Origin of the sequence: Acidiphilium sp. AL, assembly GCF_025499445.1 — a bacterium.
GTDB lineage: Bacteria > Pseudomonadota > Alphaproteobacteria > Acetobacterales > Acetobacteraceae > Acidiphilium > Acidiphilium iwatense.
Map to the genome: position 1 here is coordinate 1 of NZ_JAIMBZ010000016.1, position 56,689 is coordinate 56,689.

The following is a 56,689-nucleotide window of genomic DNA, read 5'->3' on the forward strand; positions in this document are numbered from 1 at the left end:
GATCCACGCCCCCGCGCGGGGGGCGACCGGATCACCGCGACGGCGATTGCCGGATGGTCGTGTTTCGATCCACGCCCCCGCGCGGGGGGCGACTCGTGATCATCGGCAGGCCGCCGGAATAGCTGATGTTTCGATCCACGCCCCCGCGCGGGGGGCGACCTTCTGATTCCTCTTGTGCTGACGGGGTGCGCTGGGTTTCGATCCACGCCCCCGCGCGGGGGGCGACGGCCTTGTTGTATCCGCAGAACTGCGCTTCGTCATCATTACCATTTGCGCGAACCTGGCCAATACAACCGGCGCACGGCGCCCGTAACCGGCGCCGCTAAAATATCCTATTCATTTGTCAAAGAATTTTACTCCGCGAACCCGCCCGGAAAATGCCGCTCGCTACAGGTTCGCGCGGCTAAAACAGCAGCGGGCCTTCCAGGTCCAAGTCAGGTTTCGCACCCACATGCTCCACGCGCCGCCGCCCCTCGGCGCCAAGCCGGTAAAAGCGCAAGCTATCCTCCGCCGGCAGGATTTCGGCAATCAGCCGGGTGCGCAACGCCACCCATTGCGCCGGGTCCACCTCGCACTCAAACACCGAGTTCTGCACGCGCTGGCCGTAGTCAAGACAGGCACGCGCCACCCGGCGCAGGCGCCGCCGGTCCGCTACGGTCGTCGTGCCAACATCATATGTAATGAGCATCAACATCGCCGCTATTTCCAGATGAACGCCGGGTAGCCATCCATATCGCCGCGCAGATGCCGTGCCAGCAGCTGGGCCTGGATGTGAGGAACCAGGCCCAGCGTAACCTTCTCGTTTAAAAATGGGTGGACGAGTTCATCCTTCTTGCGTTCTTGGTAGGCTACCAGCACGGTTTTGCGGGCCTCATCCGTCAACCGCACGGCGCCACCATCTTCAAAGACAAAATCCTTCGGCGTAAGCTGACGGCGATTGATGAGGCTGAGCACCAAGCGGTCCGCCAGGACAGGGCGGAATTCCTCCATCAAATCCAGGGCGAGGCTTGCCCGGCCAGGGCGATCAGCGTGAAGAAACCCCACCTGCGGGTCCAGCCCCACGCCCTCCAGCGCCGATCGGCAATCATGCCCCAACATCGCGTACAGAAACGAGAGCAGCGCATTCACGGCGTCCAATGGCGGGCGGCGGGTGCGCACCGAGAATGAAAAATCGCTGCTGCGGATGAGGTGATTGAAGACACTGAAGTACACCTGCGCGGCCTCGCCCTCCAATCCGCGCAACAGAGCGACGCCGTCATTTTGCAGTGCTCGCCGGGCAACATCCGAAAGCCGCGCCTCGGCGCCCGTCAGCGCCTCGCAGGCTTCAGACGCAAGCGTTTCACCATGATCTCGCAGCGCCCGGCGAACAACGGCGCGCTGGTTGGCCGTCTTGGCCGCGACGATTCCCTGTACAATGGAAACCCCGCGCGCCGGGTCGTCCGCCAAGCGATATTGGCCCCGGCGAAGCAGAACATTGCCGCTGCGCACCCCTTCCAAACGGGCCAGGAAGCGGCCATTCGGATCGAGCAACGACACGCAGATGCCCGCTTCGGCACAAGCCGCCAGCGCCGCCGGAGATGCACCAGCCCGCCCGAAGCAAATCAACCCCGAGAGCATGTGCAGCGGCGCGCGGCCCAGTTCCTGTCCCTTCGCCTCCACCACCAGATTTTCGCCGTCCTTGCGGACCCAGGCGTTCTCCGTGGTCACATAGATGGTGTTGAGATGCCGCCGCATGACTACCGCCCTATTTGCCGTACAAGCCAAGCCGTGATGCGGGGCGGCGTTTGCAAGGCCTCCGGCGCGCACAAATCATGCAGCGAGCAGTTCGCACAGCTTGGCTTGTACACAGGCGGCGGCGTCTGACCGGACGCCAACAGGGCACGGGTTTGCCGGGCGATTTCCTGCGTCAGAGCGCGAAGCGTGTTATCGAAGGCAACTTCAATACGCCGCCGCGTGGCGCCGTAGAACAAGGCCCCTTGTGGCACGGCGCAGTCAAACATCTCCTCCAGGCAGATCGCCTGCGCGCAAAGCTGCACCTCGTCAGCCCGGTGCGCCTTCGGCCGGCCACGCTTGTACTCCACCGGATAAGGCTGGCCGCCGTGCATCTCCACCACGTCCGCTTTGCCCGCCACGCCCAGCGAAAAGGAGCGCAACGTGAGTGAACGCAGGATTTTAACGCCCTGGCGCCGCTCCGGCGGCCCCGTATCGGCGCGCTGGTGCAGAGCGCGCCCTTCCGCCGTCGCCGAATCCTCGGCCCAAAGCCGCTCCACGTGGATGAGCGCGCATTGCCTCGGGCAAAACAGAAAATGCTGCAAAGCCGAGAGCGGTATCAGCGCCTCTTCCTGCGCCTCCGTTCCCGGCTTCAGGCTCACCGGTCGATCAACTCCACGCCAGCGGGCAGGTTGTCGCGGTCCACACGAATTTCATAGTCATCGAAGCTGCGGGCCGGCGGCCAGTTGTCTGTGGCATCGTCGCCAATCGCGTGGGTGGCCCCTTTGTAGCGGCGCAGCGTGGTGACCCGCCCGAACAGTTCGTGCGAAGGGGCATTGCCCAGAGCGGATTGATGCCGGAAGATGAACAGCTTGCGCTTTACCATCTCGCCACGCGCGGCGGAGCGGTCATGCTCGAACATGTTCTGGTCCAGCGCCTCGAACAACACATCCAGGTCTTCTTGCGTAAAACCCGTGCCCTTGGTGTCGTGTGAGGCGAGAGGCGCGGAGACATAGCCATGCACCCGATACAACCCGTAGGGGATGATGTGCTTGCGGCCCATGGTGCGCTTGTCACCGCGCTTCTCGTCATCGCCTTCGGTGAACTCTTTCTTTTCCTTCTCGCTGGTCGCCGCCATACGGGTGATGGAGATTTCCAGCGGCAACACTGGTTCCACGGACTCCGCGAAGCTCAACTGTACGGGACCGCGCACCTGGCCGCAATTAATGCCGGTGGAGAGCACGCCGCCGAAGGCGCGAATGTCGAAGAAATTTCCGCACATGAATTTGCGCAGCTTCAGCGCATCATCATCGTTCTTCGGCGAAAGCTTCGTTGCCGTTTTCACCTCCTTGTAATCAGGGCATTCCGCAATATAGGCCTCGCGGTGCTTCTCGTTCAGCACCGCACCCTCCGTAACATAAATGCGGTAGCGCGGCTGGTTCTCCCGGCTCAGCTCCACCCAGTTACGGATTTTGCGCTTCAGGCACACATCCGTAACCAAGCCCCTGCTGGTCTCTGGATCCAGACGCGGCATGTTGCCAGCGTCCGGATCACCATTCGGGTTGCCATTGGTCACGTCGAAAAACAGCACGAAGTCGTGCCGCTGTGTCAGGGGCGTGCTCATTTATTGTCTCCCTCTTCCTGTTGCGCGGCTTCGCTCTGACTACGTGGTGCCCGCTCATGGTAATAGCCGACAGCGAAACGTCCTTGCGCTTCCAAAGTCAGCGTTTTCGGGAGAGCCGGATCAAGATGCGAAAAAATTTCTTCCAGACGCCGCTCGATCCACCAACCTTTGTTGCGCTTTTGCGCGTCTGAAATGTGATTGCGGGCGTTACGCAATAGCGGACCAAACACACGCGCCGGTGTGGCTGAAGCCGCGCCGTAATATCTGTCAGCAATGGAGGCATTCACCTTACCTAACGCCTCTTTTTGCGCGCCAACCAACACGGCGAATAGCCGCCCTAATTGATACGCTTGATCGCGGGACTCCGGGTTGAGGGCCACGGGCAGCTTCTCCTTTTCCGAAACACTTTGGTTAATACAGGCTTTGATGACGGCGGCGTGCCAACCGGAGAGCGAATCGCCCGCACGCAAGCGCATGATGACGGCGGTAAGCAGCGTGCGTGGATAGGGGTGCCCGGCCAGAACGGCCCTGGCCGTCTCCCCGGCCAGCAGCGGCGGCACGTTCTCGGGTTTTTCCTGCAAGGCCGTTGTACGGACAAGCAAGTAACGGATGGACGGCGGACGGTTCCACGGCGCCGGTTCGATATTTAGTGCCTCAAAATGTTTAGCCAGACGCGCAAAGAAGTTGCCGAACGTATCCACCAGCCAGAAGCGCACGGCGAGCCGCGCCGCGTTGGGGGCAAGGCCCAGGATGTAAAAGCGCGTGCCCGATTGTAGACCCGGAAATGCACTCGGCGGGCGCCCCGCGCGAATGTCCACCAAGGCATCGCGCAGTTTAGTCGCCTCGGATGGATCGTCCGGTGGCTCCATGCCCATTGCCATCGCCATTTCGGCAGCGGCGGCGGCTTCCTCGCCAAATCCCTGAGCATCCGCCCAGAAGGCGATGGTGGTGTCGCCGATCTTAAGCCGGTTGCTACTGCCACGGTCCAGTAGCCGGTTCAGCGCCGTACCGTAACGGAACGCCGCCTGCACCGAGGTTGGCGCGTTGGCGCCACTATCCGCGCTGTAGGAAGTGAAAGCATCTGCGTTGTACGAAACGAGCCGCGCTCCGGAACTCTGCGCACCGTCCACCCCTTGGATCGCCGGGTGTAGCCGTTCGATTGGTCTTTCCTCACCCGTCACCAAGCAGATGCCGGTTTTCCAAACCTCTCCCGGCTCTTCGATCAGCCGCTGCGCCGCCGGGCGCTCATGCAGATATTCAAGCTTTCCGCCAGTCAACCCAAACACGACATTCCTGTCGAGCATATCGGGCAAAAAGCGCGCGTCTCCCTCAAAATCTTCCGGCTTCCACGTGTTGAGAAATGCCAGCAACGCACAAAGGCCTGCATCGTCCGAACCCACCAGGCGCTCGCGGTGCAAGCGAACGAATTCAGCGTGCTCCTTTTCAAAGAAACGGATCGCTTTCTTATCCTTGTCGCGCCCGACGCCCAGCGTGTAAGCGGTTTTGTCCCACAAGAAATTGCTGGAAATACCAGAGGTCCGAATGACCTCCTGCGGCACGGAAAGCCTGCGCGGTTGTGGCTTCTTGCCGCTGTAGTCGTTCAAGTCATCGACCTTTGCAATGCTTCCATCCGGGTTCAACCACACGCAAACCTCGATGGACTTGCGCGAATACCCCGGCGGCTCGGCATCCCCCCGCTCCGCCATGCGAACATAGTAATGGTTAAGCGCCTGTAGAACGGTCATGCCGTCAGCCCCTCAGCCACCAGTTTAGCAACGTTCAGCACGCCATCCTCAAGCCGGCCACGGAAAAAACGGGAGGTGTTGTCCTTGGCAAAGTCGATGTCGTGCAACATCCAGCCCAGGTCGCGGTTACGGTCCGCCTCCGGTAGCTCATTGACTGGTAGCAATGCACCTTCCGGGACCAAAGCGAAATTTGCGGCGAATTCCCGCGTGCCCAGGCAAGGGCGATGAAAACATTGCCCCGTCTCCGCGCGCCGGTTGAACATGGAGATGTGCTTGGCCTCGGTGTCTTCCGGGCCGGCCTTATCTGTGAGGGTGAAATGCGCTTCAATAACGTAGGCCACATGGCGCAGCAGCGTGGTGGAGCGCTGCGTGCCGTGTGGCGCTCCAGCAGAAAGGGACAACCCCTTGAGGTCGCCGCGCTTCATTGCGCTGCGCGCCGTCGATTCGGAGATTTTGTTGTTCACTTCGTTGCGGCGGATGGTCTGAAAGCGGATCGGCTTCAGCACATGAATCCGGTCCACCTGCCAAAGGATGGCGGGCTTCCAGTGAATCGCCTCCAGAATCCCCCGCGCGGCGGAGGGCGTCATCACGTCATAGGAGACGCGCTCAACCTTCATCTCTGGGCGCGTGAAGCAGGCATAATCGCCCCAGACATGCAAACGGACGCCATAACTCATGATTGGACGCTCCGAATCGCTCTACTTGTAAGGGAATTGTTGACGGAATTTTACCAAACTTCAATCCCGACGCTTTGGTCCTGGTAAATTCTTTGTTGGCAGTGCCCGTTGAGCGAAGAGAAAATTGCCCCCGACATTTCTGTCAGGGGCTTTTGCGCGTCAGTTGCAAACGAGATTAACACGTTTCGATCCACAGGCGGTCTCACGCCGCCCGACTATTATGGGCTCAATTTCGACTTCGAGATGAAACGCGCCAATACTTAACCTGATTGTCAGCTTTTGACGTCGACGCATTTGCCCAGCCTCCTTTTGGCCAGGAAGCCTGTTTGCCACATGCGCGGAACCGGGTCAATGTTCTTGCAAAGGAAATCAACACGAAGATTATATTGGACGGATGTTAAAGAACATTCTCCTCCGCTCCTCGCTCCCATGGATCATCCAGACTCAGCCCACTTACCTCGTCATAAAGACCTGCACTTTCCACCACCATAAACCGCTCGTCATAAGCATCTGGCCGCACTGGCTGGATGCCCCCGCTCTTGCGCAGCCCCTGCCACACGTCCTCGGGCACCGGCACGGTATATTGCTGAAGCTTCTGCAGCGTGCCGCGCGGCGGCACCGGGGCATGACGCAATGCTTCCAGCGCCTCTCCGGCGCCGCCGCGCCAATTCACGATCACGTTGCGCATCCTGTCATCAATCAACCGGAACGCTTCGGCAATGCTGGCGAAGGGAAAGTCCGCACCGCTCTCAGCCACGGCGCGCAGCACGCCTGGGAACTCTCCTACCGTGAGTGCATCCAGCTGGTCTGGCCCCTTATTGAAGTAAAGCTCCTGGAAATAGCCTTGTACCGCTTCCAGCCCCAGTGGGTCCGGCATCTTCAGCGGCCCCTCGGCGGCCTGAGAAAATGCACGGAAGGCGCGGGGCGTCTTGTGGTCAGCCGGCTCAAACACCACCACCCGGCCCTTCTCCGGCAACTTCCCTTCCCTATTGCACCGCCCCGCCGCTTGCGCGATTGAGTCCAGCCCCGCTTTCGCGCGCCAGACCTCGGCGAAGTCAACGTCCACTCCGGCCTCAATCAGGCTGGTCGCCACCAGACGCACCGGGCGCGAATTCGCCAGGTCGTCACGAATTTGCACCAGCACTTCGCGCCGATGGGCGGCACACATCAGCGTCGTCAAATGCCGCGCGCTTGGCAGAGCGGCAATCAACCCAAACAGCGCCTTGGCATGGGCGCGGGTATTCACGATGCACAGCATCCGGTCCTGTTTCACGAACCGGGCGGCAATTTCAGCATCCGTTACCGGCGCCGGCAAAACCTCAACCCGAACGCGCTTCAGGGCTGCAAACAAGGCTTCGGGGTCAGGGGCCAACTCACGCTCCGGGCCGATGTCAAACCCGAGTTGCCGCTTGTCTTTCATGCGTGGCAAGGCATTATCCTGGCGCCGCCAAGCGGGCTGCGTGGCCGTACACAACACCACGCTGGCGCCGTAATTCAGCGTCAACTCCTCCAATGCCGCGAGACAGGGCCGCAGCACGGGTAAAGGCAATGTCTGGGCTTCGTCCAGCACGATCACGCTGCGCGCGATGTTGTGCAGTTTGCGGCAGGCGGAAGGCCGTGCGGCAAACAGGCTCTCGAAGAACTGCACCGCCGTGGTCACGATGACCGGCTCCGCCCAATTCTCCGTCGCATTACGGAGTTTCTTAACCCCATCCGGGTCGGCCTCCTCTTTCGCCTTGTTTCCGTCAAAACCGCTATGGTGCTCCAGCACGTCCGCATCGCCCAGGGCGTTCTTGAAGACCTGTGCCGTCTGTTCGATGATCGAGGTGTAGGGGGCAACGTAGATAACCCGCCGCAACCCGTGCTTCGCCGCGTGCTCCAGCGCAAAAGAGAGAGACGCCAGGGTTTTGCCGCCGCCGGTGGGGACCGTCATGGTAAAAAGACCAGGGGCTAAGGCGGCGCTCTCACGGGCACGGGACAGAATTTGGTTGCGAAGCCTGTTCAACTCTCTGGCCTTCTCTGTGGCTTTCGCCTGGGCAAATTTCGCCATGAAGTCCGCAAGGCGGGCGTGCAGATCAGGAGTGGCGGCGAAACCATCCCGCGTTTTGGCGGCGGCGGGATCATAGAAGGCCTCCGTGGCGAGAAAATCCGCGTCCACCAGGCAAGAAAACAGCATCCGCACAAAGAAGGACTGCGTGAAATACTTCTCCGGGTTTCGCCGGTTTGCATCCTTACCCCAGTCAGGCAGCGCCAGCGAGGGGAGCGAGCCAGTATAGGCTTCCCACCCCGTGTATTTCTCCAGCTTCTTTCGCAGCCGCTCGTTCAGGGATTTGCCGTCCGCAAGACCGGCATGGTGCCCCGCCACGGCAAAGGCCAGAAAGCGCCCTAACGGCCCAAATTGCTGTACCGCTTCCACAGCGCCCGCAGTGCTATGGTCGGGGCTGACGCCCCTGCCACGGATATAGGACTGGTAGGCGTCCGACGCCTTGCCGATGTCGTGTAACAACCCAGAAGCTTCCCCCCAGTTTGCCAATTTGAGCGGCTCGCCGAAATCGTGTGTCATTTTGGCGACTTCCCGCAAGTGATCTCCCAGCGGTTCCCAGCAGGTTTCATCGGTTGTTCTCGGTACGGAGTGGGCAAAGCGGAACACGCCAAAAGCCTACCATTCAACCATTGGTGGCGGAAGCTTTTGAGCGACGGCGGCGCTGCGGCGGTTTGAGTTTTGCCATCCCTACGATATTTTACGGGGGGCAAGCCCCTGGTTGCACTTTTACCTTGGCGCTGCGCAATAATGACCGCAATGGTAGCTTCCGGGACAATATGGCGCTAATGACCAGTTACAGGGCCAGTTACTGTTTGCCCCTCGCGCTAACCTTGGAGGTTTTGACGCATGTTGAACCGGCCACCGCCGCATACGGAGGCTGAGATTCAAGCTCTGGTGGATGAGTTCGCGGCCTCGTACGAGCCGGGGGTGACAATCCTGACGGCGTGGTTCCGGCTGCAAGCGCCTCGGATAAATGGGTTGCTGGACGCACATTGGAAATGGGCGGAAATCGCCGCGATTCTGACGCGTGCGGGGGTGATTTACGGCACGGGCAAACCCTGGACGGTGGAGGTTCTGACGGCGACCTATCATCGGGCCAAGAAGCCACTCAAATCGTCAAAGCCCCGTTGGCCTGCCGCGAGTGACATGCCGGCTTCGCCGAATGAGCCCTCGAAATCCTCGTAAAACAGCTTTCAAATGGTTGGATATGGAGAAGGTGCAAAACCTGAAACTACCCATCTATCTACTCGGATAACTGCCTATATAACTCACGCTATAACTACCTATATTACTGCATATGAAACTGCCAATATAACTACCTAAGTAACTGGGTAATACCGGCCGTTAGGTGTGGTATTGGGTTATGTTTCTACAACAGACCAAGGAATGCAAGCGCATGCTGCGATATTGCAATGACGCCGCCGATCGCGCCACCGCGTCATTCACCTCCCTTCTGATCTTGATTCTCCCTGCATGTGCTCGGCTGTGCAAGGCCGCTCGCCGTGCTCGCCCGTCGGGCTGCGCGCGTCTGCGCGCCGTCCGCGGCGGTGGCCGCTGCGCGTCCATCCTTTGACGGCCTGCGCGCATTGCGGGTTATTGTTCCCAGGGACGGGACAAGGAACGGGGGTTTGCCGGTCCGAACAAAGAACGGCTGTTGCTGCCATGACAAATGTGCCATTATATGGTACAAATAGAATAATTACGTTTGAATTGGGACCGCCGCTATGAATCTACAAATACGAGACCCTCGTGCGCGCGAGCTTGCCAGACGAATTGCGCAGCGCCGCCACATCTCCATGACCGAGGCTGTTGTTGAGGCCCTGGAAGCGGAATACCGGCGCGTGGCCGCTCGGCAATCTCTCGCAGAGCGTTTAGGTGCTATCGCGGACGAACTTGCCGCTTTGGCCAAGCCAGGCGGGCGGGATATGACGAAGGACGAGATCGACGCGATGTGGGGTCATCCCTGATGTTCATCGACACGTCGGTCATCGTCGCGATCCTTTCCAAGGAGCCCGATGCAACCGAATTTGCGAACAAGATCGAGGCGGCGGAGTGCTGCACATCGGCTTTGGTTATTCTGGAAGCTGCCATGAGGCTTTCAACAAAACTGGGGATTGATCCGGTTGAGGTGGAACAGCGGATTCAGGCTCTCTTGGACGAGGCCAGAATCAGGCTCGCACCGATGGATGCGAGAACAGCCAGCTTGGCGGTGAAAGCTTTTGCCGATTATGGAAAAGGCAGGGGCCATCCCGCCCAGCTCAACTTGGCAGACTGTCTCTCTTATGCTTGCGCCAAGGCGCAAAACATCCCGCTCCTCTACAAAGGGAAGGACTTTTCGCACACTGATTTGGGGTAAGCGTTACCTATCCTCACCCCGCGATGGCCCGATCTGCCCCGGCAGCAAGGAGAAAGATCAAGCCCTGTAACTGGTGCCAGAATTATGCGAATACCGGCGCCATGTGGACCCAAACCCCAAATTCGCCCGTTGGCTGGCCTGTAACCGGAGCGCCCAGAGCCCGAGTGGCGGCACATGAAACAGCCCAATACCTGAGATCATTGCGATTTCGACCTGCACAGATTCTACACAGGCCGAAAAACGCTAAAATTATTTAAGGAAATCAACATCATGCCCAGCTATCAATACGTCTACGTGATGAAAGACCTCACCAAAGCCTTCCCCGGCGGGCGCGAGGTGTTCAAGGGAATCACCCTGTCCTTCCTGCCCGGCGTGAAAATCGGCGTGCTCGGCGTCAATGGCGCGGGCAAATCCACCCTGCTCAAAATCATGGCCGGGATCGAAAAGGAGTTCGGCGGCGAAGCCTGGGCCGCCGAGGGGGCCACCATCGGCTATCTGTCGCAGGAACCGCATCTCGACGCCGGCTTGACGGTGGGAGAAAACGTCGCGCTCGCCTTCGCCGAACTACGCGCGGCGATCGCCCGGTTCAACGCGATCTCGGAAGAATTCGCCGAGCCGATGGACGACGCCAGGATGAACGCCTTGCTCGCCGAGCAGGCGGAATTGCAGGAGAAAATCGACGCCAAGGACGGCTGGGAACTCGACCGGCGGATCGATATCGCGCTCGACGCGCTGCGCTGCCCGTCGGCCGAAAGCGCGGTCACCAATCTTTCGGGCGGCGAGCGCAGGCGGGTGGCCTTGTGCCGGCTGCTGCTGGAAAAGCCCGATCTGCTGCTACTCGACGAACCGACCAACCATCTCGACGCCGAATCGGTCGCCTGGCTGGAAAAAACCCTGCGCAACTATGCCGGCACCGTGATCGTGGTGACCCATGACCGGTATTTTCTCGAAAACGTCACCAACTGGATTCTCGAACTCGAACGCGGCCGCGGCTATCCGTTCGAGGGCAATTACACCTCCTGGCTGGAGCAGAAGCAGAAGCGGCTGGCGCAGGAAGAGAAAGAGGAATCCGCCCGCCAGCGCGCGCTCAAGGAAGAGCGCGAATGGATCGGCGCGTCGCCCAAGGCTCGGCAGGCGAAAAGCCGCGCGCGCATCACCCGCTACGAGGACATGCTGGCGAAATCGCAGGAGCAGGTATCGGGCGTCGCCGATATCGTCATCCCGCCCGGCCCGCGCCTGGGCGGCACCGTCATCGAGGCGGAAGCCCTGCGCAAGGGCTTCGGCAACAACCTGCTGATCGACGGCGTGTCGTTCAAGCTGCCGCCGGGCGGCATCGTCGGCGTGATCGGCCCGAACGGCGCGGGCAAGACCACGCTGTTCAAGATGATCACCGGCGCCGACCACCCGGATTCCGGCACGTTCAAGGTCGGCGATACCGTCCGGCTCGGCTATGTCGATCAGTCGCGCGACAGCCTGAACGCCGACAAATCGGTCTGGGAGGAAATCTCGGGCGGCACCGACGTGATCCATCTCGGCAAGCGCGCGGTGCCGTCGCGCGCCTATGTCGGCGCGTTCAACTTCAAGGGCGCCGATCAGCAGAAGAAAGTCGGCATCCTCTCCGGCGGCGAGCGCAACCGCGTGCATCTCGCGAAAATGCTCAAGGGCGAACACAACGTCATTCTGCTGGACGAGCCGACCAACGATCTGGACGTCGATACCCTGCGCGCGCTCGAAGAGGCGCTGATGGAATTCCCCGGCTGCGCCGTCATCATCTCGCACGACCGCTGGTTCCTCGACCGCCTCGCCACCCATATCCTCGCCTTCGAGGGCGACAGCCACGTCGAATGGTTCGAAGGCAACTTCGAGGCCTACGAAGAGGATAAACGCCGCCGCCTCGGGGCCGACGCCACCGAACCCCACCGCATCAAATATCGCCCCCTGACACGGTGACACGCCGATGCGGGGTGTGCATGGGCGCATGGGGCTCCCCCTTCAGGCGCTTTCCATTGGCTTTCGCCAATGGAACCTTGGCGCCTTCCGCCCCATACCCCGCCAGAGGCTCCGCCTCTGGACTCCGCTAAGGGCTAGGCCCTTAGAACCGGGATTTGCGGCTCAGGACAGGCGGGGCCAGAACGTGCTCGTCGTGAGCGTTAGCCCCGCCTGCCCTGAGCCGCAGTTCTGGATTCCAAAGGCTCGGCCTTTGGTGGGGGTTCAGGGGGCAAAGCCCCCTGATGGGGATCAGGGTGAAACCCCGCGCGACCCATGAGCAACCCGGCATGGTGTGTCGCCACGGCCAGGCTGCGGTTGGAGCCGGTGGGGTGGGGGGATTTGGCGGATCTGGTGGCGTTGAAGACCGATCCGCGGGCGTTCGCGATGATGCTGGGCGGGGTGCGGACGCGCGAGCGCGTGGTCGAGGAGTTGGCCGAGGATGTTGCGGCGTGGGGTGCGCTGGGGTTCGGGATTTGGGCGGTGCGGGGGCTGCACACCGGCAATTTCCTGGGGATGACGGGTCTGGCGGAGCGGCCGGATCAGCGCGGGATTGCGCTGCGGTTCGCGTTATGGCCGGAGGTTCGGGGGGCCGGGCTGGCGCGCGAGGCGGCGGGTGCCGCGTTGCGCTATGGCCATGGGCAGGCGGGGCTTGGGCGGATCGTGGCCGTCGCGCGGGCTGACAATTTCGCCTCGCGCACGGTTCTGGGCGCGATCGGCATGGTCGAGTGCGAGGAGTTCGTGCGCGATGCGGTGCCGATGCTGGTGTATGAGAGTGTCGCGGAGCGGAGCGACGCGCAGGGTCAGGGATAGTGGCCGTCGATCGCGGCGAGGTAGCGTGTGGCGGAGCGGCGGAGCGCGGCTTTGGCGTCCTGGGCGATGACGGAATGCCACCAGCCGCCGTAGATCCGCTCGAAATCGTAAGGTTCCAGCGTGGCGGCGATGCGTTCGACCGAAGCGCGGCCGAGCGGAATATAATTCGGATAGCTGCGCAGGAAGCTGACATAGCGCGTGTCGGCGGCCACACTCGCGATATCGGCGGTGAGCAGGACGCCGCGCCCATCCGTGCCGTCGCGCCAGTGCAGCACGGTCGCGCCCTCGAAATGGCCGCCGGTGTTGATCAGGGTGACGCCGTCGAGAATTTCGCTCGTCTCGCCGGACCAGAAGCGGATCGCGGGGTCGGGACGGGCGACCGAAGCGCGGTCGGCGGCATGGACATGGATCGGCGCGTCGCCGAAGGCGCGGCTCCAGTCCACCATGGTCGCGTGGAAATGCGGGTGGGAAATGGCGATCGCCGCGATGCCGCCGAGGGCCGTGACGATGTCGCGCGTAGCGGCGTCGAGCAGGCTGATGCAATCCCACAGGATGTTGCCGTTCGGGGTGCGGACCAGCAGGGCGCGCTGGCCGATCGCGAAATGCGGCTCGGTGCCGATGCCGGTGAGGTTCGGTTCATGGTTTTGAAAGCAATTGCGGTGGCCGTTTGCCAGCGCGTCCATCGTGGTCCAGCGCTGGCCGCCGGTGGGCACGTATTGGCGTGGATCGGCGCAGATCGCGCAGAGGTCCGGCGGCTGGGCCGAGGCGTTCGTCTGCACGCCGCAGGTGGCGCAAATCCAGGCTGGTTCCGGCATCGCGGACATCACTCCTCATTCCCCGGAGCGTCGCGCAGCCGATTGACCAGATCGAGGATGATCGTTTCGTCCGTCTGTTTTGGCAGAAGCGGAATGAAATTGCGCTGCGGGCGGGCGGCATCGCCGGTTCTTTTGGGCACGGGATCGTCCATGGTTCGGGGCGGTTGCATCGGCGCATTCCGCCTCATCTTTCGGTCGGTGTCACCTAAAAAGCTGACACCGTCGTCCGATTTCGCCTTGACCAGTGTGGTGGATTGCATCGGCGCTTTCGCGCCTCGCAATGACGGGGCCGACATTCGGGGTGCGAACTCAGTCGGCGAAAAGGTGTGCGCGCATGAAGGTCAGGTCGTGGGTGCGGGGCGCGTTGGTGCGCTGGTAGGCGGCGAGTCTGCCCGCCACGCGGTGCAGCCGGAGCGCGAGGCCGATATCGACCATTTGCATCCGTTCCCCGAGATCGGTCAGCCAGGCGACGTAGCGGGGGACATGGGCGTCGCACAGCGCGCCGATGGCGCGGGAGGTTGGGTCGGACCAGTTCCAGTGCCTGTCGGCGATGGCTTCGATGCCGCCGAGCTTGGGGCCGTGGAAATGCAGTACGCCGGCGCGCGGGTCGTGCGGCCAGTAGGGTTTTGCGTTCAGGCCGGGATCGAGCCGGTCCCAGTGGCCGCGGAAGGCCTGGTTGAGCGCCACCTGGTCGTCGTAGGTTCGCGCATCGGCCTCCGCGAAGCGGGCGCGCAGTACCGTCTCGAAGGCGGGCTGGCTCGACCGCAGCGCCGCCAGGTTCAGCACCATCACGCCGGAATTGAAGTAGTTCCAGACATCGGGCGCGAATTCGGGGGCGGCGGCGAAGACGCGCGGGCGGATCGCGCCCCAGTCGACCGGGCGGAGGAAGGCGATGTCGCAATCGGTATAGAGGGCGAAATCGGCGTCCCGGTCGATCAGCGGGATGGCGAGGCGCAGCCAGTGGCCGAGCGAATGGGCGCGGAACGCGCCGCGCGCCTCGGCCACGCGCATCGCATCGAGGCAGGGCGGCTCGGCGTCGATGACCGTGACGCCGTGCCGCTCCATCCAGCGGGTGAACTCGTTGCGCGCGCCGTGATAGAGCAGGCGGGGTTCGAGCGTGCCGGCGAGGGCTGCGGAGCGCACCGCAAGCCGGGCATGCAGGCCGGCATCGCCGTCGCTGCCGCCCTCGTCGATCGCGAAATACCAGCGCATCGCCGATTCATCGCATGATCGGGGCGCATCTTCTATAGCTGAGCGATGCGCATTCTGGTCACCGGCTTCGAGCCGTTCGGCGGCGATGCCGTCAATCCCTCGGCGATCCTGGCGGAAACCCTGGCGGCGACGCCGGTTTCAGGGGCGGCGATCGTTTATGCCATCCTGCCCTGCGCCTTCGCGCCGCTGGGGGCAACGCTGAATGCGGCGATCGCGGCCTATCGGCCGGATGTCGTGCTGGGATTCGGGCTGGCGAGCGGGCGGAGCGGGGTTTCGCTCGAACGAGTGGCGATCAATGTGATCGATGCGCGAATCCCGGACAATCTTGGGGCGCAGCCGATCGACGAGCCGGTGATCCCCGGCGGCCCGGCGGCGTATTTTTCCACCCTGCCGATCAAGGCGGCCTGCGCGCTGCTGGGCGAGGCGGGGATTCCCGCCACTGTGTCCCAGACCGCCGGCACCTTCGCCTGCAACGCCGCGTTCTACCTCGCCCGCCACCGCGCCGAGGCGACGGCGATCCGCGCCGGGTTCGTCCATGTGCCGTGCCTGCCGGACATGCCGGATGCGCTGGGCGGCGCGCCGTCGCTCGATCTGCCGAGCCTGCGCGAGGCCGGAATCCTGATCGTCAAAGCGTGTCTTGAATGCAACACAGACCGGCGAATTGCGGGGGGTTCCATCGCATGACGTTGCCCGGTCTGCTTCTCTTGGCTAGACCCGTCATGTCATAGAACAGACATAAAAAAGCCCCGCCGGGGAAACCGGCGGGGTAAGTCAACAGGGAGGCTTCACGTCTGGGAGACGTTGGGATCCGAAGATCCCCATCCGGCCGGTCAGGGCCGGATAGCGGACGGCGCGAACGCCGAATTCCGTGGCCGAACGCTTGGCCTGCTCAACACATATGGCGCCGCAGCAATTATGGAAGGGCGGATTGCGCGAATCCGCCATGAAATTGTCGCATGATCGCGGCAAGGTGAGCGGTGCCCCCGGATTGCCTCGGTTTCGGCTCGCATGCCAGCGGAAAAGCTAGCGCCGGCCGATTTCGCTCACCAGGAAGTCGCGGAACACGCCGACCCGCTTCGAGTTCCGCAATTCCTCCGGGTAGACGAAATACATGTCGATTTTCGGCGTATTCGTGTCGGGCAGGATGCGCACCATGCCGGTCATGTCCTCGGCGAGGTATTCCGGCACCGCGCCGATGCCGAGCCCGCTCTTGATCGCGATCAGCATGGCTTGCAGCGAGTTCACCTCCAGCGCGCCGGAGCGCGGTGCCGCACCCTCGGGCCGGCCGAGAGCGGCGAGCCAGTTGACATCCTGCACCGGCGGCTTGCGGTCGCCGAACAGGATCAGTCGGTGCCGGTCGAGATCCTCGGGCCGTTGCGGCGTTCCGCCCGCGCCGGCGAGATAATCCTCCGCCGCCCAGATCTGCCAGCGGATTTCGCCGAGCGAGCGCTGTACCAGATCGGGCTGACGCGGCGCGTGCATCCTGATCGCGACATCCGCCTCGCGCATCGCAAGGTCGAGATCGGTATCGTCGAGCAGGAGCGTCATGCTCACATCGGGATACTGGTTGAGGAAGGTTTTCAGCCTCGGCGCGAGCCAGGCGACGCCGAAGCTATGGGTGGTGGTGACTTTCAGCCGGCCGGCCGGGCGTTCCTTGCTCTCGGCGAGCAGTGCCTCGGTCATCGCGAGCTTGGCGAACACCTCGCGCACCGTGCGATTGAGCTGCTCGCCCTGTTCGGTCAGGATCAGCCCGCGCGCGTGGCGGTGGAACAGCGGCACCGACAGCGCCTCCTCCAGCGCCGAGATCTGCCGCGATACCGCCGATTGCGACAGGTTCAGCGTGTCGCCCGCATGGGTGAAGCTGCCGGCTTCGGCGACCGCGTGGAACACGCGCAGCTTGTCCCAGTCCATATGATTGCCCGTCACGATCAGCTTCCCTTCCGCGGCCCGATTCGGGGCCGTTGCATTCTTGATAGTTTCATTACTCTCACGCCGCGCGCCGTTCCAGTGCGGCGTGCGCGGCGATGAATTTTTCGGCTTCAAGGGCGGCGATGCAGCCCGAGCCGGCGGCCGTCACCGCCTGGCGGAAAATCCGGTCCTGCACGTCGCCGGCGGCGAACACGCCTGGGACCGAGGTTTTCGTGCTGCCCGGCACGGTGGCGATATAGCCATCCTCGTCCATGTCGAGCTGGCCGCGGAACAAGGCGGTCGCCGGATCATGGCCGATCGCGACGAACACGCCGTCCACCGCGATCTCGCGCGCGGCACCCGACCTGACATTGCGCAGCCGCGCGCCGGTGACCACCGGAGGGGTACCTGCGCCGGTAATGTCCTCGACCGTGTGGTCCCAGACGACCTCGATCTTCGGGTTGGCGAACAGCCGGTCCTGCAGGATTTTTTCGGCGCGCAGCGCGTCGCGCCGATGGATCAGGGTGACGCTTCTGGCATGGTGGGTCAGATAGAGCGCTTCCTCGACCGCGGTATTGCCGCCACCGACCACGGCCACCGCCTTGCCGCGATAGAAAAATCCGTCGCAGGTCGCGCAGGCGGAAACCCCGGCGCCCTGGAAACGCCGCTCGGCGGGCAGGCCGAGCCAGCGCGCCTGCGCCCCGGTGGCGATGACCACGGCGTCGGCCAGATAGAGTGTGCCGGAATCGCCGGTCGCGCGCAGGGGGGGGGCGGAAAAATCGACCGAGGTGATGATGTCGTGCTCGATGGTGGTGCCGACATGGGCGGCCTGCGCCGCCATTTGTTCCATCAGCCATGGGCCCTGGATGACATCGGCGAAGCCGGGATAATTCTCGACATCGGTGGTGATCATGAGCTGGCCGCCCGGCTGCAGCCCGGCCACCAGAACCGGCTTGAGATTGGCCCGCGCCGCATAGATCGCCGCCGTGTAGCCGGCCGGCCCCGCGCCGATGATCAGAACCTGCGTCTCGATCGTTTTATGTGTCTCGGCCATGTCTTTCGCCACCAACCCGAACTGTCTCGATTTTATCATATCGAGGTTGTATCGCGTCGCACAAGGACATTGCGCGGCACCGCTTTCCGCCATTCCGGCGGCAATGATCTTGCGTGCATTCACAGCGGCGCGATATGCAATTATATTGCGTCAATAACCCTGTCCCTGGTGATATCCATGCCGCCTGCCCCGGCCCAGCCGAACCCGACCACGAACTCCAACGCGGCTTCACGCCCCGCCGACCTGCCCCAGCTCGACGATATCGACCGGCGAATTCTGACCGAGTTGCAGGAAAACGGGCGGATGACCAATGTGGAGCTGGCCAGCCGCGCCGGCATTTCGCCGCCGCCCTGCCTGCGCCGGGTGCGCCGGCTGGAGGAGGCCGGGCTGATCAAGGGCTATCACGCCGAGACCGATCCGCAGAAACTCGGCTGGCAGATCCAGTTTTTCGCCATTGTCGGGCTCGACAGCCAGCGCCAGAGCGTGCTGGAGGCGTTCGAGACGATGATTTCCTCCTGGGAGGAGCTGCGCGAGTGCCACATGATCAGAGGCGGCGGCGATTTCCTGATGAAATTCGTCGCGCGCGACGCTGCGCACGAGAATAGGCTGACCGAGCAACTGATTTCGGCCCCCAACGTTTCGCGCGTGCAGACGCTGCAGACCATCCGCACCAACCGCATCCTGGCCGGGGTGCCGATTTAGCCTTATATTTGGCGCCATGGATGACGCGCGCCACGGCTTCGACCGGATTGATTGTTACGCGATCGGGGCGATCCTGATCGCGGGAGCGGCGCTCGACCTCGCGTGCCGGTTCGTGCCCGCCGATCTGCCCTATGCCGCGCCGTTCGTGTTCAACATCCCGGTCTTTGCCTTGTGCTGGCTGTTCGCCTTCTGGTACGGGCGCGGGCTTGCCCGCACGGCGGCGGGCGCGCGCCCGGCCTTGTGGCGGAGCCTGTGCTATTTCGCCGGAATCGTCGCGATCTATGCCGTGGTGCAGACGCGGTTCGAATATGCCGCCCAGCATATGTTCTTCCTCAACCGGCTGCAGCAGATGACGCTCGGCGTGTTCGGGCCGTTCCTGATCGCTTTCGCCTGGCCGCGCGATGTGCTGGCGCGCGGCGTGCCGTCCGAGCTGATTGGCATCGCGGCGTCGAAGCCGGTTCGCGCGCCGCTCGCGGTGCTGCGCCATCCGCTGGTCGCCGCGGTGCTGGCGATCGCGGTGACCGATATCTGGGTGATTCCGTCGGTCGATTTCGTCTCGATGCTCGACCCCACCCTGTATGCGGTCATGAACCTGTCGATGATCGCGACCGGGCTGCTGTTCTGGCTGGTGGTGCTCGACCCGAGGCCGCGCCCGGCCTGCCCCTATTCGTTTTTCGCGCGGATGGCGGCTGGGTTCCTGACGATGTTTCCGCAAATCGCGGTGGCCGGCACGATCGCGCTGTCGCGGACCAGTTTCTACGATTTCTACGAGCTGTGCGGCCGGCTCTATCCCGGCATTTCGCCGATCCACGACCAGTTGCTCGGCGGGATCATCCAGTGGATTCCGCCGGGGATGCTCAATACCGCCGTGCTGTTCGTGCTGCTGCACGCGATTCGCAAGCACGAGGACAGGCAGACGCGGGAGACGGTGATTCCGCCCGGAGCGCGGGTGATCGAAGCGAAGTGGACGGGACGATGAAATTCGCGTGCCGCATCCGAAACACGCCCGCGCGACCGCTTCGACGCGATTATGCGCGGGTGATCGAAGCGAAGTGAACGGGGCGGTGATGTCATGTCTGGCTCCCATGATCGCGCGGAGCTCGATGCCGTAAGGCGCGACTACGCAAAGCGGATGCTGGCGCTGGCCGGCGTTGCCGGCAATTCGCGGCTGGAGGACGCGTTCGGCGCCGTGCCGCGTGAGGATTTCCTAGGCCCGTTTCCATGGCGCGCGTTGGCGGCGGGCGATCTGACGAATGTCTATCAGGATGTCGTCATCCCGCTGGACCCGGAGCGCGGCGTCAATAACGGCAGCCCGGTGCTGCACGCGCTCTGGCTTGATGCGCTGGCGCCGAAGCCAGGCGAGGCGGTCGCGCATCTTGGCGCGGGCACCGGCTATTACACCGCGATTCTCGCGAAACTGGTCGGGCCGGGCGGCCATGTTCAGGCGGTCGAGATCGATCGCCGCCTCGCCGCGCGCGCGCGGGACAATCTGGCGGGATTCGGCAACGTGACCGTCATCGACGGGAACGCCGCCGAATTTCCCGAAGCGGCGACGGACTGCATCTATGTCAATTTCGGGGTCGAGCGGCCGGTGGCGCGCTGGATCGACCGCCTGGCGGCGGGCGGGCGGCTGGTGTTTCCGCTGGGCTATCTGCGGTACGACCCCTCTCCGGGCATCACGGGGGGCGGGTTTCGCATCGAACGGCGCGGCGATGCTTTTGCCGCTTCCTATCTCGGGCCGGCCTATTTCGTCGGCGATGAGTCGGCACCCGAGGAGCCGGACGCCTATCGCAAGCGGCTCAGGGCGGCGTTCAACAATGGCACGGCCGAGCGGATCGGGAGTTTTCGCTGGAAATGCGCGGCACCGCCCGAACGCTGCTGGTTCGGCGATGACGGCTGGGCGTTCGGCTATGAGCCGGTCGCGGGCTGAACGCGCGGTTTTGTGCGCCGCGGCATCGAATTGGGTTGACAGAGCGAGCTTGGCCTGATTATTTCATCATTCAATACAGAAATAATCATTTGCCATCCATGGCAAGCGACCGAGGAAACCGCCAGTGAAAGCCCGCGCGCGATGACGCAGCCATCATCGAAACCCGCCCATGACGATGCCGAACTGGCGACTCGCGCCGCGTGGCTCTATTACGAAGCCTCGCTAACCCAGGCGGAGATCAGCACCGAGTTGCGGGTGCCGCCGGCCAAGGTGCAGCGCCTGATTGCCAGGGCGCTGCGCGACGGGCTGGTGCGGATTCTGATCGAAGGCGATATGGCCGGGTGCATCACGCTCGAACGCGAGCTGATAGCGCGCCACGGGCTCGATTTCTGCCGGGTGGTGCCGGCGCTGCCGGGAGCCAATTTGTTTTCCGGCCTCGGCCGGGCGGCGGCCTCCTATCTGCACGGCGTGTTCGAGAAGCGGCAGCACCGCATCGTGGGCATCGGTCATGGCCGCACGCTCGCGGCGGCGGTGGAGCATCTGCCGCGCATCGATTGTCCTGACCTGACCGTGGTTTCCGTGCTGGGCGGGGTGCCGCGCCGGGTCGGCGCCAACCCGTTCGACGTGGTTCACGCCCTGGCCGAGAAGACCGGCGCTGCCGCCTATTTCCTGCCGGTGCCATTCTACGCCAATGACGAGGGCGACCGCGCGGTTCTGCTGCGCCAGCGCGGCGTTAGCGAGACATTGCGCATCGCCGAGGAGGCGAGCCTGTTCGTGCTCGGCGTCGGCGAGGTGAGGGAAGCCGCGTATCTCTGCGAAAGCGGCATGATCCTGCCTGAGGAAATCGCGCGCGCGCAGCGGGACGGCGCGATCGCCGAAGCGTTCGGCACATTCTACGACCGTGACGGCAAGCCGGTCGCGACCGATCTGCATCACCGGGTGATCGCGGTGGCACCCGAGGCGATGCGCGGACGCGATGTGCTCGCGGTGGCGGGCGGGGCGGAGAAAGCTGCGGCGATACGAGCGATGCTGAAAACCAGCCTGCCGACCGCGCTGATCACCGATGAGATGACGGCGCGGCTTCTCATCGCGCAGCCGAAGACGCGCGAGGCTGCCGACTGAAGCGGCAATATTTTCAACCATAAAACATGACGGGAGTTTACATGAGCGACAAAACCAAGGATGCGGCGAAGGCGTTGCTTGCGGGGGAGATCGACCGGCGCGGCTTTGGCAAGCGGATGGCCAGCCTCGGTATCGGTGCCGCGGCGGCGAATTTCGCGCTGGGTGGCGTGGCGACCGAGGCGCTGGCGGCGGATTTCAACTGGCAGGCGCATAAAGGCAAGACGCTGCGACTGCTGCTCAACAAGCACCCCTATGCCGATGCGATGATTTCCGATCTCGCGCATTTCAAGGCGCTGACCGGAATCGATGTGCAATACGACATCTTTCCCGAGGATGTGTATTTCGACAAGGTGACGGCGGCGCTGTCGTCGCATTCCAACCGCTACGACGTTCTGATGACCGGCGCGTATCAGACCTGGCAGTACGGCCCGGCGCAATGGCTGGTCGATATGAAGCCATACTTGAAGAATCCGGCGAAGACCGCGCCGAATTACGATTTCAATGGCATCATCGCCAATCTGCGCGATTCGGATGCGTGGTCCGGCGTGCCGGGCGAGGCGCTGGGAAGTGCGAACGCCAAGCAATGGGCGGTGCCGCTCGGTTTCGAGCTGTATAATGTGAGTTACAACAAGCGGATTTTCGACAAGCTGAAGATCGAGCCGCCGAAGAACCTGCCGGACATGATCGAGATCGGCACCAAGATTACCAAGGATGCCGGCGGTGCCTATGGCGTCGCGGTGCGCGGCAGCCGGTCCTGGGCGACGATTCATCCTGGTTATCTGTCGGCCTATACCAACTACGGCGCCAGGGATTTCGAGGTGAAAGGCACCAAGCTGACTTCTGCGGTGAATTCGGCGGAATCGAAGGCGATGAACAAGCTCTGGGTCGAGATGATCCAGAAGGCGGGGCCGAAAAACTGGGCGACCTATACCTGGTACGAATGTGCGCAGGATCTCGGCGCGGGCCGTTGCGGCATGATCTACGACGCCAACATCATTGGGTTTTTCGAGAACAGTCCGGGGACCAAGGAATCCGGCCATATCGGCTATGCGGCGTTCGTGCCGAACCCGAAAATGACGCATGCAACCTCGAATGTCTGGATCTGGTCGCTCGCGATGAGTAGTTTTTCGAAAGAGAAGGACGCGGCCTGGTATTTCATCCAATGGGCGAGCGGCAAGAATTTCGGCATTTATGGCGGGGTGAAGAAGAAGCTGGTCGATCCGGTGCGCAACACGACCTGGCACGATGCCGCGTTCAAGGCCCGGCTGGACAAGAATTATCCGGGCTTTTACGAGGCGTTCGAAAAGACCCTGCCGGATGCGAAGATTTATTTCACGCCTCAGCCGCTGTTCTTCAATGTCACGACCGAGTGGGCGGCGATGCTGCAACGCATGGTCGCCGGGCAGGTCACCATCGATGCCGGGCTCGACAAGCTCGCAGCCCATATCGACCGTGAAGTGAAGAGCGCGGGAATCTGAGGTCGTGGCGGCGGCGCGGCGCGAGATCGCTCCCCTCGTGCCGCGCCAACCGCGACTATTCCCAGGAAAGCAGCCGATGAACGATATCGCGACGCATCCCGAGTTGATTACCGCCAAGCCAGCGCGGCGGCGGGCGAATCCGCTGCCCTATCTGCTCAGCCTGCCAGCGCTGATCGTGTGCATCGGCATTCTGATTCCGTTTTTCACCGCGGTCTGGTACAGTCTCGAATCCTATAACATGGCGTTTCCGACCGGCCGGCATTTCGTCGGAATCGGCAACTATATCGATCTGTTTTCCAGCGGCACGTTCTGGCACACCATCGTGGTCTCGATGGTTTACATGGGTGCCAGCGTGATTTTCGAATTGCTGCTCGGCCTTGGCATAGCCCTTCTGCTACGCGAGCGCAGCAAGCTGAACAATATCATCTCGGTCGCGCTGCTGATGCCGCTGATGGTCGCACCGGTGATCGCCTCGCTGATTTGGAAGCTGATGACCAACCCGAATTTCGGAGTCTATGCCTGGATCGTCAACGGATTGGGGTTCACCAATTTTCGCTGGGCGTCGAGCCCGGATACCGCGATGTTCACCGTCATTCTGATCGACATGTGGGTGAATACGCCGTTCATCATGATCCTGCTGCTGGCCGGGCTGCGCAGCCTGCCGACCCAGCCCTTCGAGGCGGCGAAACTCGACGGCGTGCCGGCGCGGTTCGTGTTCTTTCGGATCACGCTGCCGATGCTGATGCCTTACATCATCACCGCGACGCTGTTTCGTCTGCTGTCCGCGATTCAGGAGTTCAGCATCGTGTATGGAATGACCCAGGGTGGGCCGGGGGATTCGCTGATGGTGTTTCAGATCCGATCCTATATCGATTTCTACCAGAACACCAATGTCGGCCGGTCCTCCGCGATCCTGATGGTACTGTGGGCGATTACCTTCGGGTTGTCGAAGCTATTCGTCAATCAATGGCACGCGATGCGCGAACGGAGCAAGGCCGGTGCGTGACATGATCCTGAAATCCCTGCGGGGTGTGGCACTGTTGCTGGTCGTGCTGTTCTTCATGTTCCCGATCTTCTGGATCGTGGTGATGTCGTTGCAGACCAATGCGGAAATATTGTCGCTGCCGCCGAAGCTGATTTTTCCGCCGACGCTGATGAATTACACGGCGTTGATCACCGGGCATCTGAAAACCTCGGTGGGCACGCTGAACATCGCGTTCATGCATAATCTGTGGAACTCGTTCCTGCTGTCGGCATTGTCGGTGATCGTTGCCTTGGTGCTTGGCGTGCCGGCGGCCTATGCGTTCGCGCGCTACAAGTTCCGACTCGGCGAGGATATGGCGTTTACCCTGCTATCCCTGAAATTCGCGCCACCCCTGCTGGTGCTGCTGCCGCTGTCGCTCGAATTCCAGCGGGTCGGGCTCGACAATACCTATATCGGACTGATCTGGATTTATCAGCTCATCACCCTGCCACTGATTCTGTGGATCGTGCGCGGCTATTTCGAGGATGCGAGCCCGGACATCGAATATGCCTATCGCGTCGATGGCCATTCCTGGCTCAAGGGATTTCTGAAAATCGCGATTCCGCTGGCGCGGCCGGGCATCGCGGCGGCGGGGCTGCTCGCGTTCATTTTCGCGTGGAACAATTTCATTTTTGCGCTGGTGCTTGCCTCGGGTTCGAAGCAGCCGGTGACATTGGGCGCGCTGGCCTTCGTCACCGCCTCGGGCATTCAGTATGGTCAGATCGCGGCGGCGGTGGTTTTGTCGATCATTCCGACCCTGGCGATCGCGCTCTACGCGCAGCGCTGGCTGGTCGAAGGGTTGAGCCTGGGAGCGGTAAAAGGATGAGCGCGCTCATTGTTACGTCACTGTCGGTTCGTTACGGCACCCACCACGTGCTGCGCGATGTCGATCTCGACGTGCGGCAGAATGAGCGGGTGGTTCTGTTCGGACCGTCCGGCGTGGGCAAGACGGTGATGCTGCGCGCGATCGCCGGGCTGGAGCCGGGGGCGGTCGGGCAGGTGGTTCTGGCGGGGCGGGATGTGTCGCGCGATCCGCCGGAGGCGCGGCATCTCGGCATGGCGTTCCAGAATTTCGCGCTGTATCCGCACATGCCGGCGCGAGAGAATATCGCGAGTCCGCTGCGCGCGCGGAAGCTCGACACCGCGCCGATCGCGGCGAAGGTGAAATCGGTCGCCGAATTGCTGCGGATCGATCACGTACTCGATCATTTTCCGCGCCAGCTTTCGAACGGACAGAAGCAGCGCACCGCGCTGGCGCGCGCTCTGGTGGGCGAGCCGAAGCTGATTCTGTTCGACGATCCGCTGCGCAACGTGGATGCGAAACTGCGCTACGAGATGCGCATCGAACTGCCGCGTTTGCTGGCTAAGCGCGAGACGGCGGCGATTTATGTGACGCAGGATTTTCGTGAGGCGATGGCGATCGGCGACCGGGTCGCGGTGCTGATCGATGGCGAGATCGCGCAGTTCGCCCTGGCCGACGAGGTGTATGACCGGCCGGCAACCATCGCGATCGCGCGGCTGTTCGGCGATCCGCCGATGAACCTGATCGCGGCGCATGGCCAGGCGCGTGGTTCGGGTACGCTCGTACGCGCGGCGGGGCTGGTGTTCGGCTTCGATGCGGCACCGCCGCGCGAGCCGGTGTTCGGGATTCGTCCTGAAGCGGTCATGCTGTTTTCCGAGCCGGAGACGGGGCGGGTCGCGGCGCAGATCGTCGCGGTGACGCCGATGAACGAGCGGTATCTGGTGCTGCTGCGCACCGAGGACGGCACCGAACTGGTGGCGAGTCACGACACGCCGCCGCCGCACGGCTCGCATATCTGGATCGGTGCGGAGCCTGGGTTGGGCGCGCTGTTCGACGCCGCGACCGGGCTGTGCGTGGCGGCGGCGCCGTCTTCCGAGGAGATCGCGGCATGAGCCTGAACCTCGAATCAGTCAGCAAGATTTATGGCGAGGGATCGCGCCATCCGGTTCATGCGGTGCGCACCATGGACCTTGAGGTCAAGGACGGCGAGATCATCGCGCTGCTCGGGTCGTCGGGCTGCGGCAAGACCTCGACCCTGCGGATGATTGCCGGATTCGAGACGGTGAGCAGCGGCACGATCAATCTCGCCGGGCGGCGGATCGACCATCTGGCGCCGGCGCAGCGCCGGGTGGCGATGGCGTTCGAGGGTTACGCGCTGTATCCGCCGCTCACCATTGCCGAGAATATCGGGTTTGCATTGCGCGGCGACAGAACGCAGGCGGCGACGGCATCCGCGCAGGTGAAGGAAGTGGCGGAGCTTCTGGAAATCGGCCCGATTCTGAACCGGCGACCTAACGGATTGTCAGGCGGGCAGCAGCAGCGCGCCTCGCTCGCGCGGGCGCTGATCCGCAACGCCGAGCTGCATCTGCTCGACGAGCCGATGGGGCAGCTCGAACCGCAATTGCGCGCGGTGCTGCGCGGGCGGGTGAAGGCGCGGATCCAGGAGCGCGGCTATACCGCGGTTCTGGTGACCCACGACCAGGGCGAGGCGAACGCGATGGCGGACCGGATCGCGGTGATGGAGGCGGGGGTGTTGCAGCAATACGGCACGCCGGCCGAGTTGCGCGACCGGCCGGCGAATTTGTTCGTCGCGACGTTTTTCGGCGAGCCGCCGATGAACACGCTGCCCGGCATCGTCACCGAAGCGGGCTATGACGCGCTCGATGCGGCGGGGGCTGTCGCGCTGCGGATTCCGGTGGCGGCGCCGCGCGGGCTCGCCCATGGACGCCGGGTGGTGCTGGGATTACGGCCGCACCGGCTGCATCTCGGGCGTGACGACTATCGCGGCGTCATGGTCTCCAACCAGTGGCTCGGCGATCAGGCGCATGTCGCGATCGAGGCGACGGGGCGGATGCTGATCGCGATTCACCCGACACGCATTGCGGCGCGGCTCGGCGAGACGATCGGGTTCGGTTTCGACCCCGACGATCTGCACGTGTTCGATGCCGAGAGCGGGGCGGCGCTGGCGCATGGGGCGGCTTCGTGAGCGCGCGGCAGCTCATCATCGCGCTGGATGCCGGAACCTCGATGATGAAGGCGGTGGCGCTCGATATCGCGGGCGATCCGGTAGCGATCGAGAGCCGGCGCAACCAGTATCGCGAGGCGCCGGGCGGTGTCGCCGAGCAGGACATGGCGCGGACCTGGGACGAAGCCGCCGCGACTATCGCCGCCGTGGTGGAAAAACTCGATGACGCGGAGGTTGTCGGGCTCGCGGTGACCGGCCAGGGCGACGGCACCTGGCTGATCGATGAAGCTGGCGAACCGGTGGGACCGGCTTTGCTGTGGCTGGACGGCAGGGCGGGGCCGATCATCGAGCGGATCAGGGAAAGTGACGCGGGACGGGTGATTTTCCGCGAATCGGGAACCGGGCCCGCCGCCTGCCAGCAATCCGGCCAGTTGCTCTGGCTCGCGGAAAACCGGCCCGAGCAGATCGCCCGCGCCGCGACCGCGATGCATTGCAAGGACTGGCTTTATTTCAACCTGACCGGCGAGCGCGCGACCGATCCGTCGGAGGGAAGTTTCACTTTCGGCTCCTGGCGCAAGCGCGGTTATTCGGATGTCACGATCGATGCGCTGGGGCTGGCGAAATACCGGCATATGCTGCCGCCGGTAACCGACGGCACGCGCGTGCATCATGCGTTGAGCAGGGCGGCGGCGCGGCGGCTTGGACTAACGCCGGGGTTGCCGGTGGTGCTCGGCTATGTCGATGTGGTGTGCAGCGCGCTGGGGGCCGGGATTTACGGCACCGGGGAGGATTGCGGCACCTCGATCATCGGCAGCACCGGGATGAATATCCGGCTCGCCGATGACGATTTCGACCGCCCGCAGGACGCGCCGCTGAGCGGCTACCGGATGGTGTTTCCGGTGCCGGGCAAGACCGCCTTGTTGCAATCGTCCCTGGCGGCGACACTGAACATCGACTGGCTGGTGGGTATTGCCGACCAGGCGGTGCGGATGGCGGGGCACTCCTCGGATCATGCTTCGATGCTGCGGGTACTGGACGCGGCGGTGCTTGCGGCGACGCCGGCACAGGCGATGTATCATCCCTATATTTTGGCGGCGGGCGAGCGCGGGCCGTTCACCGATGCGCGGGCGCGCGCGAGCCTTGCCGGGTTCGACCGCAGCCTCGATCTGCCGGGGATGATGCGGGCGATTTACGAAGGCCTCGCGCTAGGCGCGGCGGATTGTTATGCGGCGATGGGCGGCGCGCCTTCGGTGATCAGCATCACCGGCGGGGCGTCGCGCTCGGACACGATGCGGCGGATTTTCGCGGCGGTGGTGAACCGGAAGGTGCGGATCATCAAGGAACATGGCAGCGGCGCGCTGGGGGCGGCGATGATCGCCGCGGTGTCGCTCGGGATCATGCGGGACATGGCGCATTGCGCGAAAAGCTGGGTAGTGCCGCTGCTCGGCGAGACGGAGACGCCCGATCCGGTGCTCGCCGCGACGTACGCGCCGTTAGTGCCGGTGTATCAGCACGCGCGCGCGGCTATGCCCGGATTTTGGCACGAATTCGGACGATTCCAGGAGGCGCGGCATGGACACTGAAACGCGCGATTGCGCGGTGATCGGCGATAATTTCATGCGCCCAGAGAAATTCGAGACCGCGATCCGCGCGCGCTGCGGCGATGCGGTGTCGCTGCGCAGCATGACGCTGCCCTGGCCTGACGAGCCGATGGAGCACGGCTATGCGAAAGCCGGGATGGACGGGCTGAAGGAATATCAGGGCGATCCCGACATGATCGCGGCGTTCGTCGGCACTGCCGAGATCCTGGTGACGCATCTGGCTCCGGTTTCGGCGCGGATGCTGGAGCGGATGACCCGGCTGCGGCTGATCGCGGTGTCGCGCGGCGGACCGGTGAATATCGACATGCGGGCGGCGAAATCGCGCCAGATTCGCGTGGTCAATACGCCGGGGCGCAACGCGAGCGCGGTCGCCGAATTCACCATCGGCGCGATTCTGGCGCAGACGCGGCTGATCGGCATCGGGCATGACTCGCTGCGTGCGCATGACTGGCGGGGCGATCTGTATCGCGCCGATCTGACCGGGCGGGAATTGTCGGAACTGACCGTCGGCGTGATCGGCTACGGCCATATCGGCGCGCGGGTAGTGCGGTTGTTGAAACCGTTCGGTTGCCGGATTCTGGTGTATGACCCTTATGTTGGTCTTTCGGATGCGGATCGCGCGGATGGGGTGGAAGCGGCAGCACTTGACGCTCTGTTAGCGGAGGCGGATGTGGTGACGCTGCATCCGCGCGTGACCGAAGAGACTAGGGGGATGATGAGCGCCGCGCGGCTCGGCGCGATGAAGCGCGGCGCCTATCTGATCAATACCGCGCGCGGCCCGCTGGTGGATTACGATGCGTTGACCGCGGCACTGCGATCCGGCCAACTGGGCGGTGCGGCGCTGGATACGTTCGGGATCGAGCCGGTGCCGGCGGACTGGACGCTGCTCGATCTGCCGAACGTGACGCTGACGCCGCATATCGCCGGCGCCTCGGTGAAGACCGTGACCGTCGCGGCCGAAGCGGCGGCCGAGGAGCTGCGCCGGTTCATCGCCGGCGAACCCGCGCTCAACCCGTGCTGATCCGTCTAACAGGAGCCGTTCCACCATGACCGAACTTTCGATCCGCAAAGCCCTGATCCACGCCTGCCAGCAGATGAACGCGCTCGGCATCAACCAGGGCACGTCCGGCAATATCAGCGTGCGCCATGACGGCATGATGCTGATTTCGCCTTCGGCCACGCCCTATCACCTGATCGAGCCGGAGATGGTCGCGGCGATGCCGATCGAGGGCGAATACGGCACCTGGACCGGGCCGAAAAAACCCTCGACCGAATGGCGGTTTCATCTCGACATCATGCGGGCAAGGCCCGAGGTGAATGCGATCGTGCATTCGCACCCGACCTTCGCGACGGTGCTGGCGATCGCGCGCAAGAATATCGAAGCGTGCCACTACATGATCGCGGCGTTCGGGGGCACCGATATCCGCTGCGCGCCCTATGCGACGTTCGGCACCAAGGCATTGTCGGTTCATGCGGTGGAAGCGCTGCGCGATCGGATGGGCTGTTTGCTCGCCAATCACGGCATGATCGCGCTGGGTGAAAATCTGGACAAGGCGATGTGGCGCGCGGTCGAGCTGGAGACGATCGCTCGGCAATACTACCACGTGCTGGTTCTGGGCAATCCGCATATCCTGACCAGGGCGGATATCGACGCGACCCTGGCGCAGTTTTCCGGCTACGGCATTCAGGACGAGACGGCGAGCGCCGCATGAATTCTGACTACGATCTCGTCGTCATCGGCGGCGGCATCAACGGGGCGGGGATCGCGCGCGACGCGGCGGGACGGGGGTTGAAAACCCTGCTGTGCGAGAAAGGCGATTTCGCCGAAGGCACCTCGTCGCGCTCGGGCAAGTTGGTGCATGGCGGGCTGCGTTATCTGGAGTATTACGAGTTCCGCCTGGTGCGCGAGGCGCTGATCGAGCGCGAGGTGCTGCTGCGCGCCGCACCCCATATCGTCTGGCCGATGCGCTTCGTGCTGCCGCACAGCCCGGAGCAGCGGCCGGCCTGGATGGTGCGGATCGGGCTGTTTCTCTACGATCATCTCGGCGGGCGCGAGAGGCTTCCCGCCAGCCGGGCGCTCGATCTGCGGCGCGCGCCCGAAGGCGATGCGGTGAAGGACGGATTCCCGCGCGGCTTCGAGTATTCCGATTGCTGGGTCGATGACGCGCGGCTGGTGGTGCTGAACGTGCTGGACGCGGCGCGGCGCGGTGCCGAGGTTCGTCCGCGCACGGCGGCGGCTTCGGCACGGCGCGCGGATGGGGTCTGGCAGGTGACGCTGGACGATCATAACGGCGCGACAGAAACCGTGACGTCACGCATCCTGGTCAATGCCGCCGGGCCGTGGGTCGCCGAGGTGATGCGGGGCGTGGCCGGACTGAATACGCCGGCGAAGGTGCGGCTGGTCAAGGGCAGCCATATCGTCGTGAAAAAATTCTGGAAGGGGCCGCAGGCCTACCTGTTGCAGAACGACGACAAGCGGGTGATTTTCGTCAACCCTTACGAGGACGATCTCTGCCTGATCGGCACCACCGACATTCCCTATGAGGGCGCGGCCGAGGATGTCGCGGTCGAGGACGCGGAGCGCCGGTATCTCTTGCGTGTCGTCAATCGCTACATGAAGGTGCACTTGACCGAGGCCGATATCGTCAGCGAATTTTCCGGCGTGCGGCCGCTCTATGACGACCTTGCGGCGAACCCCTCGGCGGTGACGCGGGATTATGTGTTCGATATCGACCACCTTCCCGGCGAGGCGCCGCTGCTGTCGGTGTTCGGCGGCAAGATCACCACCTATCGCAAGCTCGCCGAGCACGCGCTGGACAAGCTCAGGCCGTTCCTGAACGGCGCGTCCGGCGCGTGGACCGCGACGGCTTCGCTGCCCGGCGGCGAGATGCAGAACGCCGATTTCGATGAATTTCTCGCGGCGCTGTCCCGCGAATATCCGTTTCTGCCGATGACTTTGGCGCATCACTACGCGCGGCTTTACGGCACGCGGGCGCGCGAGATGCTGGGAGATGCGCGCGGCATGGGCTCGCTTGGCCGGCATTTCGGCGGGCTGCTCCATGAAATCGAGGCGGAGTTTCTGCGCCGCACCGAGTGGGCGCTGACCGCCGAGGATATTCTGCTCCGGCGCACCAAGCACGGGCTGCATCTGACGCAAGCGGAGCAGGTGGAGTTCACCAAGTGGATGGCGGCATCGTGACGGCGCTTGCCGAGCTGGCGGCGGCGTCGGCGCGGCTCGGGGCGGACCGGCTGCGCGTGCAGGCGGCGGGCGGCAATACTTCGGTCAAGCTCGACGATACGCTTTGGATCAAGGCGTCCGGCCAGTGGCTGGCGGATGCAGAGGCGCGCGACATCATGGTGCCGGTAGCGCTCAGCGCGCTGTGCCACGCGTTCGCGTGCGGCGAGGATGTCGAGAGTGTCCAGCGATTCGTGCGCGACGACACCGCGCTGCGCCCCTCGATCGAGACCGCGATGCACGCGCTGCTGCCGGGGCGCGTGGTGCTGCATGTGCATTGCGTCGCGACCATCGCCGTCGCGGTGCGCGAAGATGCGCCGGAAATTCTGGCGCGCGCGCTTGATGGCCTGCTCTGGACGTTCGTTCCCTATGTGCGGCCCGGCCAGCCATTGGCCGAGGCGGTGGCGGCGCAGCCGGGCTTCGACATTTACGTGCTCGGCAATCACGGCCTGACCGTGTGCGCCGAAACGGTCGCGGCGGCGATGGCGCTGCTCGATACCGTGGCGGAACGGCTCGCGGTGGCGCCGCGCCCGGCGCCGGAAGCCGATATCGGGCGTCTGGCCGCCCTGGCGGACGGCACCGATTATGTGCCCGCGACCGACGCTGCGCTGCACGCGCTGGCGACCGATCCGGTGTGTCTTGCGGTCGCGCGGGCGGGGTCGCTCTATCCCGATCATGTGATTTTTCTTGGCCCCGGCGCGGCGGAATGGCCGAAAGCGACCGCGCCATTGGCTTTGGTGCCAGGCGCGGGGGCGCTGCTGCGGCGCGACGCTTCGACCTCCGCGCTGGCGATGGCGCGCTGTCTCGCCGATGTCGCGGCACGGATTCCGCCCGGAGCGCCGCTTGTGGCGCTGAGCCAGGCGGACGAGGCGGCGCTGCTCGGCTGGGAGGCGGAGACCTATCGGCAGGGGCTGAGGCGGTGAGGGTCGGGCTCGGGATCGATCTCGGCACCTCCGGGGTTCGGGCGGTCGCGATCGATGCGGGCGGGGCGGTGCTCGGCCAGGGGTCCGCACGGATCGCGGCGGAGAACCGGCGCGATCCCGGATCGATCTGGCGGGCGGTCGGGGCGGCGCTGGAGGTGCTGTGCGCTTCGACCGATCCGGGCGCGGTGGATGCCATCGCGGTCGATGGCACGTCGGGCACGATCCTCGCGACGGATGCGAAGGGTGCGCCGCTCGGCCCGGCCTCGCTCTATAATGACCGGGCGGCGCCGGATGCGGTCGCGCGCATCGCCGGGGTTGCCCCGCGGGACAGTGCCGCGCATGGCGAGACCTCGCCGCTTGGGCGGATGGTTTCGCTCCTTGATCGGCCTGGGCTTGCCCATGTTTTGCATGAGGCGGATTGGGTGGCGCATCGTCTGGGCGCGCCGCTCGGCGTGTCGGATGCCAATAACACGCTGAAATCGGGCTATGATCCGGTCGCGGGCGGGTGGCCGGGCTGGATCGGGCGGCTCGGGCTCGATGTTTCGCTGCTGCCGCGCGTGGTCGAGCCGGGGGTGGTGATCGGCGCGGTCGGGCGGGACGCCGCGGCGCGCTTCGGGTTCCGCGCGGATGCGCGGATCGTCGCCGGGACCACCGATGGCTGTGCCTCGTTCCTCGCGACCGGCGCCGCGCGGGCGGGCGACGGGGTGACGGCGCTGGGCTCGACCCTGACACTGAAGCTGCTGTCGGACCGGCCGGTGTTCGCGCCCAATCATGGTATCTACAGCCATCGGCTGCTCGGGCAGTTCCTGCCCGGTGGTGCCGCGAATGCCGGAGCGGCGGTGCTCGCGCAGTTTTTCGCGCCCGAGCGGATCGCGGAACTTTCGGCGCGGATCGATCCGGCGCGGGATTCCGGGCTCGATTACTATCCGCTGCCCGCGCCGGGCGAGCGGTTTCCGGTCAACGATCCCGGCTTGCGGCCAAGGTTGGAGCCGCGCCCGGATGACGATGCGCGGTTTCTGCACGGGCTGCTGGAGGGGTTGGCGCGGATCGAGGCGCTGGGCTACCGGCGGCTCGCCGAGCTGGGCGCGCCGCCGGTGCGCCGGGTGCTGACGGTGGGCGGCGGCGCGGTGAACCCGGTATGGACTGCTTTGCGCGCGCGGATTCTGGGGGTCGAGGTGGTGGCGGCACGGCAGACCGAGGCGGCCTATGGCACGGCACGGCTCGCGCTGCTGGGGCTCGCGTCATGCGGATGATTCCGGGTCTGTCGGCGCTGATGGACGAGGCGGATGCGTTCCTGATCGACCAGTTCGGCACGATCCATGACGGAGCAAAACCCTATCCGGGGGCGGCGGAGACGCTGAGGCGGCTGCGCGCTGCCGGGAAGGTGGTCATTCTGCTGTCGAACTCGGGACGGCGCGCGGCGAACAATGATCGCCGGCTCGCCGCCATGGGGATCGGGCCGGAATGCTACGATGCCTCGCTGTGTTCCGGCGAGGTGGGCTGGGCCGCGCTGCGCGCGGACCCGCCGGAGGTGCTGCACCGGCGCTGCCGGGTTCTGCTGTTCGCGCGCGACCCCGCGCTCGATATTCTGGAAGGCTTCGATATCGAGCTGGTGGCGGATGCCGATCGGGCCGATCTGGTGATGATCGCCGGTTCCGAGACCGACCGCTACGGCTACGACGCGCTGTGGGCGCGGATGGCGGCGGCGGCGGCGCGCGGAGTTCCCGCGATCTGCACCAACCCGGATCGGCTGATGCTGGCCGATGGAGCGCTGCATCCGGGCGCCGGGGCGCTGGCCGAGGCGTATCGCGTGGCGGGGGGCACTGTGCGCTGGTTCGGCAAGCCGCATCCGAAGCTGTATCAGGCGGCGTTTTTACTCCTGCCGGGAATGCCGCACGCGCGGATTTTCGGTGTGGGCGACAGTATCGAGCACGATATCGCCGGGGCGGCGGCGCAGGGCTGCCGCACGCTTCTGGTGCGCACCGGCATTCTGGCCGGTGCCGGCGAGGCTGGGCTCAGCGCGGAGGCGGAGCGGTTCGGCGTCCGGCCGGGCGCGGTTACGCCCCGGTTTGCCTGGTAGTTCATGATTCTGAGAGCGCGATGACTTTCGGTCGATCACGCTTGTCTTATGACGGTGTTGGTTCATCCGATCCAAGATGAGCCGTCGCCGGCGAGTTGCGATCTCGCGATGCTCGGAGGGTTCGGGGTCAGGCGGGCAGGTCGATGGTTTCGATCCGTTTGCCGCGGGCGGCGAGGGCGATTTTGCCCGCCTTGAGGCGGAGCGCGTCGGTGCCGAAAATCTCGGCGCGCCAGCCGTGCAGGCAGGGCAGGTCGGGCGCATCCTCGCCGGCGAGACGGTCGATATCCTCCGACGAGGCGATCAGCCGCGCGGCGACGTGATGGGCGCTGGCGCACTCGGCGAGGAGGACTTTCAATAATGCGACCATGGCCGGGGATGGCTTGAGGAATTCGTTGGCGCGGGGGAGTAGGGGCAGGGCGCTGTCCGGCAGGGATTTGGCCTCGCGAATGGCGGCGAGGAGCGAAGTGCCTGATTTTCCTTCCGCGAACCCCTTGGACAGGCCGCGTACGCGGGTGAGATCGTCGGGGTTGGACGGGGCGATCGCGGCAAGTTCGGGGATCTGCTCGTCCTTGACCACGCGCTGGCGAGGAATGTCGATGCGCATCGCCTCGCGCTCGCGCCAGGCGGCGATCGCCTGGATCAGGGCGAGCTGGCGGCGGTTGGCGCCGCGCAGTTTAAGGCGCTTCCAGGCTTCCTCGGGTTCGGTGCGGTAGGTGCCGGGTTCGGCGAGGACGGCCATTTCCTCGGCGACCCAATCGAACCGGGAATCGCGCTCCAGCCGGTCGCGCAGCGCTTCATAGACGCGGCGCAGCCAGGTCACGTCGGCGGCGGCATACTCGATCTGCGCCGCCGAGAGCGGGCGTGCCTGCCAGTCGGAAAAGCGATGGGCCTTGTCGATGCCGCCGCCGGCGAGGGATGAGACCAGCGTGTCGTAACCGACCTGATCGCCGAAGCCGGCGACCATGGCGGCGATCTGGGTGTCGAAAATCGGGGTGGGAACCGCGCCGAATTTCAGGAGAAAGATTTCGACATCCTGGCGGCAGGCGTGGAACACCTTGGTGACGGACGGATTGGCGAGCAGGGCGCCGAGCGGGGCGAGATCGAGGCCCGGCGCCTGAGCGTCGATCACCGCGACATCCGTGGCACCGCCGAGCTGGACCACGCAGAGCTGGGGGAAATAGGTCCGCTCGCGCATGAATTCGGTATCGACCGTGACATAGGGTTCCGCCGCAAGACGCTCGCAGAGTGCCGCGAGGTCGGCGGTGGCGGCGATCAGGACGGGTGCTGGGAAGGTCGCTTGCGGCTTCATGTCCGGTCAGTGGCACGGGGCGGGTTGACAGAAAAGAGGCCGGCCGGTCATTTGCCCCGGATTTCATTCAGGATCGGTTCCCCATGCACGAGTATCGCACCCATGATTGCGGCGCCCTGCGCGCGGCCGATGCCGGTTCGGCGGCGCGGCTGTCCGGCTGGATACACGCCAAGCGCGACCATGGCGGGCTGCTGTTCATCGATCTGCGCGATCATTTCGGGATGACCCAATGCGTGGTGCCGAACGGGTCTTCGGTGTTCGAGGCGGCCGAGGCGCTGCGGGTGGAAAGCGTGATTACCGTGACTGGGGATGTGGTGGCGCGCGAAGCCGGGACGGTGAACCCGAAGCTGCCGACCGGGGAGATCGAACTGCGCGTGGCGGACCTCACGGTGCAGTCGGCAGCCGATGTGCTGCCGATCCAGGTGGCGGGGGATGCGCAATTCCCCGAGGATTTGCGGCTGCGCTACCGGTTCATCGATTTGCGGCGGGAAAAGCTGCACCGCAACATCATGCTGCGCGCCCAGGTGGTCGCGTGGCTGCGGCGGGAAATGACGGCACGCGGGTTCACCGAATTCACCACGCCGATCCTGACCGCGTCCTCGCCGGAAGGGGCGCGGGATTTTCTGGTCCCGGCCAGGCTGCATCCGGGCAAATTCTACGCGCTGCCGCAGGCGCCGCAGCAGTTCAAGCAGTTGCTGATGGTGGCCGGGTTCGACCGGTATTTCCAGATCGCACCGTGTTTTCGCGACGAGGCGAGCCGGGCGGATCGGGCGCCGGGCGAGTTTTATCAGTTGGATTTCGAAATGAGCTTCGCGACGCAGGAGGATGTGTTCTCGACGATCGAGCCGGTGCTGGGCGGGTTGTTCCGCGCGTTTTCGGGCGGCAAGCGCGTCAGCGACTGGCCGTTTCCGCGCATCCCCTATGGTGAGGCGCTGCTGAAATACGGCTCGGACAAGCCGGATTTGCGCAATCCGCTGGAAATCGCCGATGTGACCGAGGCGTTTCGCGATTCGGGGTTCGGGCTGTTCGCGAAGATCGTGGCGGGCGGCGGCGTGGTGCGCGCGATTCCGGCGCCGGGGACGGCGGGCCAGCCGCGCAGCTTTTTCGACAAATTGAACGAATGGGCGCGCGCCGAGGGTGCCGGCGGGCTGGGTTACATCGTTTTCGAGGAAGGCGGTGCGAAGGGTCCGATCGCGAAGAATCTTGAAGCGTCGCGCTGCGAGGCGATTCGCGAGGCTTGTGGCGCGAAGCCGGGGGATTCGGTGTTTTTCGCGGCGGGTGCCAGGGATGCGGCGGCGAAATTCGCCGGTGCGGTGCGCACCAGGCTCGGACATGATCTGGGATTGATTTCGGGGACGGAATTCCGGTTCTGCTGGATCGTCGATTTCCCGATGTTCGAACTGGATGAGGAGACCGGGCAGATCGGGTTTTCGCACAACCCGTTCTCGATGCCGCAGGGCGGTCTTGAGGCGCTGAACGGCCAGGACCCGCTGACCATCAAGGCGTTTCAATACGACATCGTGTGCAACGGGGTGGAATTGTCGTCCGGGGCGATCCGCAATCATCGCCCGGATATCATGCTGCGGGCGTTCGAGATCGCCGGGTACGGCGCGGAAGAGGTCGAGGCGCGGTTCGGCGGCATGCTGAACGCGTTCCGCTATGGCGCGCCGCCGCATGGCGGTTCGGCGCCGGGGATCGACCGGATGGTGATGCTGCTGACCGACGAACCGAATCTGCGCGAGGTGATCGCCTTCCCGCTCAATCAGCAGGGCGAGGATCTGATGATGGGCGCGCCCGCGCCGGTGCCGCCGGCGCGGCTGAAGGAATTGTCGCTGGCGCTGGCTTTGCCGGCGAAGAAAGCCTGATCGTTCTGATTCGGAAATGCTCAGGCTGATTTTTCGGCGGCGATCAGGAATTCGCGATTGCCGTCGCCGCCGGCGATCGGGCTGTCGGTGACGCCGATGACGCGCCAGGATGGCAGCGCGCTCCACCAGGTTTCGATCGTGTCGCAGACCGCGCGATGGATCGCGGGATCGCGCACGATGCCGCCTTTGCCGATCGCACCCCGCCCGGCTTCGAACTGGGGTTTGATCAGGGCGATCGCGAAGGCGCCGGGCGCGCAGAGGGCGAGACCGGCCGGCAGGGCGAGGCGCAGGCCGATGAAGCTGACATCGCAAACGAGGGCGCCAATCGGCTCGGGGATCGCGTCTTGCGCGAGATGCCGGGCATTGCACTCCTCCATGACGCGAACACACGGATCGTTCCGCAATCTAACCGAGAGTTGGTTATGGCCAACATCAACCGCATAGACGTATTTTGCGTCGTTTGCTAACAGAACCTCGGTGAAGCCGCCGGTCGAGGCGCCGATATCGAGACAGATGCGCCCGGCCGGCGAGAGGCCGAAATACGCGAGCGCGTGGGCGAGCTTGATGCCGCCGCGCGACACCCAGCCATGGCCGGAGCCAAGCAGTGCGAGGGGGGCGTCATCGTCGATCGGATCGCTTGGGCGGGTGATGGCGCGGGTGCCGGAGACCACTTGCCCGGCCTTGATCGCCGCCTGCGCGCGCGCGCGGCTGGGCGCAAGGCCGCGCGCGACGAGGGCGAGGTCGGCGCGTTGCCGTGTCAGCTTCGGGCGAGGCGCTTCGCGGTTCGGAGCAGGATCTGGCGATCCTCCGGCGCGCAGGCGCGATAGAGGCGCATCAGCGCAAGCTCGTCGCCTTGCAGCGACCCGGTCTCGCCCGAGACCAGATAGGCGAGCGAGGTGCCGAGAACCTTGGAGATGCGCTCAAGATTTTCGCGCACCTGCCCGGCCCGGTCGGTCTCCCACTGGGCGATGGCCGAGCGGGAGACCCCGAGCTGCTGCGCGAACTCGTCCTGAGTGAGGTTATTGGCAAGACGGAGGGCGCGAATCCGCTGACCGACCGACTCCTGGGCTACTTGTTTTTTTGCGGGCATGATTTTCATCATACAGGTTCAAACAGATAAAATCTATAGTTTGTTATCGTGTTAGGTCATTGATCCTGTAGTAAAACGAAACTTTTTTAGTCATCGGCGGTTGGTTTGCCGGGCGCTGACCTTCCGTCAGGCCGGAATGACCTTGCCGTTTCGTTCTGACGGCGGGGTTTCAGCAAAGGATGTGGGCCGGAGGGAGTGGCTGGGCGCGGCGACGGGACGGAGAGATGGGGCCGGAGCCGGGTTCGGCGGCCCGCCGGCGGCGGGGAAACCGGAACGGAACGGTGCCGTTCTCCGGGGGCTTCGCGAAATCGTGACCGTGCAATTTCCGACATCGCGGTTTCTTGACAATCCCCGGAAACCGGCATACCGATGAGGCTCGAATAGGTAAGTTGCTTGTTGATTCCGTGCCGCTAAGGTGAGGGATAGCAGAACTTAGCGGGCGGTTTCCGAACCTTGGATCGGGAGCGCGCCGGATGGGAAAAGCGACACATCTTTGGTTTCTGGTCGTGTATTTCGGCGCCGTCTTCGCGCTCGTCGCGGCGATGATCGGAGGCTCTTTCGTCCTCGGCCAGCGGCATACCGCGCGATCCACCATCCAGCCCTTCGAATCCGGAATATTGCCGGTCGCGGATGCGCGGATGCGCTTTCCGATCCAGTTCTACCTCGTCGCCATGCTGTTCGTGGTCTTCGATCTCGAAAGCGTGTTCATCTATGCCTGGGCGATCGCCATCCGGCCCGCGGGGTGGAACGGCTATATCGCGATGCTCGGGTTCATCTTCCTGCTGTTAGCGGCGCTCGCCTATCTCTGGCGCATCGGCGCGCTGGACTGGGGGCCGAGGCCGCGAATCCGGCCGGTGCCGGGGGTAAGGTGAGCGGCGATGGCATGGTCCCTCACCCGTACCGACGACAGAATGGCTGATCCGGCGGCCGCCGGCGTCCAGGGCGGCTCGTTCACCGACGCGGTCATGCGCAATCTGGTGCTGGGCAAGCTGCAGGATCTGGTCGCCTGGGGGCAGAAGAATTCGCTCTGGCCGTTCAATTTCGGGTTGTCCTGCTGCTATGTCGAGATGGCCACCTCGTTTACCAGCAAGTTCGATATCGCACGGTTTGGCGCGGAAGTGTTGCGGGCGACGCCGCGCGAAGCGGACGTGATCGTCATTTCCGGGACGGTATTCGTGAAAATGGCCCCCGTGATCAAGTATCTATACGACCAGATGCTGGAGCCGCGCTGGGTGATTTCGATGGGGTCCTGCGCCAATTCCGGCGGGATGTACGACATCTACAGCGTGGTGCAGGGGGTCGACACCTTCCTGCCGGTCGATGTGTATGTGCCGGGATGCCCGCCGAGGCCGGATGCGCTGTTCGAAGGGCTGATGCTTCTGCAGAAATCGATCGCGAGCGATCGCCGCCCGCTGAGCTGGGTGGTCGGGCCGCAGGGGGTGGTGCGGGCGCCGCGGCCGAGCTTTCGCGACATCAAGCGCGAGAGGCGCAACCAGGCGACCGATCTCGACCCCCCCGATCGAATCTGACGAGGCGAATGCGCAATGCTGCAAAGAACCGCGTCGATCCATACCGAGCCGCCGATTGCCCGCGAGCTTGCGGACAGGTTCGGATCGCGGTTCGTCAAGGTGCAGCCGACCTGCGACGATATTCCGACGATCTGGGTCGAGCGCGAACACCTGCGCGAGACGCTCCACTACCTGAAAAGCGAGGCGCCCGACCCTTTTCGGATGTTGTTCGATCTGACCGCGCTCGACGAGCGGATGCGCACGCATCGCGCCGATCAGCCGGAAAGCGATTTCACCGTGGTGTATCACCTGATGTCGTTTACCCGGAATCAGGATGTGCGCATCAAGGTGGCGCTGAGCGGCGAGACGCCCAGCCTGCCGACCATCAGCGATTTCTGGCCGAACGCCAACTGGTACGAGCGCGAGGTGTGGGACATGTTCGGCGTGACCTTCACCGGCCATCCGCATCTGACCCGTATCCTGACGCCGCCGACCTGGACCGGCCACCCGCTGCGCAAGGACCATTACGCGCGCGCGACCGATATGGGCATCTATGATCTCTCCGAGGAGAAGGAGATCGCCGAGCAGGAGGCGCTGCGCTTCCGCCCCGAGGATTGGGGCATGGTGCGCCAGAGCGAATCGACCGATTTCATGTTCCTCAACATGGGGCCGAACCATCCGAGCGTGCATGGCGTGTTCCGCCTGATCCTGCAGCTCGAGGGTGAGCAAATCGTCGACGTGGTGCCGGAGATCGGCTTTCATCATCGCGGCGCCGAGAAGATGGGCGAGCGGCAATCCTGGCACACCTACATCCCCTACACCGACCGCATCGACTACCTCAGCGGCGTGATGAACAATTTTCCCTATGTGATGGCGGTCGAGCGGCTGGCCGGGATCGAGGTGCCGCCGCGCGCGCAGATGATCCGCATCATGATGGCGGAGCTGTTTCGGATTGCCAGCCATCTGGTGTTTTTCGGCACCATGTCGCAGGATGTCGGCCAGCTTTCGCCGGTGTTCTACATGTTCACCGATCGCGAGCGCGTGTTCGAGATCATCGAGGCGGTGTGCGGGTTTCGGATGCATCCGGCGTGGTTTCGGATCGGCGGGGTCGCGGCCGATCTGCCGCAAGGCTGGGACAGGCTGATCGGCGATTTCTGCGCGTATCTGCCGAAGCGGCTCGACGAATACGTCAAGCTCGTCATGCAGAACCGGATCTTCAAGGCGCGCACCGTCGGCATCGCCGCCTATACGCTGGACGAGGCGATCGACTGGGGGGTGACCGGGCCCGGTTTGCGCGCCTGCGGGATCGACTGGGATTGCCGGAAAAAGCGGCCCTATTCGGGCTACGATCAACTGGAATTCGACGTGCCGGTCTATACCCATGGCGATTGCTACGATCGCACGATGGTGCATGTCGAGGAATTGCGCCAGAGCGTGCGGATCATCCGGCAATGCATCAAGAACATGCCGAGCGGTCCGTATAAATCCGATCACCGGCTGACCACGCCGCCGATCAAGGAACGGACGATGCACGACATCGAGACCTTGATCACCCATTTCCTCAATGTGAGCTGGGGGCCGGTCATCCCGCCCGGCGAAGCCTGCGTCGGGATCGAAGCGAGCAAGGGGATGAACGCCTATTATCTGACCAGCGACGGCGATACCATGTCGTATCGCACGCGCATCCGCACGCCGTCGTTTCCGCATCTGCAGATGATTCCGCTGATCAGCCGGGGCGCTTTCGTCGCCGATCTGATCGCGCTGATCGGCAGCATCGATTTCGTGATGGCCGATGTCGATCGTTGAAACCGAAGCGGGACTGACCGCCGAGCAGCGCGCCGCGATCGAGGCGATGGCGGGACATTACGACGACAAGCGCGCGGCCTGCATCGAGGCGCTGCGCTATGTCCAGGGTCATTACCGATGGGTTTCCGACCGGCATCTCGCCGAGGTCGCGGCACTGCTCGATATGTCGCGCGCCGATCTCGACGGAGTGGCGACCTATTACAACCTGATCTTTCGCCGTCCGGTCGGCGAGCACGTGATTTTCCTGTGCGACAGCATCTCGTGCTGGGTGATGGGACGGGAGGCGGTGAACGCGCATCTATGCAAGCGCCTCGGCATTCAGCCGGGCGAGACCAGCAAGGATGGCGCCTATACGCTGCTGCCGATCGTGTGCATCGGCCATTGCGACCATGCGCCGGCGATGCTGCTGGATGACGAGCTGCACGGCGATCTCGATGCGGTGCGGATCGATACGATACTCGGGATTCAACCATAGCGAAAAAACCCAATGGAAACGCCGCTCACCAATAACATCCGTCCCGATCGCGAGCCGCTCGACATCGAAGGCTATGAGCAGGCGGGCGGCTATCGCGCGGTGCGCAAGGTTCTCGGCGGGATGGCGCCGGCGGATGTGATCGAGGCAATCACGCAGTCCAAGCTGCGCGGCCGCGGCGGGGCGGGATTTCCCACCGGCATCAAATGGAGCCTGGTGCCGAAGGATCTCGCGGCGTCGGGGCCGCATTATCTCGTGGTCAATGCCGACGAGATGGAGCCGGGTACGTTCAAAGACCGGCTGCTGCTCGAAGGCGATCCGCACCAGATGATCGAGGCGGTGATCGTCGCCGCCTATGCGATTCAGGCCGAGACCGCCTACATCTTTTTGCGCGGCGAGTATTTTCTGGCCGAGCGCCGGCTGCGGCGGGCGGTCGGGGAGGCGGACGCGCGCGGCTATCTCGGCACGAACATCCTCGGATCGGGCTACGATCTTGCGGTTCACGTTCATGCCAGCGGCGGGCGCTATATCTGCGGCGAGGAGACTGCACTGCTCACCGCACTTGAAGGCAGGCGCGCGGTGCCGCGCGCGAAACCGCCCTTTCCGCAGACCAGCGGTCTGTGGGGCAAGCCGACGGTGGTGAACAACGTCGAAACGCTCTGCAACGTTCCGCATATCATCAATAACGGCGCCGACTGGTTCATGGGCTTGGGACGGGGCGAGGATGGCGGCACCAAAATCTACGGCGCGAGCGGACGGGTGCGCCGGCCCGGCTCGTGGGAGCTGCCGATGAGCACCCCTTTGTACGAAATCATCGAGGAGCATGCAGGCGGGATGCGCGACGGCTACGAGCTGCGCGGGGTTTTGCCGGGCGGCTTGTCGACCTCCTTCATCATGGCCGACGATATCGAAGTGAAAATGGATTTCGCCTCGGTCGAGAAAGTCGGCAGCCGGCTCGGCACGGGGGCGGTGATCGTGCTCGATCAGCGGACTTGCCCGATCGGGATGCTGCGCAATCTTGAGCATTTTTTCGCCCAGGAATCCTGCGGCTGGTGTACCCCGTGCCGAGACGGGCTGCCCTGGGTCGAGCGACTGCTCGCCGGGATCGAGGCGGGCGAGGGCGAGATGGACGATCTCGACATTCTCGAACAGCACGTGAAATTTCTTGGACCGGGCCGGACATTCTGCGCCCATGCGCCGGGAGCGATGGCGCCGCTCGCATCCGGGCTGAAATATTTCCGCGCCGAGTTCGAGCAGCATATTCATGAGAAACGCTGTCCGTGGAACGAGGCGCACTGACCATGGCGATCATCCATATCGACGACCGCGAATTCACCGCCAACCCGAAGGACAACCTGCTGCAGGCGTGTCTGTCGAACGGGTTCGATCTGCCGTATTTCTGCTGGCATCCGGCGCTCGGATCGGTGGGAGCATGCCGGCAATGTGCGGTGCGGCAATTCGCCAATCCAGAGGATACGACGGGGCGGATCGTGATGGCGTGCATGACGCCGGCGACGGATGGGACGCGGATTTCGATCGCCGACCCGGAGGCCGTGTCGTTTCGTGCCAGCGTGATCGAATGGCTGATGACGAATCATCCGCATGACTGCCCGGTTTGCGAGGAAGGCGGCGAGTGTCACTTGCAGGACATGACGGTGATGACCGGCCATGCCTATCGCCGCTACCGCTTCAGCAAGCGCACGCATCGCAACCAGTATCTGGGCCCGTTCGTCAAGCACGAGATGAACCGCTGCATCGCCTGCTATCGCTGCGTGCGGTTCTATCGCGATTATGCGGGTGGTGCCGATCTCGACGTGTATGCGGCGCGCAACAACGTCTATTTCGGGCGGGCCGAGGACGGGGTTCTGGAAAACGAGTTCAGCGGCAATCTCGTCGAAGTGTGCCCGACCGGCGTGTTCACCGACAAGACGCTATCGGCCGCCTATAACCGGAAATGGGACATGCGCAGCGCGCCGTCGGTGTGCGTGCATTGCGGGGTCGGCTGCAATACCAGCGTGAACGAGCGGGGCGGCCAGGTGCGCCGCATCCTGAACCGCTATAACGGCGCAGTGAATGGCTATTTCCTGTGCGATCGGGGCCGGTTCGGCTACGGGTTCGCGAACCGGCCGGACCGGGTGCGCACGCCGGTGCTGCGCGACCCCGGCGGTAGCATGCGAACGGCGACCAGGACCGAGGCGCTGGATGCGCTGACGAAAACGCTTGGCACGGGCGGCAAAATCATCGGGATCGGCTCGCCGCGCGCGTCGCTCGAAGCGAATTTCGCGCTGCGGCGGCTGGTCGGCGCCGATGGGTTCCATGCCGGGGTTTCGGCGCGGGAGGCACGTTGCCTTGCCACGGCGATTGAAATTCTACAGGCGGGGGCGGTGCCGACGCCGACACTGCGCGAGATGGAAGCGGCGGATGTCGTGCTGGTGCTGGGCGAGGATGTCGCGGACACGGCACCGCGGGTTGCGCTGGCGCTGCGCCAGGCAGCGCGGGGGCGCTCGATGGAGATCGCCGATCGGCTGAAGATCGCGCATTGGCAGGATGCGGCGGTGCGCGACGCGGCACAGGGCGCGCGCAGCCCGCTTTTCGTCGCCTCGGTTGCGGCAACCCGGCTCGACGATATCGCCGCGCGGACCTGCCGCGCCGCGCCGTGCGATATCGCGCGGCTCGGTTTCGCGATCCGGCATCGGATCGATGCGAATGCGCCTTCGGTCGAAGATCTGCCGGAGGCGATGCAGGCGCTGGCGGGAGAGATCGCCGATGCGCTGCTGGCGGCGAAGCGCCCGCTGATCGTGTCGGGCTGCGGGCTGGGCGACGAGGCGGTGCTGCGTGCGGCGGCCGGCATCGCCCAGGCGCTGAACGGCGCGGACCGGCTTCCCGGCATCGTGCTCGCGGTGCCGGAATGCAACAGCATGGGGCTCGCGCTGATGCAGGGCGGCAGCGTGGAGGATGCGATCGACACCGTCACCGAGGGGGCCACGGTGATCGTTTTGGAAAACGATCTGTACCGGCGGGCGGAACGCAAGCGGGTCGATGCGCTGTTCGATGCCGCGGCGAATGTGATCGTTCTCGATCATGTATCGACGGCGACCGTGGCGAGAGCCGATATCGTGCTGCCCAGTGCGAATTTCGCGGAATGCGACGGCACGCTGGTCAGCGGCGAGGGGCGGGCGCAGCGCTCGTTCCAGGCGGTGTTTCCGAAGGACGACGTGCAGGCGAGCTGGATGTGGCTGCGCGATATCGCTGGAACTTCGGAATGGCACCGGCTCGACGATGTCGTGCGGTCTCTGGCATCCGCGATGACGCAATTCGTGGCGATCGGCGAGGCCACGCCGCCGGGCGATTTCAGGATTGCCGGAAGCCGTATCCGCAGCGAGCCGCATCGCTACAGCGGCCGTACCGCCGTCGATGCCGACCGGACCGTGCACGAGCCACGCGCATCGGTGCCGGAGGAGTCGCCGTTCAGCAGCACGATGGAAGGCTATTACGGTCAGATGCCGGCGTCGCTGATCCCGTTCTTCTGGGCGCCGGCCTGGAATTCCATCCAGTCGCTCAACAAGTTTCAGGATGAGGTCGGCGGCGCGCTGCGCGGCGGCGACCCCGGCGTGCGGCTGTTCGAGCCGAATGGCGCCGCAGCGCCGCGCCCCGATGCCACGGCACCCGGCCAGTTTGTCCGTGGGCCGGGACAATGGTTCGTCGTGCCGCGCCGGCCGATTTTCGGCGGCGAGGAACTCAGCGCGCTGGCCCCGGCGGTCGCGGAACGGATCGCGGCGCCGAGCCTCGCGCTGAACCCAGCGGATGCGCGCAGCCTCGATGTGGAAAACGGTGGCATGATCGACATCGATTTCAAATCTGGGTCGTATCGTCTGGCGGTGACGGTGGCGCCGGAATTGCCGTCCGGTGTCGCGATGCTGAGCGTCGGGCTGCCGGGGATGGATTGGTGCGCGCTGCCCGGCTGGGGCACGCCGCGGCGCGCGGAGCCGGCGCCATGAACCTGATCCTGTTCGGTCTGCTCAACATCGTCGGCATTCTGCTCATGCTGGTGATCGGCGCCGCGCTGCTGACCTGGATCGAGCGGCGGCTGCTCGGCTTCTGGCAGGACCGGCGCGGGCCGAACCGGGTGGGGCCGTTCGGGTCGCTTCAGGTGGTCGCCGACATGATCAAAATCCTGTTCAAGCAGGACTGGATACCCCCTTTCGCCGACCCGGTGGTGTTCGTTCTTGCCCCGGCGGTCGTGATGGTCGCGGCGCTGCTGGCGTTCGCGGTCGTGCCGGTAACGCCGTCGATCGGTATCGCGGGTAATCTGAATATCGGCATTCTGTTCTTTCTCGCGATGACGTCGCTGTCGGTCTACAGCGTCGTTCTCGCCGGCTGGGCCTCGAACAACAAATATTCGCTGCTGGGCGGGATGCGCGCGGCGGCGCAGATGGTGAGCTACGAGGTCTTCATGGGGCTGGCGCTGATCGGCGTGGTGATGCTGACCGGCTCGTTCAGCCTTGCCGATATCGTGCGCGCGCAACAGGAGCTGTGGTTCGTGGTCCCGCAGTTTCTCGGCTTCATCGTGTTCATGATCGCCGGAATCGCCGAGACCCATCGGCTGCCCTTCGATCTCCCGGAAGGCGAGAACGAGCTGGGTGCCGGGTTTCACACCGAATATTCCAGCATGAAATTCGGGATGTTCTTCGTCGGCGAATATATCGGCATCATCCTGGTCTCGGCGATGATCGTGATCCTGTTTTTCGGCGGCTGGCAGGGGCCGCTGCTGCCGCCGATATTGTGGTTCGCGATCAAGACCGGGGCTTTCGTGGGCTTCTTCATCCTGCTGCGCGCGGCGCTGCCGCGTCCGCGCTACGACCAGCTCATGGCCTATGGCTGGAAACTGATGCTGCCGCTGTCGCTGTTGAATATCGCTGTTACCGGTGCCGTCATGCTGACGCACTGACCGTTCGGCCGATCGGCCGGGAAAGGCTGCCGCGATGCTGAGTTCGATACGCACGCTCTGGTACACATTCCTGCATCTGTTTCATCACAGCGAAACGGTGCAGTACCCCGAACAGATGCCGTATCTCGCGCCGCGCTACCGCGGCCGCATCGTGCTGTCGCGCGACCCCGATGGCGAGGAACGTTGCGTGTCCTGCTATCTGTGCGCCGTGGCCTGCCCGGTCGACTGCATCAGCCTGCAGAAGACCGAAGAGGACGGGCGGTGGTATCCCGAATGGTTTCGGATCAATTTCTCCCGCTGCATTTTCTGCGGATTTTGCGAGGAGGCGTGTCCGACCTATGCCATTCAGCTCACCCCGGACTTCGAGATGAGCGAATATGAGCGGGAAAACCTGATTTACGAAAAAGAGGATCTGCTGATCAGCGGCACCGGCAAATATCCCGATTACAGTTTCTATCGGGTGTCGGGCCTCGCGATACCGGGCAAGGGCAAGGGTGAGGCGGAGCGCGAGCGGCCGCCGATCGACACCCGCGCGCTGCTGCCGTGAGAAAGTATCAGCCATGAACGCGACATTCTATCTCTCCGCCGCCATCGCCGTGCTCTCCACGGTTCTCGTGATCACGCGGGCGAACGGCGTGCATGCGCTGCTGTATCTGGTCGTCTCGCTGCTCGCGGTGGCGCTGGTATTCTTCACGCTGGGCGCGCCGTTCGCGGCGGCGCTCGAGGTGATCGTCTATGCCGGCGCCATCATGGTCCTGTTCGTCTTCGTCGTGATGATGATGAATCTCGGCGATGCGGCGGCGGTGCGCGAGGCGCGGTGGATGGAGCCGAAAATCTGGGTCGGTCCGTCGATCCTGGCGATTCTGCTGACCGCGCAACTGGCTTATATGCTCGACAGCAACACGATGAGCCAGCCGCATCATGCGATAGTTCCGGCGCGGGCGGTCGGCATCGCGATGTACGGGCCGTATCTGCTCTGCGTCGAACTGGCGTCGATGCTGCTGCTCGCGGCGCTGGTCGGCGCCTATCGCCTCGCCCATACCGAGCATGGGAGGCTCTGAGCCAATGACGACGATTCCGCTCGATCACGTTCTGATCCTTCCGGTGCTGCTGTTCGCGCTCGGCGTGATCGGCGTTCTGGTGCGGCGGAATCTCGTGTTCATTCTGATGTCCATCGAGATCATGCTGAATGCGGCGGGGCTGATGTTTATCATCGCCGGGGCGCGCTGGGGGCAGCCCGACGGCCAGGTGATGTTTCTTCTGGTGCTGACGCTGGCGGCGGCGGAGGTTTCGGTCGGCCTCGCGCTGATCATTCGCATCCGCCACCGGCTGACCACGCTCGATTCCGACGCGGCCGATCTGTTGCAGGGGTGAGAGGATGATCCACGATCTTTGGCTGGTTCCCGCTTTCCCGCTCCTTGGCGCCGCGATCCTGATGATCAGCGCGGGGCGGCTGCCGTCCCGCGCGGTCGCGCTGGTGGGGGTGGTGCCGGTTGCCGCGTCGGCGATCGTCTCCGCGATCATCGGCATCGGGTTCATGGCGGCGCCGCCAAGCGGGCACGCATTCACCGAGATATTGTGGCGATGGATCGCGATCGGCGGGTTCAGGCCGGCGGTCGGGCTCTATCTCGATCCGCTGTCGCTGGTGATGATGCTGGTGGTCACCATCGTGGGGTTTCTGATCCTGCTCTACTCGACCGAGTTCATGGCGGGCGACGAAGGCTATAGCCGGTTCTTCGCCTATATGAACCTGTTCGTCTCGGCGATGCTGGTGCTGCTGCTCGCGAGCAATCTGCTGTTCCTGTATGTCGGCTGGGAAGGAGTCGGCCTGTGCAGCTATCTGCTGATCGGGTTCTGGTATCAGGATGCGGCCAACGGGCTTGCCGCGCGCAAGGCGTTCATCGTCACCAGAATCGGCGACACCGGGCTGATGATCGGGCTGTTCGTTCTGTTCACCCATCTCGGCACGCTGGATATCCAACCTTTGCTGCACCGTGCCGCAAGCGTCTGGCCGCATGGTTCGGCGATCGCCTCGCTTGCCACCGCGCTGCTGCTGATCGGCGCGCTTGGCAAATCCGCGCAAATCCCACTGCAGACCTGGCTGCCCGACGCGATGGCCGGGCCGACGCCGGTGAGCGCGCTGATCCATGCCGCCACCATGGTGACCGCCGGCGTCTACCTGATCGCGCGGATGCACGGGCTGTATATGCTCGCACCCGCGATTCAGATGACGGTCGCGGCGATCGGCGCCGCCACACTGTTCGTCGCCGCCTTCGCCGCGCTCAATCAGCATGACATCAAGCGCATCCTGGCTTATTCGACGGTCAGCCAGATCGGCTACATGTTCCTTGCCCTCGGGGTCGGGGCGTGGACCGCGGCGATCTTTCATTTCATGGCGCATGCGTTCTTCAAGGCGCTGCTGTTCCTTGCCGCCGGAGCGATCACCATGCGGCTGGAGCACCACGAGCACGATATTTTCCGCATGGGCGGGCTGGCCAAAAAACTGCCGGTGGCGTTCTGGAGTTTCCTGATCGGCAGTGCCTCGCTCGCCGCGCTGCCGCTGGTGACGGCCGGTTTCTACAGCAAGGAAATGATCCTGTCGGAAACCTGGGCGCATGGCGGCGCGGTGCCGATTCTGTGGGCCGCCGGGCTGGTCACCGCGTTCGTCACCGCGCTGTATATTTTTCGCGCGGTGTTCATCGTGTTCTTCGGCGAGGCCAAGACGCCGATCGTCGGGCGCTACGGGATACGGATCGTGCTGCCGCTCGCGGTGCTTTCGGTGCTCGCGGTGATCGGCGGTTTCGTCGAGACGCCGAACGGGCTTGGCGGCGTCACGATATTCTCACGATTCATGGGCAGCGTGTTCGGGCCGGCGCCGCTTGCCGCCGGTGCCACGGAAACCGCGCTGCTGGTGTTCGCCTCTCTGGTGTCGCTGTCGGGCGTCGGGCTTGCGTGGCTGCTCTACATGCGTCCGGCGCCGCGTTTCGCGGCATGGACGCAAGCGCCTTCCGTTGTCGCGTGGCGCGCGTTCTTCCTGTCCGGCTGGGGGTTCGATGTCGTGTATGACCGGCTGGTCGTGCGGCCGTTCCTCTATGTGGTGCGGATCAACCGGCATGATGCGATCGACGATGTCTATACCGGCATCGCGGAGGCGAGCCGGGGGCTGCACCGCCTGCTCAAGCTGACCCAGACCGGGCGAATCCGATGGTATGCCGGCTGGCTCGCCGCCGGGTCGATCCTCACCATTGCCGTCGCGGTGATCCGATGATGCTGGTATGGCTGATCCTGATCCCGCTGCTCGGCGGCCTGCTCGCCTGGCCTGCCGCACGGCTGCGCGCCGCCGCCGCGCGCTGGGTTTCGCTCATCGCCATGGCGCTCGACCTGCTGGTTCTGCTGCTGGTGTGGCTGCGTCACGCCGGCCCGATCGAGATCACCGGCGGCGGACGTTGGATCGCGATGTTCGACGCCCCCTGGATTCCGCAACTCGGCATCAGCCTGCGGCTCGGCCTCGACGGGCTGAGCCTGCTGCTGATTTTGCTGACCATCGGGCTTGGATTCGTTTCGGTGGTGATTTCCTGGACTGAGATCGGCGAGCGGGTCGGGGCGTTCCATTTCAACCTGCTCTGGACCATCGCGGGGACCATCGGGGTATTTCTGGCGCTCGATCTGTTCCTGTTCTTCTTCGCCTGGGAAATCATGCTGGTGCCGATGTATTTCCTGATCGCGCTGTGGGGGCACGAGAACCGGATTTATGCGGCGATCAAGTTCTTTCTGTTCACCCAGGGCAGCGGATTGCTGATGCTGCTGGCGATTCTGGCGCTGGTCTTCGTGCATCAGCGAACCACCGGCACCCTGACCTTCGACTATTTCCGGCTGCTCGGCACGCGGATGAGCCCGTCGACCGAAATGTGGATCATGCTCGGGTTCTTCATCGCCTTCATCGTCAAGCTGCCGGCAGTGCCGTTCCATACCTGGCTGCCGGACGCGCATACCGAGGCGCCGACGGCGGGAAGCGTGATCCTGGCCGGCATCATGCTGAAAACCGGCGCCTACGGGCTGCTGCGCTTCGTTGTTCCGCTGTTCCCGCTCGCCGCGATCCGGTTCGCGCCGATCGCCATGCTGCTCGGGGTGATCGGCATCATCTACGGCGCGCTGCTCGCCTTCGGCCAGAACGACCTGAAGCGGCTGGTCGCCTATAGCAGCGTCAGCCATCTCGGCTTCGTGCTGCTCGGCGTTTTCGCCTGGAACGCGCTCGCCTTGCAGGGAGCGGTGATGCAGATGCTGGCCCACGGGGTGAGCACCGGCGCGCTGTTCATCATGGTGGGCGCGTTGCAGGAACGGCTGCATACGCGCGACATGCGGCTTATGGGCGGGCTGTGGGCGAACATGCCGAAACTGTCCGCGATCGGGATGTTTTTCGCCATCGCCTCGCTCGGCCTGCCGGGGCTCGGCAATTTCATTGGCGAATTCCTGATCCTGATCGGCACGTTCCGGGTGTATCCGGCGTTTGCCGTGGTGGGCACGCTCGGCGTGATCACCGCCGCCGCCTATGCGCTGATCCTGGTGCAGCGCGCGTTCCATGGACCGCCTCGGGATGCGGTGGCGGCGCCGGATCTGCGGGCGCGCCATCTCGCGGTGATGGCGGCGCTGACCGTCGCGATCGTCTATCTCGGCGTCTATCCGCAGCCGGTGTTCGACATGGCTTCGGGCGGCCTTGCCAATCTGCAAACTGCGACGCATGGCGTGCTGAAGCTGGCCGAGGGAGATCCGCGATGAGCCCCGCCTTGCGCGCCAGCCTGCCGTTCCTGGTGCTGTCCGCCGCGATCGTGGTGGTGATGCTGCTGATCGCGGTGCGGCGGGATCATCGGATGATCGCGACGGTGACGGCGATCGGGCTGCTCGCCTCGCTCGCGGCGATCATCGCCGCGGCGCCGGCCGCACCCGTCGCGGTGACGCCGATGTTCCTGGTCGATGGGTTCACGCTGTTCTTCCTCGCACTCGTGCTGGTCGCGTCGGTCGCGGTGGTGCTGCTGTCCCACGCCTATCTCGACGGCACCCATGACGGACCGTATGACGAATATTATCTGCTGTTGCTGCTCGCCACCCTCGGGGCCGGCGCTTTGCTGGCGAGCGTGCAGTTCGCCTCGTTCTTTCTCGCGTTGGAGACGCTCAGCATCGCGCTGATCGGGTTGATCGCCTATCCGCGCGGCCGGGCGGGCGCGATCGAGGCCGGGATCAAATATCTGCTGCTCGCGGGCGTATCCTCGGCGTTCCTGCTGTTCGGTATCGCGCTGATCTATCTCGATTTCGGCACGATGTCGTTTGCCGCGCTGGGCCGGCTCTGGAGCGCCGCGCACGGCCCGACCGACATCTACGCCTATACCGGCTTCGCGATGCTGCTGACCGGGATCGGCTTCAAGCTGTCACTGGTGCCGTTCCATATGTGGGCGCCCGATATTTACGAGGGTGCGCCCGCGCCGGTGACCGGCTATGTCGCGGTGGTTTCCAAGATCGGCGTGTTCGCGCTGCTGCTGCGCTATTTCGTGCTGATGGACGGCTACCACGATCCCTCGCTGCTGCGGGTGATCGCCCTCGTCGCCATCCTGTCGATGCTGATCGGCAATCTGCTGGCCTTGCTGCAGGACAATGTCAAACGGATTCTGGCCTATTCGTCGATCGCCCATCTCGGCTACGTTCTGGTCGCCCTGCTTGCCGGCGGCGTGATCGGCATCGAGGCAGCGAGCTATTATCTCGCGGCCTATGCGGTGACCACGATCGGCGCTTTCGGGGTGGTGGCCGTGCTGTCCCAACAGGGCAGCCTGCACGATACCGACCGGCTGGACGCCTATCGCGGTCTGATGTGGACCCGGCCCTGGCTGGCGAGCGCGTTTACCGCGTTTCTGCTGTCGCTTGCCGGGATTCCACCGACCATGGGCTTCATCGCGAAAGTTTATGTGATGACCTCCGGCGTGGGGACGCTGCTGATCTGGCCGCTCGCGGCCTTGGTTATCGGCAGCGTGATCGGGCTGTATTATTACCTGCGCATCATCGTCGTGCTGTTCTCGCCGGTGCGGGATGCGGAGCCACTTCCCCCGAAAGCCGGGGTGTCGTGGGCTGGCGGACTAACGCTCGCGGTTCTGGTCGTGTTGCTGATCGGACTCGGCGTGTATCCGACGCCGGTGATCGCACTGGCGCACGAAACCACGGCTGGATTGATGCCACATCAGAAAACCATTCATACGGCAGAGATTTTGCCGACACGTTAGATAACCATAATCGTTCGTTGGAGAGGGGAAGACAATTAAGCTGGGTTATATTGGCGGTTAACGCGAAGTTTTTCGTCCGTTTGCGCTTCCGGGTTTGGGTCATCGATGAAGGCGGCCGTTCGACATCCGGGCCGATCGACGATTATCGCCGACCGGGATGCATGGCGCCGCATGCTCAAGGCACGCTCGACGTGCGAGATTCGGGAGAAAGGCCATGGAAACCAGGGTTTCCGCTATTCTGAAACGAAAAGGCAGCAACATCGTCACCGCCGTGCCGGATCAGAGCGTCGCGGCGTTCGCGTGTCAGCTCCATGCGCATCGGATCGGGGCAACACCCGTCGTCGATGCCGAGAACCATGTGATCGGGATGATCTCCGAGCGCGACGTGATCCGGGGAATCGTCGAGCATGGCGCCAAGGTGCTGACCATGCCGGTGCGCAGCCTGATGACCACGCTGGTCAGCACCTGCGCGATGGAAGACAGGATCGGCGACGTTCTGGACATGATCACCCGGAACCGGACCCGTCACATCCCGGTGGTCACCGATGGCAAGCTGGAAGGCATCGTCACGATCGGCGACGTGGTGGCGCAGCTTCTGGAAGAGGCGCGGTTCGAGGTGGATTCGCTGCGGACCTACATCACCTCGCCATAGGGGCGGGGGGCTGTTGTTTTTCTGTAACCGAAGGTCCGGCTGCTGCGGCGTTAGCGGCGGAGTCGCTCGTCGCGATGCTGTTATCGACTACGCAAAGACACAGCGGGCGGGTGTGCGGAAAAATGGATTTCCCAGCCAATGTTTATGAAAACTACTATCCTGCAAATTGATCTGACGACAATCCTCGTAAACGGCAGAGCAAAGGAGGGTTAAATGGCTGGAAATCCCCTTACGTGGAACGATATGATTACGATTTACGGGTGGCTCTCGGCTCTTGCAAAGCAAGAGCAGAAAACGAGATCGGCAGGGAGGATGGTCCTGGACTCAGGAAAATCAGTATTGGCGGCGCTCCATATTCCAATTGAACCTGAAAAGCAAACCCTTTCTGCACAAATTCTTGATTTGAAGCAGTTTTATAATGCAGTACAAGCATCTCAGCCAGTTTTGAATACATTACCGTCACCAACATTCAATGTTTGTAAATTAATTAATGATAAAAACACAGAGACATTAATGAAACTTGTCAGTTATGCTTTCAGACACTTACCTTCGACCGACCACAAATATCAACAAATTGAACGATATCTGCTGAACCGTAACTGGTTTGTTCAGGATATCGACAGTTTCGGCACGTGGGCTCCAGACCCAAAATGGACGCAAGATAAGCTGATTCACGGATATGGAGGGTTGCACGGTTAGCGAGCTGATTCCGCCTCATTTCGTGTTAAACGAAAAACACGGCCAAGATGATCAGCCAGCCTCTCCGTCAAGAGTTCGTTTCTCGTAAACAGCGCCGATCCGTTTTCCGTCCCAGACATAGCGGAGATGACGTTCCTGGCGGCAGTTCGAGAGCAGCCGCGGGCGGAAGGCCGCGGCGCATTCGCCGCCGTGCCGGCGCACACTGTCATAGGCGATGCCGTTCGAGCCTTGGTTTCGGAGGGCTGATGCAAGGTGCTGGCCGGCCGCGTAATCGTCGCTGAGGTAGACCAGCGGAAATTCTTCCTGCAACCCGCGCAGATCGTGCAGGCGCGCCGCGAGATCGACCAGATAGACCCGCATGTCCAGCTCCATGCGGGGCTGGTCGGTGGCGCGCATGAAGCGCGCGCAATGATATTTCGTCTCCGCGATGGCGGTATCGAGATCGTTCGCGGCGTAGAACGCGCCGAATGTTCCGTCGCTGAAGCGGCTCCCTTCGGGGTTCAGATGAGTGAAGGCGGCCATGACGATGCTCGAACCTGGACCGCTGATGCGATCCTCCGGCGGAACCAGGCGAATATCGCCGGCTTCGTCGCGCAGGCGTGGGTTGGTTAGCGATTCGATTTCGAAAACCGCGTCGAGATCGGCCGGGTTGGCCACCCGTTCGAAAAGCTGGATCGGGGGGAACCGGCTCGGGATGATCCGCCAGCCCGGCGTCCAGTCGACCGGGGTGACGGGAATGGTTACGCCCATCCGCCACGCTGCGCATCGAGATATTGCCGCACGACGAAGAGGTCGGCGACCTGGCCCGACAGCATCCGGTCGAGAGCGGATTTTCCACCGAACGGGGCGGCCAGGTTCGGGCGCTTCACCCAGTCGTCGGCCGATCGTTCATCCGGCAGCAGAATCTGAAGCGCCTTGTAGATTCCGAGAATATAGGAAATGCGTTCCAGGGTGTCTTTCGGCAGGACCGCCTCGGTGCTCTTTTTCCACTTGAAGAAGGTCGACCGGCTGGTGACGCCGAGAAGGGTCATCTGCTGATCGGCCGAAA

The 56,689-nt window shown here is 63.9% G+C and carries 55 protein-coding genes (1 of these 55 cut by a window edge); 38 read left to right on the forward strand and 17 right to left on the reverse strand.

Annotation, left to right across the window (positions count from 1 at the left end):
• Positions 1-403 precede the first annotated feature (403 nt).
• The 7 genes from cas2 to AiwAL_RS10850 form a co-directional block, all read right to left on the reverse strand.
• Positions 404-694 (reverse strand): CRISPR-associated endonuclease Cas2, encoded by a 291-nt coding sequence (gene cas2 / locus AiwAL_RS10820; protein ID WP_235704336.1) that lies wholly within the window; start codon positions 692-694, stop codon positions 404-406.
• 5 nt (positions 695-699) lie between these two features.
• A complete protein-coding gene (gene cas1c / locus AiwAL_RS10825; protein ID WP_235704337.1) occupies positions 700-1,734 on the reverse strand; it encodes a type I-C CRISPR-associated endonuclease Cas1c in 1,035 nt (344 codons plus the stop codon).
• A gap of 2 nt (positions 1,735-1,736) precedes the next feature.
• On the reverse strand, positions 1,737-2,372 hold the full coding sequence (gene cas4, locus AiwAL_RS10830; RefSeq protein WP_235704338.1) for a CRISPR-associated protein Cas4: 636 nt from the start codon (positions 2,370-2,372) through the stop codon (positions 1,737-1,739).
• Positions 2,369-3,334, reverse strand: a complete 966-nt coding sequence (cas7c, locus tag AiwAL_RS10835) for a type I-C CRISPR-associated protein Cas7/Csd2 (RefSeq protein ID WP_235704339.1) — start codon at positions 3,332-3,334, stop codon at positions 2,369-2,371. The genes cas4 and cas7c overlap by 4 nt, the downstream gene beginning before the upstream one ends.
• A complete protein-coding gene (cas8c, locus tag AiwAL_RS10840; protein ID WP_235704340.1) occupies positions 3,331-5,079 on the reverse strand; it encodes a type I-C CRISPR-associated protein Cas8c/Csd1 in 1,749 nt (582 codons plus the stop codon). The genes cas7c and cas8c overlap by 4 nt, the downstream gene beginning before the upstream one ends.
• Positions 5,076-5,756, reverse strand: coding sequence for a type I-C CRISPR-associated protein Cas5c (gene cas5c / locus AiwAL_RS10845; RefSeq protein ID WP_235704341.1), 681 nt, complete (start codon positions 5,754-5,756; stop codon positions 5,076-5,078). Before cas5c ends, cas8c begins: the two co-directional genes overlap by 4 nt.
• Positions 5,757-6,153: 397 nt before the next feature.
• Positions 6,154-8,406 carry a CRISPR-associated endonuclease Cas3'' gene (locus tag AiwAL_RS10850; RefSeq protein ID WP_262312680.1) on the reverse strand — a complete coding sequence of 751 codons (2,253 nt, stop codon included), beginning with the start codon at positions 8,404-8,406 and terminating at the stop codon, positions 6,154-6,156.
• Between the two features lie 372 nt (positions 8,407-8,778).
• Here AiwAL_RS10850 and AiwAL_RS10855 point away from each other — a divergent pair, with 372 nt between their 5' ends.
• The 5 genes from AiwAL_RS10855 (at position 8,779) to AiwAL_RS10875 (ending at position 12,955) form a co-directional block, all read left to right on the forward strand.
• Positions 8,779-8,985, forward strand: a complete 207-nt coding sequence (locus tag AiwAL_RS10855; protein WP_235704343.1) for a hypothetical protein — start codon at positions 8,779-8,781, stop codon at positions 8,983-8,985.
• A 539-nt stretch (positions 8,986-9,524) separates the two neighbouring features.
• Positions 9,525-9,767 (forward strand): type II toxin-antitoxin system VapB family antitoxin, encoded by a 243-nt coding sequence (locus tag AiwAL_RS10860; protein WP_235704344.1) that lies wholly within the window; start codon positions 9,525-9,527, stop codon positions 9,765-9,767.
• The gene (locus tag AiwAL_RS10865) at positions 9,767-10,156 is read left to right on the forward strand and encodes a type II toxin-antitoxin system VapC family toxin (protein ID WP_235704345.1); all 390 of its coding nucleotides are present in this window, start codon (positions 9,767-9,769) and stop codon (positions 10,154-10,156) included. Before AiwAL_RS10860 ends, AiwAL_RS10865 begins: the two co-directional genes overlap by 1 nt.
• Before the next feature lie 270 nt (positions 10,157-10,426).
• Positions 10,427-12,106 (forward strand): energy-dependent translational throttle protein EttA, encoded by a 1,680-nt coding sequence (ettA, locus tag AiwAL_RS10870; RefSeq protein ID WP_262312681.1) that lies wholly within the window; start codon positions 10,427-10,429, stop codon positions 12,104-12,106.
• Positions 12,107-12,418: 312 nt separating this feature from the next.
• Entirely contained in the window at positions 12,419-12,955 is a 537-nt protein-coding gene (locus AiwAL_RS10875; protein ID WP_235704347.1) for a GNAT family N-acetyltransferase, read from the forward strand.
• Here AiwAL_RS10875 and AiwAL_RS10880 read toward each other — a convergent pair.
• The 3 genes from AiwAL_RS10880 to AiwAL_RS10890 all read right to left on the reverse strand — a co-directional run bounded on the left by AiwAL_RS10880 (position 12,946) and on the right by AiwAL_RS10890 (position 14,982).
• Positions 12,946-13,770, reverse strand: coding sequence for an MBL fold metallo-hydrolase (locus tag AiwAL_RS10880; protein WP_262312682.1), 825 nt, complete (start codon positions 13,768-13,770; stop codon positions 12,946-12,948). The two genes, AiwAL_RS10875 and AiwAL_RS10880, sit on opposite strands and share 10 nt — an antisense overlap.
• 8 nt (positions 13,771-13,778) lie before the next feature.
• On the reverse strand, positions 13,779-13,940 hold the full coding sequence (locus AiwAL_RS10885) for a hypothetical protein (RefSeq protein WP_235704349.1): 162 nt from the start codon (positions 13,938-13,940) through the stop codon (positions 13,779-13,781).
• Positions 13,941-14,079: 139 nt separating this feature from the next.
• Positions 14,080-14,982 (reverse strand): hypothetical protein, encoded by a 903-nt coding sequence (locus AiwAL_RS10890; RefSeq protein ID WP_235704350.1) that lies wholly within the window; start codon positions 14,980-14,982, stop codon positions 14,080-14,082.
• Positions 14,983-15,027: 45 nt separating this feature from the next.
• On the opposite strand from AiwAL_RS10890, the gene pcp reads away from it, so the two are divergent.
• The gene (gene pcp, locus AiwAL_RS10895) at positions 15,028-15,666 is read left to right on the forward strand and encodes a pyroglutamyl-peptidase I (protein ID WP_235704351.1); all 639 of its coding nucleotides are present in this window, start codon (positions 15,028-15,030) and stop codon (positions 15,664-15,666) included.
• Positions 15,667-16,005: 339 nt separating this feature from the next.
• On the opposite strand, the gene AiwAL_RS10900 is transcribed toward pcp, so the two are convergent.
• Together AiwAL_RS10900 and trxB are read right to left on the reverse strand one after the other, a co-directional pair.
• Positions 16,006-16,893 (reverse strand): LysR family transcriptional regulator, encoded by an 888-nt coding sequence (locus AiwAL_RS10900; protein ID WP_235704405.1) that lies wholly within the window; start codon positions 16,891-16,893, stop codon positions 16,006-16,008.
• A gap of 76 nt (positions 16,894-16,969) precedes the next feature.
• On the reverse strand, positions 16,970-17,944 hold the full coding sequence (trxB, locus tag AiwAL_RS10905; protein ID WP_235704352.1) for a thioredoxin-disulfide reductase: 975 nt from the start codon (positions 17,942-17,944) through the stop codon (positions 16,970-16,972).
• Positions 17,945-18,121: 177 nt separating this feature from the next.
• Here trxB and AiwAL_RS10910 point away from each other — a divergent pair, with 177 nt between their 5' ends.
• From AiwAL_RS10910 to AiwAL_RS10985, 16 genes are all read left to right on the forward strand, one after another.
• Positions 18,122-18,646, forward strand: coding sequence for an Lrp/AsnC family transcriptional regulator (locus tag AiwAL_RS10910; RefSeq protein ID WP_235704353.1), 525 nt, complete (start codon positions 18,122-18,124; stop codon positions 18,644-18,646).
• Positions 18,647-18,662: 16 nt separating this feature from the next.
• Positions 18,663-19,625 carry a cytochrome c oxidase assembly protein gene (locus AiwAL_RS10915; protein ID WP_235704354.1) on the forward strand — a complete coding sequence of 321 codons (963 nt, stop codon included), beginning with the start codon at positions 18,663-18,665 and terminating at the stop codon, positions 19,623-19,625.
• Between the two features lie 93 nt (positions 19,626-19,718).
• Complete coding sequence (locus AiwAL_RS10920) at positions 19,719-20,576, forward strand: protein-L-isoaspartate O-methyltransferase (protein WP_235704355.1); 858 nt, start codon at positions 19,719-19,721, stop codon at positions 20,574-20,576.
• Between the two features lie 141 nt (positions 20,577-20,717).
• A complete protein-coding gene (locus AiwAL_RS10925; RefSeq protein WP_235704356.1) occupies positions 20,718-21,698 on the forward strand; it encodes a sugar-binding transcriptional regulator in 981 nt (326 codons plus the stop codon).
• A gap of 41 nt (positions 21,699-21,739) precedes the next feature.
• Positions 21,740-23,176 (forward strand): ABC transporter substrate-binding protein, encoded by a 1,437-nt coding sequence (locus AiwAL_RS10930; protein WP_235704357.1) that lies wholly within the window; start codon positions 21,740-21,742, stop codon positions 23,174-23,176.
• A gap of 76 nt (positions 23,177-23,252) precedes the next feature.
• Positions 23,253-24,182 carry a carbohydrate ABC transporter permease gene (locus AiwAL_RS10935; protein WP_262312683.1) on the forward strand — a complete coding sequence of 310 codons (930 nt, stop codon included), beginning with the start codon at positions 23,253-23,255 and terminating at the stop codon, positions 24,180-24,182.
• A gap of 1 nt (position 24,183) precedes the next feature.
• Positions 24,184-25,026 (forward strand): carbohydrate ABC transporter permease, encoded by an 843-nt coding sequence (locus AiwAL_RS10940; protein ID WP_262312699.1) that lies wholly within the window; start codon positions 24,184-24,186, stop codon positions 25,024-25,026.
• Positions 25,023-26,114 carry an ABC transporter ATP-binding protein gene (locus AiwAL_RS10945; RefSeq protein ID WP_235704359.1) on the forward strand — a complete coding sequence of 364 codons (1,092 nt, stop codon included), beginning with the start codon at positions 25,023-25,025 and terminating at the stop codon, positions 26,112-26,114. Before AiwAL_RS10940 ends, AiwAL_RS10945 begins: the two co-directional genes overlap by 4 nt.
• Positions 26,111-27,208: an ABC transporter ATP-binding protein gene (locus AiwAL_RS10950; protein WP_262312684.1), complete on the forward strand. Its 1,098-nt coding sequence runs from the start codon at positions 26,111-26,113 to the stop codon at positions 27,206-27,208. Before AiwAL_RS10945 ends, AiwAL_RS10950 begins: the two co-directional genes overlap by 4 nt.
• Positions 27,205-28,770 carry an FGGY-family carbohydrate kinase gene (locus tag AiwAL_RS10955; protein WP_262312685.1) on the forward strand — a complete coding sequence of 522 codons (1,566 nt, stop codon included), beginning with the start codon at positions 27,205-27,207 and terminating at the stop codon, positions 28,768-28,770. The genes AiwAL_RS10950 and AiwAL_RS10955 overlap by 4 nt, the downstream gene beginning before the upstream one ends.
• Positions 28,760-29,809 carry a 2-hydroxyacid dehydrogenase gene (locus AiwAL_RS10960; RefSeq protein WP_262312686.1) on the forward strand — a complete coding sequence of 350 codons (1,050 nt, stop codon included), beginning with the start codon at positions 28,760-28,762 and terminating at the stop codon, positions 29,807-29,809. The genes AiwAL_RS10955 and AiwAL_RS10960 overlap by 11 nt, the downstream gene beginning before the upstream one ends.
• A gap of 25 nt (positions 29,810-29,834) precedes the next feature.
• Positions 29,835-30,500 (forward strand): class II aldolase/adducin family protein, encoded by a 666-nt coding sequence (locus AiwAL_RS10965; RefSeq protein WP_235704363.1) that lies wholly within the window; start codon positions 29,835-29,837, stop codon positions 30,498-30,500.
• On the forward strand, positions 30,497-31,987 hold the full coding sequence (locus tag AiwAL_RS10970; RefSeq protein WP_235704364.1) for a glycerol-3-phosphate dehydrogenase: 1,491 nt from the start codon (positions 30,497-30,499) through the stop codon (positions 31,985-31,987). Before AiwAL_RS10965 ends, AiwAL_RS10970 begins: the two co-directional genes overlap by 4 nt.
• Positions 31,969-32,946 carry a class II aldolase/adducin family protein gene (locus AiwAL_RS10975; RefSeq protein ID WP_235704365.1) on the forward strand — a complete coding sequence of 326 codons (978 nt, stop codon included), beginning with the start codon at positions 31,969-31,971 and terminating at the stop codon, positions 32,944-32,946. Before AiwAL_RS10970 ends, AiwAL_RS10975 begins: the two co-directional genes overlap by 19 nt.
• On the forward strand, positions 32,943-34,199 hold the full coding sequence (locus AiwAL_RS10980; RefSeq protein ID WP_235704366.1) for an FGGY-family carbohydrate kinase: 1,257 nt from the start codon (positions 32,943-32,945) through the stop codon (positions 34,197-34,199). The genes AiwAL_RS10975 and AiwAL_RS10980 overlap by 4 nt, the downstream gene beginning before the upstream one ends.
• Positions 34,190-35,026: a TIGR01459 family HAD-type hydrolase gene (locus tag AiwAL_RS10985; RefSeq protein ID WP_235704367.1), complete on the forward strand. Its 837-nt coding sequence runs from the start codon at positions 34,190-34,192 to the stop codon at positions 35,024-35,026. The genes AiwAL_RS10980 and AiwAL_RS10985 overlap by 10 nt, the downstream gene beginning before the upstream one ends.
• Positions 35,027-35,153: 127 nt before the next feature.
• On the opposite strand, the gene rnd is transcribed toward AiwAL_RS10985, so the two are convergent.
• Positions 35,154-36,335, reverse strand: a complete 1,182-nt coding sequence (rnd, locus tag AiwAL_RS10990; protein ID WP_235704368.1) for a ribonuclease D — start codon at positions 36,333-36,335, stop codon at positions 35,154-35,156.
• Between the two features lie 83 nt (positions 36,336-36,418).
• Between rnd and aspS the strand changes: the two genes are divergently transcribed.
• Positions 36,419-38,200, forward strand: coding sequence for an aspartate--tRNA ligase (aspS, locus tag AiwAL_RS10995; protein ID WP_262312687.1), 1,782 nt, complete (start codon positions 36,419-36,421; stop codon positions 38,198-38,200).
• A 20-nt stretch (positions 38,201-38,220) separates the two neighbouring features.
• On the opposite strand, the gene AiwAL_RS11000 is transcribed toward aspS, so the two are convergent.
• Positions 38,221-38,961, reverse strand: a complete 741-nt coding sequence (locus AiwAL_RS11000; RefSeq protein WP_262312700.1) for a TlyA family RNA methyltransferase — start codon at positions 38,959-38,961, stop codon at positions 38,221-38,223.
• Positions 38,958-39,290, reverse strand: a complete 333-nt coding sequence (locus AiwAL_RS11005) for a helix-turn-helix domain-containing protein (protein WP_235704370.1) — start codon at positions 39,288-39,290, stop codon at positions 38,958-38,960. The genes AiwAL_RS11000 and AiwAL_RS11005 overlap by 4 nt, the downstream gene beginning before the upstream one ends.
• A 473-nt stretch (positions 39,291-39,763) precedes the next feature.
• On the opposite strand from AiwAL_RS11005, the gene ndhC reads away from it, so the two are divergent.
• From ndhC to AiwAL_RS11080, 15 genes are all read left to right on the forward strand, one after another.
• A complete protein-coding gene (ndhC, locus tag AiwAL_RS11010; protein WP_235704371.1) occupies positions 39,764-40,162 on the forward strand; it encodes an NADH-quinone oxidoreductase subunit A in 399 nt (132 codons plus the stop codon).
• A gap of 6 nt (positions 40,163-40,168) precedes the next feature.
• Positions 40,169-40,819, forward strand: a complete 651-nt coding sequence (locus AiwAL_RS11015) for an NADH-quinone oxidoreductase subunit B (protein WP_407932540.1) — start codon at positions 40,169-40,171, stop codon at positions 40,817-40,819.
• Between the two features lie 15 nt (positions 40,820-40,834).
• Entirely contained in the window at positions 40,835-42,604 is a 1,770-nt protein-coding gene (gene nuoC / locus AiwAL_RS11020) for an NADH-quinone oxidoreductase subunit C/D (protein WP_262312688.1), read from the forward strand.
• Positions 42,597-43,079: an NADH-quinone oxidoreductase subunit NuoE gene (gene nuoE, locus AiwAL_RS11025; RefSeq protein ID WP_262312701.1), complete on the forward strand. Its 483-nt coding sequence runs from the start codon at positions 42,597-42,599 to the stop codon at positions 43,077-43,079. The genes nuoC and nuoE overlap by 8 nt, the downstream gene beginning before the upstream one ends.
• A gap of 12 nt (positions 43,080-43,091) precedes the next feature.
• On the forward strand, positions 43,092-44,375 hold the full coding sequence (gene nuoF, locus AiwAL_RS11030; protein WP_262312689.1) for an NADH-quinone oxidoreductase subunit NuoF: 1,284 nt from the start codon (positions 43,092-43,094) through the stop codon (positions 44,373-44,375).
• Positions 44,357-47,074, forward strand: a complete 2,718-nt coding sequence (nuoG, locus tag AiwAL_RS11035; protein WP_262312690.1) for an NADH-quinone oxidoreductase subunit NuoG — start codon at positions 44,357-44,359, stop codon at positions 47,072-47,074. The genes nuoF and nuoG overlap by 19 nt, the downstream gene beginning before the upstream one ends.
• On the forward strand, positions 47,071-48,024 hold the full coding sequence (gene nuoH, locus AiwAL_RS11040) for an NADH-quinone oxidoreductase subunit NuoH (protein WP_235704375.1): 954 nt from the start codon (positions 47,071-47,073) through the stop codon (positions 48,022-48,024). Before nuoG ends, nuoH begins: the two co-directional genes overlap by 4 nt.
• Positions 48,025-48,058: 34 nt before the next feature.
• Positions 48,059-48,571 (forward strand): NADH-quinone oxidoreductase subunit NuoI, encoded by a 513-nt coding sequence (gene nuoI / locus AiwAL_RS11045; RefSeq protein WP_235704376.1) that lies wholly within the window; start codon positions 48,059-48,061, stop codon positions 48,569-48,571.
• A 13-nt stretch (positions 48,572-48,584) separates the two neighbouring features.
• Positions 48,585-49,085 carry an NADH-quinone oxidoreductase subunit J gene (nuoJ, locus tag AiwAL_RS11050; RefSeq protein ID WP_235704377.1) on the forward strand — a complete coding sequence of 167 codons (501 nt, stop codon included), beginning with the start codon at positions 48,585-48,587 and terminating at the stop codon, positions 49,083-49,085.
• 4 nt (positions 49,086-49,089) lie between these two features.
• Positions 49,090-49,398 (forward strand): NADH-quinone oxidoreductase subunit NuoK, encoded by a 309-nt coding sequence (gene nuoK, locus AiwAL_RS11055; protein WP_235704378.1) that lies wholly within the window; start codon positions 49,090-49,092, stop codon positions 49,396-49,398.
• 4 nt (positions 49,399-49,402) lie between these two features.
• Positions 49,403-51,292 carry an NADH-quinone oxidoreductase subunit L gene (nuoL, locus tag AiwAL_RS11060; protein WP_262312691.1) on the forward strand — a complete coding sequence of 630 codons (1,890 nt, stop codon included), beginning with the start codon at positions 49,403-49,405 and terminating at the stop codon, positions 51,290-51,292.
• Positions 51,289-52,800: an NADH-quinone oxidoreductase subunit M gene (gene nuoM, locus AiwAL_RS11065; protein WP_262312692.1), complete on the forward strand. Its 1,512-nt coding sequence runs from the start codon at positions 51,289-51,291 to the stop codon at positions 52,798-52,800. Before nuoL ends, nuoM begins: the two co-directional genes overlap by 4 nt.
• Positions 52,797-54,290: an NADH-quinone oxidoreductase subunit N gene (locus AiwAL_RS11070; protein ID WP_235704381.1), complete on the forward strand. Its 1,494-nt coding sequence runs from the start codon at positions 52,797-52,799 to the stop codon at positions 54,288-54,290. Before nuoM ends, AiwAL_RS11070 begins: the two co-directional genes overlap by 4 nt.
• A gap of 214 nt (positions 54,291-54,504) precedes the next feature.
• Complete coding sequence (locus tag AiwAL_RS11075; RefSeq protein ID WP_235704382.1) at positions 54,505-54,942, forward strand: CBS domain-containing protein; 438 nt, start codon at positions 54,505-54,507, stop codon at positions 54,940-54,942.
• Between the two features lie 213 nt (positions 54,943-55,155).
• On the forward strand, positions 55,156-55,641 hold the full coding sequence (locus tag AiwAL_RS11080) for a hypothetical protein (RefSeq protein ID WP_235704383.1): 486 nt from the start codon (positions 55,156-55,158) through the stop codon (positions 55,639-55,641).
• A gap of 51 nt (positions 55,642-55,692) precedes the next feature.
• Here AiwAL_RS11080 and AiwAL_RS11085 read toward each other — a convergent pair whose 3' ends face one another.
• Entirely contained in the window at positions 55,693-56,391 is a 699-nt protein-coding gene (locus tag AiwAL_RS11085; protein WP_262312693.1) for an RES family NAD+ phosphorylase, read from the reverse strand.
• Positions 56,382-56,689, reverse strand: the 3' portion of a protein-coding gene (locus AiwAL_RS11090; protein ID WP_235704385.1) for an MbcA/ParS/Xre antitoxin family protein. It continues 97 nt past the right edge of the window; the window shows 308 of its 405 coding nt (coding positions 98-405); the start codon falls outside the window, past its right edge — the gene reads right to left on this strand; its stop codon occupies positions 56,382-56,384. The genes AiwAL_RS11085 and AiwAL_RS11090 overlap by 10 nt, the downstream gene beginning before the upstream one ends.

Coding starts and splice junctions, on each gene's coding strand:
- AiwAL_RS10960 (WP_262312686.1), top strand. CDS start 28,760: ATGGACACTGAAACGCGCGATTGCGCGGTGATCGGCGATAATTTCATG.
- nuoI (WP_235704376.1), top strand. CDS start 48,059: ATGCTGAGTTCGATACGCACGCTCTGGTACACATTCCTGCATCTGTTT.
- AiwAL_RS11080 (WP_235704383.1), top strand. CDS start 55,156: ATGGCTGGAAATCCCCTTACGTGGAACGATATGATTACGATTTACGGG.
- aspS (WP_262312687.1), top strand. CDS start 36,419: ATGCACGAGTATCGCACCCATGATTGCGGCGCCCTGCGCGCGGCCGAT.
- cas8c (WP_235704340.1), bottom strand. CDS start 5,079: ATGACCGTTCTACAGGCGCTTAACCATTACTATGTTCGCATGGCGGAG.
- nuoF (WP_262312689.1), top strand. CDS start 43,092: ATGGAAACGCCGCTCACCAATAACATCCGTCCCGATCGCGAGCCGCTC.
- nuoK (WP_235704378.1), top strand. CDS start 49,090: ATGACGACGATTCCGCTCGATCACGTTCTGATCCTTCCGGTGCTGCTG.
- nuoC (WP_262312688.1), top strand. CDS start 40,835: ATGCTGCAAAGAACCGCGTCGATCCATACCGAGCCGCCGATTGCCCGC.
- nuoJ (WP_235704377.1), top strand. CDS start 48,585: ATGAACGCGACATTCTATCTCTCCGCCGCCATCGCCGTGCTCTCCACG.
- nuoH (WP_235704375.1), top strand. CDS start 47,071: ATGAACCTGATCCTGTTCGGTCTGCTCAACATCGTCGGCATTCTGCTC.
- AiwAL_RS10920 (WP_235704355.1), top strand. CDS start 19,719: ATGTCTGGCTCCCATGATCGCGCGGAGCTCGATGCCGTAAGGCGCGAC.
- rnd (WP_235704368.1), bottom strand. CDS start 36,335: ATGAAGCCGCAAGCGACCTTCCCAGCACCCGTCCTGATCGCCGCCACC.
- ndhC (WP_235704371.1), top strand. CDS start 39,764: ATGGGAAAAGCGACACATCTTTGGTTTCTGGTCGTGTATTTCGGCGCC.
- pcp (WP_235704351.1), top strand. CDS start 15,028: ATGCGCATTCTGGTCACCGGCTTCGAGCCGTTCGGCGGCGATGCCGTC.
- AiwAL_RS11085 (WP_262312693.1), bottom strand. CDS start 56,391: ATGGGCGTAACCATTCCCGTCACCCCGGTCGACTGGACGCCGGGCTGG.
- AiwAL_RS10935 (WP_262312683.1), top strand. CDS start 23,253: ATGAACGATATCGCGACGCATCCCGAGTTGATTACCGCCAAGCCAGCG.
- cas1c (WP_235704337.1), bottom strand. CDS start 1,734: ATGCGGCGGCATCTCAACACCATCTATGTGACCACGGAGAACGCCTGG.
- AiwAL_RS11075 (WP_235704382.1), top strand. CDS start 54,505: ATGGAAACCAGGGTTTCCGCTATTCTGAAACGAAAAGGCAGCAACATC.
- AiwAL_RS10860 (WP_235704344.1), top strand. CDS start 9,525: ATGAATCTACAAATACGAGACCCTCGTGCGCGCGAGCTTGCCAGACGA.
- AiwAL_RS10910 (WP_235704353.1), top strand. CDS start 18,122: ATGCCGCCTGCCCCGGCCCAGCCGAACCCGACCACGAACTCCAACGCG.
- AiwAL_RS10890 (WP_235704350.1), bottom strand. CDS start 14,982: ATGCGCTGGTATTTCGCGATCGACGAGGGCGGCAGCGACGGCGATGCC.
- AiwAL_RS10950 (WP_262312684.1), top strand. CDS start 26,111: ATGAGCCTGAACCTCGAATCAGTCAGCAAGATTTATGGCGAGGGATCG.
- AiwAL_RS11070 (WP_235704381.1), top strand. CDS start 52,797: ATGAGCCCCGCCTTGCGCGCCAGCCTGCCGTTCCTGGTGCTGTCCGCC.
- AiwAL_RS10880 (WP_262312682.1), bottom strand. CDS start 13,770: ATGCCGGAACCAGCCTGGATTTGCGCCACCTGCGGCGTGCAGACGAAC.
- trxB (WP_235704352.1), bottom strand. CDS start 17,944: ATGGCCGAGACACATAAAACGATCGAGACGCAGGTTCTGATCATCGGC.
- cas2 (WP_235704336.1), bottom strand. CDS start 694: ATGTTGATGCTCATTACATATGATGTTGGCACGACGACCGTAGCGGAC.
- cas7c (WP_235704339.1), bottom strand. CDS start 3,334: ATGAGCACGCCCCTGACACAGCGGCACGACTTCGTGCTGTTTTTCGAC.
- nuoL (WP_262312691.1), top strand. CDS start 49,403: ATGATCCACGATCTTTGGCTGGTTCCCGCTTTCCCGCTCCTTGGCGCC.
- AiwAL_RS11005 (WP_235704370.1), bottom strand. CDS start 39,290: ATGCCCGCAAAAAAACAAGTAGCCCAGGAGTCGGTCGGTCAGCGGATT.
- AiwAL_RS10865 (WP_235704345.1), top strand. CDS start 9,767: ATGTTCATCGACACGTCGGTCATCGTCGCGATCCTTTCCAAGGAGCCC.
- AiwAL_RS10875 (WP_235704347.1), top strand. CDS start 12,419: ATGAGCAACCCGGCATGGTGTGTCGCCACGGCCAGGCTGCGGTTGGAG.
- AiwAL_RS10900 (WP_235704405.1), bottom strand. CDS start 16,893: ATGGACTGGGACAAGCTGCGCGTGTTCCACGCGGTCGCCGAAGCCGGC.
- AiwAL_RS10970 (WP_235704364.1), top strand. CDS start 30,497: ATGAATTCTGACTACGATCTCGTCGTCATCGGCGGCGGCATCAACGGG.
- AiwAL_RS10965 (WP_235704363.1), top strand. CDS start 29,835: ATGACCGAACTTTCGATCCGCAAAGCCCTGATCCACGCCTGCCAGCAG.
- AiwAL_RS10925 (WP_235704356.1), top strand. CDS start 20,718: ATGACGCAGCCATCATCGAAACCCGCCCATGACGATGCCGAACTGGCG.
- AiwAL_RS10915 (WP_235704354.1), top strand. CDS start 18,663: ATGGATGACGCGCGCCACGGCTTCGACCGGATTGATTGTTACGCGATC.
- AiwAL_RS10985 (WP_235704367.1), top strand. CDS start 34,190: ATGCGGATGATTCCGGGTCTGTCGGCGCTGATGGACGAGGCGGATGCG.
- AiwAL_RS10940 (WP_262312699.1), top strand. CDS start 24,184: ATGATCCTGAAATCCCTGCGGGGTGTGGCACTGTTGCTGGTCGTGCTG.
- AiwAL_RS11015 (WP_407932540.1), top strand. CDS start 40,169: ATGGCATGGTCCCTCACCCGTACCGACGACAGAATGGCTGATCCGGCG.
- AiwAL_RS10945 (WP_235704359.1), top strand. CDS start 25,023: ATGAGCGCGCTCATTGTTACGTCACTGTCGGTTCGTTACGGCACCCAC.
- AiwAL_RS10930 (WP_235704357.1), top strand. CDS start 21,740: ATGAGCGACAAAACCAAGGATGCGGCGAAGGCGTTGCTTGCGGGGGAG.
- AiwAL_RS10885 (WP_235704349.1), bottom strand. CDS start 13,940: ATGCAACCGCCCCGAACCATGGACGATCCCGTGCCCAAAAGAACCGGC.
- nuoM (WP_262312692.1), top strand. CDS start 51,289: ATGATGCTGGTATGGCTGATCCTGATCCCGCTGCTCGGCGGCCTGCTC.
- ettA (WP_262312681.1), top strand. CDS start 10,427: ATGCCCAGCTATCAATACGTCTACGTGATGAAAGACCTCACCAAAGCC.
- cas5c (WP_235704341.1), bottom strand. CDS start 5,756: ATGAGTTATGGCGTCCGTTTGCATGTCTGGGGCGATTATGCCTGCTTC.